We start from the raw sequence: 57,671 nt of genomic DNA, 5'->3' as shown, positions 1-57,671 counted from the left end.
CGCATTGGATGCCCACCTCCGTCGCGGAGGTCCGGCCGCGCTACGAGCTCGGCTCCGGCACCGGCGAACTGGACCTGAGCGGTACGGGCCTGAAGGCGGGCCAGACACTGCGGACCGGGGCCCGGGTCGGCGCGGGCGAGATCAAGGTCGTCGTACCGGCGAACGCGGTGGTCGAGGTGCGCGCGGACGTCGGTATGGGCGAGATGAGCTTCCCCCGCGCACTGGACGCCGACGGAGAGGTCGTCCACGACCGGGCCAGCGGCCTGGGAACGAACCGGAAGCTGACCCTGCGCCCGTTCGACGACGCGAAGCCGGAGGGCACGATCGTGGTGAAGCTGAGCGCCGGCGCGGGCCGCGTCGAGATCGTCCGGGCGCTGCCCTCGGGCGAGCGGACCGACACCGGGACCTCGTCCGGCGGCGGAACCCGGCAGAGCGCCGCACTCGCCGCCGAGCCCGGTGTCCGCCCCCACGCCGAGGGGACCGACGCCGACAGCGGGGGCGGCCCCGGCCCGCGTTCCGGAGGGGCACGGCAGTTCCCCGGCGCGGCCGCGTCCATGGGGGGAGGGACCCGATGAGGCACCGCTTCGAACCGTCCAGGCTGCTGCTCGGGCTGGCCATGATCGCTGTCGCGGTGCTCTACCTGCTGGACGCCGCGGGAGAGGTGAACATCCCCTTCTGGCTGCTGCTGGTGGTCGTGCCCGGTGCCCTGGTGCTGGCGGGACTGACCGCGCTGGCGACGTTCCTGGCCCGCCGCTCGGTCGCCCGCCGCCGGGAGCAGCGCGAGCCTGGCGGGCGCGAAGGCGGCGGACGCGAAGGCGGCGGACGCGAGCGCGGCGGATACGGCGCACGGGGGGCGTGAAGGGACGCGCCCTCCGCGCCGCCTGAGGGCTCCGGCTGCTTGCGCGCCGGCGGCGAAAGTACGCACTGCCTCAAGACGCACACCGACCCACCTCGTCGGACAACCGTCGGTTGTGGATTTCTGCCGGGTCGGTTGTTTGACCTGCTGCCGGCCTGCCCGCTTGTCTCTCATCGGTCAACGTCGGTTTGGGTGGGCAGGGCCCGAGGAGAGTGCGCTGAACATGGTGGGCAGGAGACGGTTGGGCCGGCAGTTCGGCTGGCTGTGGGCGTCCTACGCGGTGAGCGCGTACGGGTCCGGCCTGGGGTTCGGGGCGTTGCCGCTGATCGCTGTGCTGGTGCTGCATGCCGGGCCCGCCGAGGTGTCCGCGCTGTCCGCGGTGGGGCCCGCGGTGGGTGCGCTGATCGCTGTGCCGCTCGCGCCGTGGATGGAGTTCCGGCGCAAACGGCCGGTCATGATCGTGACGGACCTGGCCCGGTTTGCGGCCATGGCGACGATCCCCGTCGCCTACGCCTTCGGACGGCTCGGTTTCGTCCAACTCCTCGTGGTCTCGGCCGTGGCCGCCGCAGCCAAGATCGCCTTCAACGCGGCCGGCGGCGCCTATCTCAAGACCCTCGTGCGGCCGGACGACCTGCTCGTCGCCAACGCGCGGTTCGAGTCCACGAACTGGAGCTCCATCGCGGTGGGGCCACCGCTGGGCGGGGCGGCGATCGGCCTGTTCGGACCAGTCATCACCGTGCTGGCCGACGCGCTCAGCTACCTGCTCTCCGCACTGGGCATCACCGCGATCCGCGGCCAGGAGGAAGCCCCGCGGACCACCGGCAAGACCCCGCTCCGGGCAGGCGCACTGCTCGACGGCTGGCGACACATCATGGGCCACCCCGGGCTGCGGCCGCTCTACCTCAACCAGATGCTCGTCGCCGGTCTGATCATGGCCACCGAGCCGCTGCTGGCCGTGCTCCTGCTCCGCCGGCTCGGGTTCCCGCCCTGGCAGTACGCCCTGGCCTTCGCCGCCCCCTGTCTCGGCGGGCTCATCGGCTCCCGGCTGGCCCGCCGTGTCGTGGCCCGCTTCGGCCGGCACCGGGTCTTCCGGACCGTCGGCACCCTGCGCGCCATCTGGCTGATCGGCCTGGCCTTCGTCCGCCCCGGCGTCGTCGGCCTCGTCACCGTGATGGTCATCGAGCTGGCGATCATCGTCAACATGAGCCTGTACGGCCCGGTGCTCGCCACCTACCGGCTCGAACACACCCCCAAGCATCTCGTCGCCCGCACCCTGACGGCCTGGTCGATCGGCCAGCAGGCGTCCATCGCCGTCCTCACCGCACTCGCCGGGCTGCTCGCCGACATCACCAGTCCACGCACCGTCCTCACGGTCGCCGGACTGCTCATCCTGACCACCCCGCTCCTGCTTCCCCGACCGGACCAGACCTCGCAGCACGAGCCGGAACTGTCCCACAGCCACGCATGAGACACCGCAACACGCCTCTGAAGTCCGCCGCACTCAGCCGGTCCACCGGCGCGCGTCCGCTTCGACAAGGCACACCACCAGCAAGGCACACCAGCAAGGAGAACACTCGCGTGAGCACTGCCCCCGCACTTGACCCCACGCACACCGCGCTTGTCGTCATGGACTACCAACCCGCGATCCTGGCCTCTGTGTCCGAAGGCGAGGACCCTGACGCGCTGCTCGACCGTGTGGGAGGGGCCATCGCCGACGTGCGCGCAGCCGGCGGCACCATCGCCTACGTACGCGTCGGCTTCACCGAGGCCGACTGGGACGCGATCCCGGCCACCAACAAGTCCTTCGCCCCGCTGGCCCGACACCGCGCCATGCACCACAAGGACCCTGCCGCTGCCATCCACCAGCGGCTCGCGCCCCAGGACGGTGACATCGTCGTGCGCAAGATCCGCTACGGCGGCATGTCCACCACCGACCTCGACCAGCAGCTACGCGAGCGCGGTGTCACCGCTCTGGTCGTCTCCGGCATCAGTACCAGCGGAGTCGTCCTGTCCACCGTCCTCGACGCGGCCGACCGCGACTACCAGCTCTACGTCCTGTCCGACGGCGTCGCCGACCCGGACACCGAAGTCCACGACGTCCTGCTCCACCGAGTCCTCCCCACCCGGGCACACATCGTCGACACCACGGAGATGCACGCCCTGCTCCGGGCCGACTGACGCGAACCACCAGCCGATCCCGTGCGGCCCGGCAGCGGCCCGGAGCATCACCGCCACCGACCGCAGCCGCCGACCCCACCGCCGTCACTCGTCAGCGCCACAACCTGAGTCGGCGTTCCGGGACGGGCATCTCCTCGTCGTAGCCTCATGGCCGACGCCCCGCATCCTCGTACTGCCGCTCGGCGCCGATGCGGACGGACGACGACGCCGAACGGGCATGCCGAGGAGGACGGTGGCGAGTCGGACCTCCACGTCGCGCATGGCGGCGCGTTTCTGTTCTGCGGTACGGCGAGGCCGGTCTCGGCTGCGGTGACCTCGCCGAGCCGACCGTCTCCTGGCCCGCGGCACTAGCCGAAGATCTGCTGCCCCTTGCGGCGCTTGCGCACCGCCAGCAGCGAGTCGAACGAGAACATCGGCGCCCCCGCCATCAGCAGCGGCAGCCACGCCATCAGGTACGGCAGGTCGTTGCCGTAGTAGTACGGCTCGCTGGACCAGCTCACCGTCATCCACAGGCAGAAGGAGAGCAGCGCCCCGCCCGCGGCCGCCACGCGGGCCCACAGGCCGCACAGGGTGCCCAGGCCGATGGCCACCTCCCCGATGCCGATGGCCGTACCGAACCCCTGCGGGCTCTGCTGCGCCAGCTCGACCATCCAGGTGGCCGCCGCGGAGTCGTGCACGGCCGTCAGCGTCGCGGCGAACGAACCGGGACCGGAACCGGCGAGGAAGTCGGGGTCGGTCAGCTTGTCGATGCCGGCGTAGAGGAACGTGATGCCGAGGAAGAGTCGCAGCGGGAGCAGTGCGTGGCGGGCGGCGAGACCGCGCGCGCCCAGCGGTCCTCCAACGACCGGCCCCGGGTAGCCGCTGACGGCCTTGGGCCCCTCGTCCGCCCGGCCACCTACCGCCCCACGGCCACCTGCCGCCCCACGGCCACCCGTTGGCTCTTGGCCACCCGTCGGCCCTGTCACAGACATGCGTCGCTCCCGCCTCTCGCAGCCGTGTTCGCGTGCGGAGGCGATTCTTCACCCACGGCCTACCCGACTGGCAAGTGCCCCGCGATCCCTCCGGGAGACCTGCCGTGCGGCTCCGCGAGAACGGTCACTCGACGACGTCGATCGGATAGCGGTTGGTCTCCGCGCCCGCTGCCGTGACTACTTGGACCTCCACCCGGCCCGGTTCGACCTCGGCAGGAACGGGAACGTTCAGCGCGGTGTCCGCAGGGCTCTCGAAACCGCCGGGCACCGGGATCAGCGGAGCGTGCACATGGACGGCGCCGATCCGGACCACCACCCGGGCCAACCGGTCGGGTGCGGTGGCGCCCGGCGGGACGAAGCCCGCGCCCCGGATCTCGATGTCGTCGCCGGTGCGGATGGGCGAGTGCAGGTCGCCCATCTCCCGGGCCCGCACCACCGACAGCACCACGGGCCTGCCGCCCTCCGCGTACTTCCCGGCCAGATACGTCGCAGCCGAGACGACGACCAGCAGCGCCAGCCCCCAGGGCAGATCGGGCAGCCGTTCGGGCTGGCGGGACAGCCGGACCGCGGCGAAGACCACCGCTACCCCGTTGATGAGCACGTACTGCACATCCGAGAACGCGCCCCGGCCCGCGTCGTCGGTCAGCAGATCGGCGGCGTGCGGGCGGTCGGCGCGCACCTTCTGCAGCCTCCTGCCCTGCACCCGCACCGCCACCGTGCGGCGCACCACGACCGCGACCGCGCAGGTGAGCGCGAGTACGGTGACCACCCCCGCGCCGCGGGAGAGATCCAGCCCGGCCAGCAGCGCGCGGCGGGCCCCCGGGGTGGGCGCCGCCGCCAGCTCGACGGCCAGCACCAGCACGGCGAAGACGGACAGCAGCACCCACCCGGCGGCCACCGTCCGGGAGGTGGACAGCCGGTTGTCCTCACCGATGACCGGCGCCAGCACCCCGCCCCGCGACCGGTGCAGCCAGGCGGCGACGGACAGTCCCACCGCCGAGACGCCGGCCGCCACCAGCCCCGCGGTGCGGCCCGTGGACCAGCCGCCGGCCAGCGCGGTCAGCAACTGCACCAGCAGCAGCAACCCGGCGGCGACCCAGACGGTGCCCACGGTCCGCCGCCACAGCCGCGCCACCCACGCCTCGCCCTCCTCGCGGCTCCGATCGGCGAGCGCCCGCGCCGTACCGGTCAGCTCGTCGGACACCCACTGGCGGGAGGCCCCTGCCGAGTGCGCCAGCCCGACCGGGACACCCAGGCCAACCGCCAACTCGTCCCGGCGCTGCACGAAGGCGGCCAGCGCCTTGCGGTAGCTCTGGCGGGCGCCGTGCGGACAGTTGTCGCACTGGCAGGTCGCCCGGCCGCCGTTGTCGCCGCTGCCGCTGCCGCCGGTGCTACCGCTGTCGCCGTCGGCGTGGCGGGCGGGGGCGAACGGCGGGGTCGAGGGGGGCGGTGGAGGCGAGGGAGGAGAGGGGTGCGATGTGGGTGAGGTGGGCGACGGGGTCGGCATCGATGGAACCCTTGCGGTCGTTCCCTCTGGTGCGCGCGGGGAGCGCGGGGCGCGTGGGGAGGGGGGCGTGGCGGAGCGTGCGCCGGGGACGCGGCCCGCGCCGGGGGCGGAGGCCGCCCCGGCTGCCCCGGTAGTCCCGGTAGTCCCGGTAGTCCCGGTCGTTCCTGTGGTCCCGGTAGTCCCGGTCGTTCCTGTGGTCCCGGCCGTTCCCGTCGTGCCTGTCGCCCTGGTCGCGCCTGCCGACGCCCTCGTCCCGGCAGACCTGGCCGTCCCGGTACCACCTGTCGCGCCGGATGCTCCGGGTGCGGCGCCCGAGCTTGCAGCGGTGCCGGTCGTGGTGGGGGAGCCCTTGCCGGTGGCGCCGCCCGGCCCGGTGGGGGCGCCCCTGTCCGGGCCGGTTCCCCGTGCCGCGGCGCTGCCCCTGGCGGCACCACCCCTGCCGGCCGCGGAGTCCCGTGCCGCGGAGTCCCGTACGGGGGAGCCCTGTGCGGCGGAGTCCCGTGCCCCGGCGGAGCTCTTCCCCGCGGCCGGGCCGGTGCCCGCCGCGGGAGCGGTACTCGCAGCGGAGCCGGTGGCGCCCGAGGTGGAACCCGTATCGGAGGGCCGACTCGTGCCGCGGGCGGCACTGGAGCCCGGTGCGCCGCCGTCGTGCCCGTCGTCGTCGCCCGGGCCCTCCGGGCCGTCCTGTGCCGTGTCCACGGCCACTGTGCAACCCCGCCTCTCAACTTCCGTGGGTTGGAAGGGGATTGTGCCTTACATGAGCCGATGTCAGCTCAGCAGGTCCGGTTCGTCCCGGGTGATCCTCGCGTAGAGAGGTTGATAGTTGTGCCATGCGGCGAGATCGCTGCCGAGCTGTTCGCGGGCCGCCACGGCGTTCCGGTGCTCGACGGGCACCGGCTTTCCTGCTGCCTTCGCGGCGAGCTGGATCTCGCAGGCGCGCTCCAGCTGAAGGAGCCACCAGGCCGCCGCGTCCACCGAGTCCCCGACCGCCAACAAGCCGTGATTGCGCAGGATGACGGCCTTGTGCGGGCCCAGAGCCGTGGCGATCCGCGCGCCGTCCCCGGCATCCACGGCCACGCCGGTCCACTGGTCCAGGAGCGCGTGGTCCTCGTAGAAGGCACACGCCTCCTGGGTGAGTGGTTCGAGCGGTTCCCCGAGCGCCGCGAACGCCCGCCCGTACGTCGTATGGCAGTGGGCGACGGCCACCACATCGGGTCGCGCGCAATGCACCTGAGAGTGAACCGCGAACGCCGCCTGGTTGACATGGCGGCGTCCCTCCCGCACCCGGCCCTCGCGGTCCACGAGGAGCAGATCGCCGGCCGTGACATGGCCGAACGGGACGCCGAACGGGTTCACCCAGCAGCAGTCGGTGAACTCCGGGTCCCGCACCGTGATGTGGCCGGAGACCCCGTCCTCGAATCCCATCCTGCCGAACAGCCGCAGTGCCGCCGCCAGCCGCTGCTTGCGGTGGGAACGTGCCTCCGCGGCCGACGCGTGCTCGGGCGGTTCGGCCAGGCGCAGTCGTCCGACCGGTACCGGAGGCGGTGGGGGAGGGGCTGGGACGGCGGGCTCGGACATGGGTCCCTCCGTTCGGCTGTGTTGCGGCTGCGTGCACACCCGGGCAGCCACGGAAGCTAGCCCCCCGCGCCGGAACTGGCCAGACCCGTGCCGCTCCCGCACACCCCCGGAGCAGGTCGGCCCGCGGGAGCGGCACGGAGCCGGAGGCCGGGGCCGGAAGCCGGGACCGGAGGGCGGGAAGGTGCGGCGCGTGCGCTGCCGGAGCCGTCACGCGGGGCGCACCGCCCCGGCGTAGGGCATCTGATCGATCGGAGCGACGCGCACCGCGGTACCGGGCCGGGGGGCGTGGATCATACGGCCGCCGCCGACGTACAGCCCGACGTGGCTGACGCTGTCGTAGAAGAACACCAGGTCACCTGGGGCGAGGTCGCCGCGCGGCACCCGCCTGCCGACGCGGATCTGGCTGTAGGTGGTCCGCGGCAGTGCGACGCCCGCGGCCCGCCAGGCGGCCTGCGTCAGACCGGAGCAGTCGTATCCGGACGGGCCCGTGCCGCCCCACACATACGGCTTGCCCAGCGCGCCGCGGGCGAAGGCGACCGCCCGCGCGGCCCGGCCGACCGGTGCGGGTCCCGGCGTCTCCTCCGGCGCCGGATGGACTGCCGGGCCGCCGCCGCGGTCCGCTTCCGCCGTCCGGGACGGCCGGTGCGGCCGGGTGCGGGCCGTGCGGGCCCTCTCCTCGAGCACGGCTGCGCGCTGCTCGGCGGTGAGCTCGCCGAGCAGCCGCTGCGCCTGCTGGAGCTTGCCGCGGACCGTGCGTTTGTGGCGGCGGGTGCGCTCAGCCGCCTCCGCCAGCTCCGCGGAGACGCCCGCCGCCTCCTCCCGCACCTGGGCGAGCTGCCGCCTGCGGTGCGCGGCGCGCTGCACGACCGCCGCCTGCCGGTCCCCGGCGCGCTCGGTGGCCGCCGCCCGCTCCAGGTAGTCCTCGGGGGCGGCGGTGAGCACGAGGCGCAGGGCGGGATCGACGCCGCTGCCGTCGCGGTACTGCGCCGCCGCGTAGGAGCCGAGCGTCCGCCGCGAAGCGTTCAGCTTCTGCTGCCGGCGGGCCGCCTCGTCCCCCAGCGCCTCCAGCCTGGTCCGCGCGCTCCGCGCCTTCTCCTGGGCACCGTTGTACGCCTCGGTCGCCCGCTCGGCCTCCCGGTGCAGCCGGTCGACCTTCGCCTTGACGCGGGTCGTGTCCGGCTGCGGGGTCCGCGGCTGCGCCGAGGCGGACCCCTGGAGGGAGGTGGCCCCCGCGGCGCCCGCGAGGACGAGGGTGAGAGCGGTGCGGACCGCAGGCGCGGTGAACGCGGCGAAGGAGCAGGGGGTGGGCTTGCGGTGCGAGGCCATGGCGGCCGTCACTTCCTCACTGGTGCTGACGGATCCCGCGGGCGCTGCTGCGCCGTCCGCGGGGCGGTGCGGCGGTGCCGGGCACGTTCCCGCGAACGGCGCCGGGCGCATCGCACCTGCTCCTGGTTCTGGAGTGGCCGCGCCGACCGGCGGGGCGCGGCCACGTGACGAGGACGCTATGCGGAAGGGGGCCGAAGAGGCACGGGGATGACCGCAAGTGAGCCGTTTCGTCCACATGCTGTCCGGACCGCGCCACCTGCCGACTCGAAGCCGGGGGCATATGCGCGGTCCTGACCGGCCGGGGGCGAGCGCCTGCGGGGAAGCCGGGGGCGTGCTAAAGGCCCCGAAAACACCCGGATACGCTCGCGGCCATGGACGTACTGATCAATATCTTCGTCGGCCTGCACATCATCGGCATAGCCGCGCTCCTGGGCGGCTTCCTCGCCCAGGTGAAGGCGATCGGCAGCGGCGAGGCCCGGATCAGCCCCAGCATGCTGCACGGGGCGCTGACCATGCTGATCACCGGCGTGGCGCTGGTCGGACTCCACCAGGCGGACGGCGGCGCGGTGAACAACGTCAAGATCGGACTCAAGCTGGCGCTGCTCGTGGTGATCCTCGGAGTCACCTACGTCAAGCGCGACGAGGACCGGCTGAGCGCCCCGCTCTTCGGCTCGGTCGGCCTGCTGACGACGGCGAACATCTTCATCGCCGTGCTCTGGGTCTGAGCGTGCGCTCCTCTGCGGTATGGCGGTATCGCGGTATCGCGGTATGGCGGTGTGAAGGCCGCGTGCAGCGCCGCATCGGCCGCGCCGAGTGAATCGCACAAAATACGCAAAAAGGTCAGCAGAAAGTGTGGATGGCCCTGGTTTTCCACAGGGCTCCGGAGTGTCGGCGCGGCGGCCTAGACTCGGACGACGATGAGCAGCCTTTTCGACGACAGCTTCCTGGCGGACCTCGACGGCGCGGCACCCGAGGCGGACGCGGCGCCGCCGCCCGACCCCGAGGAGGACGGGGGCCCGGCCCCCGCCGAGGAGGTCCCGGACGATCTCTTCGCGGGCACCTTCGCGGGCGGCGCCCGCGGAGCCGCCGCGCGTGACGCCTACCACCGCGACGGCGCCCCCCGGTCGGTCATCGACCCCGCAGCGCTGCTGGAGGGGATGAACGAACAGCAGCGGGACGCCGTGCTGCACGCGGGCTCCCCGCTGCTCATCGTCGCCGGAGCGGGTTCGGGCAAGACGCGGGTGCTCACCCACCGCATCGCCCACCTGCTGGGCGCCCGCAACGTGCACCCCGGGCAGATCCTCGCCATCACCTTCACCAACAAGGCAGCCGGCGAGATGAAGGAGCGCGTCGCCGAGCTGGTGGGGCCGCGCGCGCAGTCCATGTGGGTCTCCACCTTCCACAGCGCGTGCGTGCGCATCCTGCGCCGCGAGAGCAAGAAGCTGGGCTTCACCTCATCGTTCTCGATCTACGACGCGGCCGACTCCAAGCGCCTGATGGCCCTCGTCTGCCGCGACCTGGACCTGGACCCCAAGCGTTTCCCGCCCAAGGCGTTCAGCGCCAAGGTCTCCAACCTCAAGAACGAGCTGGTCGACGAGGAGGACTTCGCGGGCCGGGCCGCCGACGGATTCGAGAAGACCCTCGCCGAGGCGTACACGATGTACCAGGCGAGGCTGCGCGAGGCCAACGCGCTGGACTTCGACGATCTGATCATGACCACGGTCCACCTGCTCCAGGCGTTCCCCGACGTGGCCGAGCACTACCGGCGCCGCTTCCGGCACGTCCTGGTCGACGAGTACCAGGACACCAACCACGCCCAGTACCAACTGGTGCGCGAGCTGGTCGGCCCGGCCGAGGAGCAGGCCGAGCTGTGCGTCGTGGGCGACGCCGACCAGTCCATCTACGCCTTCCGCGGGGCCACCATCCGCAACATCCTCCAGTTCGAGGAGGACTACCCGGACGCGACCACGATCCTGCTGGAGCAGAACTACCGCTCCACGCAGACCATCCTCAGCGCCGCCAACGCGGTCATCGAGCGGAACGCGGACCGCCGCCCCAAGAACCTCTGGACCCGGGCGGGCTCCGGCCCGCGCATCACCGGCTACGTCGCCGACACCGAGCACGACGAGGCCCAGTTCGTCGCCGAGGAGATCGACCGGCTCAGCGACGGAGAGGCCGATGGCCCCGGCGCGGCGGGGAGCCCCGGTACCGACAGCGCCGACGGCACCGACAGCGGCGGCGACGGCGCGGCCCGGGTCCGCCCCGGCGACATCGCCGTCTTCTACCGCACCAACGCGCAGTCCCGCGTCTTCGAAGAGGTCTTCATCCGCGTGGGCCTGCCCTACAAGGTCGTCGGCGGAGTCCGCTTCTACGAGCGCCGCGAGGTCCGCGACATACTGGCGTATCTGCGGGTGCTGGCCAACCCGGAGGACGCGGTGCCGCTGCGCCGCATCCTCAACGTGCCCAAGCGGGGCATCGGCGACCGGGCCGAGGCCATGATCGAGGCGCTGGCGCTGCGCGAGAAGATCACGTTCCCGCAGGCGCTCGCCCGGGTCGAGGAGGCGTACGGCATGGCCGCGCGCTCCCTCAACGCCGTCAAGCGGTTCAACACGCTGATGGAGGAGCTGCGCACGGTCGTGGAGTCCGGCGCCGGTCCGGCCACGGTGCTGGAGGCGGTGCTGGAGCAGACGGGGTACCTCGCCGAGCTCCAGTCCTCCACCGACCCGCAGGACGAGACCCGCATCGAGAACCTCCAGGAACTCGCCGCCGTCGCGCTGGAGTTCGAGCAGGAGCGGGGCGAGGACGAGTCGCCCGGCACCCTCGCCGACTTCCTGGAGCGGGTCGCCCTGGTCGCCGACTCCGACCAGATCCCGGAGGAGGGCGACGACGACGGTGTCGTGACGCTCATGACCCTGCACACGGCCAAGGGCCTCGAGTTCCCCGTGGTCTTCCTGACCGGCATGGAGGACGGCGTCTTCCCGCACATGCGGGCCCTCGGCCAGGCCAAGGAACTGGAGGAGGAGCGCCGGCTCGCCTACGTCGGCATCACCCGCGCCCAGGAACGGCTCTACCTCACCCGCGCCGGAATGCGCAGCGCATGGGGCCAGCCCTCCTACAATCCGCCCTCCCGCTTCCTGGAGGAGATCCCCGCCGAGTACCTCGACTGGAAGCGCACCGGCAGCGGGGGCGGCGGCCTGGGCGTCGGCGGGACGGGTGCGGCGACGGGTGCCGGGATCGGGGTGACCCTCTCCTCCAGCAGGGGAGCCGCTGCCCGGCGGGGCGGCCCCTCGGGGTTCGCGACCCGGCGGGCCGGCGACCGTCCGGTGGTCTCCCTCCAGATCGGCGACCGCGTCACCCACGACAGCTTCGGCCTCGGCACGGTGCAGTCGGTCAAGGGCAGCGGGGACAACGCCGAGGCGACGATCGACTTCGGCGGCGAGAAGCCCAAGCGGCTGCTGCTGCGCTACGCACCCGTGGAGAAGCTGTAGGGCGAGGGCGCCGACACGTTCGCGCCCGGACCGTACGGTCCGGGCGCCGGGTCATGGGCCCGGTCCGGTCACACCCGGGGCCACGCCTGAGGGCCGGGGGCAAGGGCCGGGGGCCGGTTCTCAGCTGATGCTGAGGCCCTTGCTCTGCAGCCACGGGATCGGGTCCACTGCCGAACCGCCACCGGGACGGACCTCGAAGTGCAGATGCGGTCCCGTGGAGTTGCCGGAGTTGCCGGAGTAGGCGATCACATCGCCCGCCTTGACCGAGCCGGAGCGGAGCTTGTTGCTGCTCAGATGGCAGTACCAGGTCTGGGTGCCGTCCTTCGCGGTCACGATGGCCATGTTCCCGTACGCCACGCTGTGCTTCGTGGAGACGGTGCCGTCGGTCGCGGCCATCACGGGCGTGCCGTAGCTGACGGGGAAGTCGATCCCGGTGTGGATCGACATCCAGTTGACGCCTGCCTGGCCGTAGCGCGCGCTGAGCGTGTGGTTCTTGACGGGAATGACGAACTTGGGGCGCAGCGCCTCCTTGCGCGCGGCCTCCTTCGCCTTGCGCTCCTTCTCCGCTTCCTGGCGCTGCTTGAGGTCGATGCGCTCCTGGGTGCGGCTGGCGCGGTCGGCGAAGTCGTCGGCGTCCGCGGAGAGCCCCTGAAGCTGGGTGTCCAGCTTGCTGTTGACGTTCGAGGGCTTCACGGGAGAGGCGTCCGGCGCCGCGACGGTGGTGCTGTCCTTGTCCTTGCCGTCGTCGCCCATCACACTCGCCGCCGCCGCGCCCGCGACACCCATGACGGCGACGGACGGAACCGCCACGGTCATCAGCGCCCGGCGGCGGGGCTTGGGAGAGCGTCGTCGCCCGCGCCCGTGCGAGCCACCACTGCCGCTGAGCGCGGCGGGCGCGTCGAGGTGCCCCTCCCGGACGTCCTCAGGCTCCGGACCCGACTCCACGAGAAGGTCGGGCTCGGCGGAGTCGAACCCGTGCTCGTGCGGAGGTTCGTGGCCGAAGGCGTCAGCCTGCGCGTGCTCGTCCGCTGCGGGCTCGTCCTGCGCCAGCACGGAGAAGTTCCACTGCGCGGTGGCTTCCTGCTCCTGCTCGGAGTGGTGTCCGGCGGGGGCATAGCCGGGGTCGAAGCCGAACTGGGCGGTCCCGTTCCCGTAACCGGTCTCCGCACCGCCGAAGGTGTCGTGGCCCTCGTAGCCGCCGTGGGAGGGAGAGCCGTCCTGCGTGGGGTGGCCGCCGGGAACGCCGTAGCCTCCCTGGTCGTCCTGCGGCCGGTCGTAGCCGACGTATGCGGCGTGCGCGTCGTAGGCCGGGGGCGCGTCGTACGCGGAGTGCTCGAAACCGCCGTATGCGGCGCCGTCGTACGCGGCTCCCTCGTATCCGAGTTGGCCGTCGTAGCCGGGACCTTGATCGTATCCGGGACCTTGATCGTATCCGGGCCGGCCGTCGTATCCAGGTTGGCCGTCGTAGCCGAACGCCGCGCCGTGGCCGTCGGTCGCCCAGTCACCGGATTGCGGAGCTGCGGCCTCCCAGCCGCCGGTGCCCCAGGACGTCGTGTCCCAGTTGCCCGTCTCCTGCACGCCGAAGGCCCACTGGCCGGTGCCGTCACCCGGGACGGGGTGCCCTTGGTCGAACCCGGGGGCGGCCGCGGTGCCGGCGGACCCGTCCGGGCCCGCCATCGCGTCGGGCTGGTAACTCCCGGTGCCCCAAGCGGTGGTGGCGTCCCAGGAGCCGGTCGCGGCGTTGCCACTGTCGCTGCCCGGGAGGGCGCCGAAGAGCGGATCGTCGCCGTAGGAGGGGTAGGCGCCGCCCGCGGGGTAGGAGTCACCGGGAGGTGCGTAGGTACCGGCGGAGTACGCGTCGTGTGGACCGGCCTGGTAGCTCTCCTGGGGATAGGCGCCGTACGCGGACTGTCCGTGGTCCACGCCGTAGGTGCCGTACGAGAAGCCGGAACCGGGGTCGTCGGGATTCGGGACTCCCGACGGATGACGGTCGTTCACCACCAACTTCTCTTTCGCCTAGGCGACAGGGGCGGAGCAATGCGGGCGACTGTACCCGGGGGTATGCGACGGCCACAATCTTCGGCAGGTTTTGGCGACGCAGGAAAAGGGCAATCGGCCGTCTTTCGGCGGACTACGGACCGGCCGCGGCGGCTGAGTTCGAAATTCGTTCGAAAGAGTGATCCGCTCGGACGGACCTGTCCGTCGTCCCGGTACCCGATCTGACGATCATCGGCACCGGCACGCCCCCGCTTCCAACTCACCCCGCAATCGGGCGGACACGCCACAATCCACCGGCAGCGCCACATGACCGACACCCCCGTCATCGCCCTCGTACCCGTTGGTCGAAACCGCACCGGCTGTTTCCGATCGTCGGCCGGAGTCTTCGAGCAGCGCGGTCGGACCGTTCGGTCAGAGGTGGAGAAGAAGGGGGAGTGGGGGCGTGGGGTGAGGGAGCGAAAGACGGACGCCGCACGGGTGGGGGCACCTGACCCCACGGTGCGGTGCCGCTCACGCGGCGGTGCGGCGGGGGCGGGCCGTCGGTGACACGTGTGCCTGCAGCCCGCTCGGGCTCCTTCATCGGTGTTCTCCCCGCGGCGGAACGACGGACAGGGGCGCACTCGGCGCGTGGCAGGGAGTGCGGACGCCTCGGGCGCCCAGGCGCGTGCGGCGCGGTCGAGGCCGCACGCTGAAGCCGGAGCGCCCCGCGTGACAGGCGAGCACCCGCGCACGGCGCCCCCGAGCGGCGTGCGCAAACCGCCGTGCCGCCCGGGGGCTGCGGCGGCTGCGGGAAGCGGGGGCGGTTGTGGCCCGTCTTGGGGCCGGTCGGGAGCGGCAGGGAATGCTCGGGAGTGCTCGGGAGTGCTCGGGAGTGGTCGGGGTGGTCGGGGGTGGGGGGCGGGGGTCTGGGGAGGTTCTCCCTGCGGGAAGCCGAAGGCCGGGGAGGGGGCCGGAGCCGGAGCGAGAGCCGGGGAATCCGATGGCTCGTGTGTGATTTCCCCCTCCCTTGCGAGCGCGGAGCGGGACGGGTGCGGGATGCTGGAGATAACGTGCGTTCACACCCCGGGGCCCGTTCCGGCCTGGAGGTCGTCCTTGAGGGAGGCAGTGATGGATGTGACGGGTCCGATCCGCGTGGTGGTCGCCAAGCCGGGGCTCGACGGCCATGACCGCGGTGCCAAGGTCATCGCACGGGCCCTGCGGGACGCCGGTATGGAGGTCATCTACACCGGGCTGCACCAGACACCCGAGCAGGTCGTGGACACCGCCATCCAGGAGGACGCGAACGCCATCGGCCTCTCCATCCTCTCCGGCGCGCACAACACGCTCTTCGCCCGCGTACTGGAGTTGCTGCGGGAGCGGGACGCCACCGACATCAAGGTGTTCGGCGGCGGCATCATCCCCGAGGACGACATTCCGCTGCTCAAGGAGCAGGGCGTCGCCGAGATCTTCACCCCGGGCGCCAGCACCACCGAAGTCGTCGACTGGATCCGCACCCACGTGGGCCCGGTCGCGGCCTGAGACCACGGTGGGCCCCCGGCCCCCGGCCCCCGGCCGCCCATCCGCCGGGACGGCTCACCCGTGGTCCGGTGGACGACTCTTCGGCACCTGCACCTCACGTGCCCGGGCCGCCCGAACCCGTGGACGCCCGAGACCGGAGCCGCCAGTCCCCGGAACTGTCCGGTGCTGGAACCGCCGGGCTTCGGGGGCCGCGGCGGCGTATCTCCGAGCCTCGTCACCCCGCCCCGCCCTGGGACTGCCTGACCTTGTGGCTGCCTGCCTTCCAGGAGTCCTGTGGTTGCCTGGCCTTCCAGGAGCACGGGCTCCGCGGCCACGGGATCCCGGCGCGAGGGCCGGCCTCGGGGAGCCGCGGCGGCGGATCCCGGGCCCCGACGGTCCGCCGCGCGCCTTCCGTCAGCCGGTCGGTCCGGACACTTCCGGCTCCCTGTCCGGCACCTCGTTCCGTAGCTCGGCGAGCATCACGGCACGCAACCGCAGGGTGGCCAGGAGCCGCTGGAACGACTCCGCCCAGTACGCACCCGCGCCCGGGGACTCCCCTTCCTTCTCGTCGGGTACCGCGGCGAGCGGCGCCAGTCGCTCGGTGTCCGACGGGTCCAGACAGCGCTCGGCCAGCCCCATCACCCCGCTGAAGCTCCACGGATAGCTGCCCGCGTCCCGGGCGATCTCCAGCGCGTCCACCACCGCCCGCCCCAGCGGCAGCGGCCACGGCACCCCGCACATCCCCAGTACCCGGAACGCTTCCGACAGCCCGTGCGCCGCCACGAACCGTGCGGCCCACGCACCGCGCTCCTCCTCGGGCAGCACCGACAGCAGCTTGGCCGGATCGCCGGGCCCTTCGGTGAACGGCTCGGTCGGCTCACCGATGAGCGCACGCGCCCACGGGGCGTTCCGCTGCCGTACGGCGGCACCGCACCAGGCCGCGTGCAGATCGTCCCGCCACCCGTCGGCTACCGGCAGCGCGACGATCTCCGCCGGGGTCGCCCCGCCCAACTGCTCGCCCCACACCTCCAGCGGGGCCGACTCCACCAGTTGGCAAAGCCACCAGGCTCGTTCGCCCCGACCCGACGGTGGCTTGGGCACGATCCCGTCGCGCTGCATGTCCGCATCGCACGTGCTCGGTGCCGTCACCGCGATGCCGCTGCCGCCCGTCGAGTCCGGGGCCACGCAGCCGCGGGCGCGGTCCGCCATCCGGGCAGCCAGCGCCGAGCCGGGCAGCGCCGCCAGCAACTCGGCCGCCGTCGCCCGCACCGTACGGCTGCGATCGGCCAACGCGCGCTCCAGAAAGGGCTCGTCGGAGGAGCGCATGCCCTCGCGCAGCGAGTCCAGGAACATCAGCCGGTCCTCGGCCCGCTCGGTCTGCCAGGTGGAGGCGAGCAGTGCCGTCGCGGCCTCCGGATCGCGCCGACGCACCGTCGTGAGCAGCGCGACCCGCTCGGCGAACAGGCCCTCCTGCCAGACTCCCTCGGTCTCGTCCGGCCCTCCGTCCGGTGCCCGGCGGCGGACGCCGTCGCGCAGCGCGAACTTCCAGTCCGCGTTGTACCGGGCCAGCCACAGCGCTCGCGGACCGGCGAACGCCAGTGTCTCGGCCCGCAGGTCGGTACGGGCCCGTGCCGCGTCCAGCAGGGCGGGCAACAGGGCGGTCGGTGCCCGGTAGCCGTGGGCGTTCGCCTCCGTCAGCCACTGCGGCAACAGCTCGCCCAGATCCGGACCCGCGCCGCGCCGCCCGGACGCCGACGCTCCGCCCGGTGCCCGATCCGCGAGCAGCGCCGCCAGCCGCCGCTCGGCCGCGCCGGGCAGCGGTGGCCGCTCGTCGGCCGGTGCGGGCCCGGGCCGCCGCCCGGGGACCGCGGGACGCACACCGGCCCGGCGGCGGACCGTCTCGGTGGCCGCGGCGTCCAGCAGTGCCGTCACGCTCCCGCCGGGCGGCCGCCGCCGCTCGGCCCCCAGCAGCGCCGCGGCCACCAACTCCCCCCATTCCTCCCGCTCGTCCCGGTTCCCCCGCTCCTCCCGGTTCTCCCACTTCTGCTGGCCTGCCCGGCCTGCCCCGTGTCCCCGGTCCTCCTGCTTCCCGCCGGTGCCGTCATGCGACGGCTGCGCTCCGCGGGGGTGCCGTCCCGTTCCCGTGCCGACCATCATGTCCGCCCCTCCCGTCACGCCTGCCGCTCGTCACGCCTGCCACTCATGGCGCCGTCCGCCCGTCCGCCCGTCCGCCCGTCCGCCCGTCTGTCCGTCCTTCCGCTCGTCGCCCACCCCGATCGGGCGTCTCCTGCTCTGTGGCGACCGCGGTCCTGTTCCGCTCTCACCGGGCGACCCCGCTCCGCCCCGACCGGGCAGGCCCTGCTCCGCCCCGACCGGGCAGGCCCTGTTCCGCCCCGACCGCAGGCGGCCCCTGCGTCGTCCCGACCGATGTGAGACCGCCCCTCCCTCACAGCGGGACGGCCCTGCCCTCGTGCCAGGCCGTGTGCGGCAGGAAGCCGCGATGGCCGCACTCGCCGAAGACCGTGACCGGGCCTTCGGCGGAGAGTGCGAGCAGTCTCCACAGGGGTGCCGCACCCATGCCCGGCGCCACCGGCAGCGCGGACTCCTCGTCGACCGCCGCCAGTTGCCAATCGGCGCCACCCTGACCGGCCCGGCCGCCGCGCCCCGCCCCCGCCGTGCCGCCCGCCGTGCCGGCGTCGGAGGGTGGGATCGGCAGCACACGCTCCAGCACACACGGCCGGCTCTCCGCCCACGGATCCTCCCGGAGCATCCGCGCATAGCCCTCCAGCGCCTCCCGGACGCCTGCGCCGGAGGGCAGGAAGCCCGGCAGCGGTGCGCCATGCCGCCGGCCGAGGGCGGCCCGCAGCGAACCGGAGCCCGGGTAGTAGGCCAGCTCCGCGTCCAACGTCGCGCCCACCGGCAGGGCCAGCTCCGGAGCGCGGCCGCCCGCGCCGTAGGACAGCAGCAGGGCATACCGTCCCGCTGTCCGGCCGTACAACCACACGCGGCGGACCGTCAGGCGCCCCTCGTCGGTGTCCCGCTGGGCCAGGACCAGCCACTCGTCCCGGATCAGCGCCTGCTTCTCCGCCAACACGTCGGCCGCCTCCAGGGTCAGACCCACCCGGGTGCGGACGGTGTCGGCCAGCGGCGCGGGCAGCTCCGCGGCCCGCCGCCAGCCGCCGACCAGCAGGTGCAGCAGCGCGCACTCGGCCAGCAGCCGGCCGGGCCACCCCTCGCCGGAGCCGGGTATCGCACCCAGCTCGCGTATCCGGGCCGCCAGGCCCGGAGCCTGGGCGTCGACCATGCGGGCCGCCATCTCCTCCCATGGCGCGTACCCCCGCTGCTCCGCGCCCGCCAGTCCGCCGCGCAGCAGGTCTGCCAGCCGCTGCTCCAGCTCCTGGGTGCCGGCCGTGATCCGCTCGGCGCGCTGCGCCGCACGGCGGTGCGCGGCCTCGGACCGTGCCCGGTCGTCCGCGCCGTGCCCGGAGCCTGCCGCGGCCTGTTCGGCCTCCGTCCCGTCCGACGCATCGGCCGGATCACGGCCGGCCTTCCGCTCCGCACGCCGCCTGCGGTCGCCGAGCCAGCCGTCGGCCCACTCCGGCGGGTCGCCCCCCTCCGCGACCGCTGCCTCGCCGCCTGCCCACAGCAGGAGCAGACCGAGCGCGTGCTTGCACGGGAACTTCCTGCTGGGGCAGGAGCACCGGTATCCGGGCCCCTGGCCGCCGTCGAGATCCACCACCGTCAGATACGGCTTGCTTCCACTGCCCTTGCACTGCCCCCAGACCGCGCCGTTGCCCCATCCGGCCTCCGTCCACGGCCCCGGTGCCGAGAGTTTGCTCCCCGCGCGACGTGACGCGTCGTCAGGCGCCAGCGCCCTTACCTGCTCCGCCGTCCAGCGGACCGCCTGTCCACCCATGCCGAAGACGGTAGGCGGCGCCACTGACAACACCCCGTCGACCGAACGAAAGTGCAGGTCAGAGCGATTGTCAGTGCCTGGGTGCAGAGTGGTTCACGGATCGGCCGAGGCGCTGCGGCGCGGGGGTTCCCTTCCTTGGCCATCCCCTTGTCTTTTTCGAGAACCGGTCTGCTCCGAGGGGGAATTGTGACCGAGAGCCATGTCGCGGATCCGGCTGCCGAGTCCGCGGGAGAGCCGGCCTCCGGCCCGGCCGCTCCCGCTGCCGCGCTGCGGCCGCACGCCGAGACAGCCTTCGCCGACGAGCTGGCGGCCCTCGCCGCGGCCGACGACCGCCCGCGGCCCGCCCGCTGGCGGCTGTCCCCGTGGGCCGTGGCCACCTACCTGCTCGGCGGCGAACTCCCCGGCGGCACCGTCATCACCCCCAAGTACATCGGCCCGCGCCGCATCGTCGAGGTCGCGGTCAGCACCCTGGCCACGGATCGCGCGCTGCTCCTGCTCGGCGTGCCCGGCACCGCGAAAACGTGGGTGTCCGAGCATCTGGCGGCGGCCGTCAGCGGCGACTCGACGCTGCTCGTCCAGGGCACGGCGGGCACCGCGGAAGAGGCCATCCGCTACGGGTGGAACTACGCGCAACTGCTCGCCCAGGGCCCCAGCCGCGAGGCTCTGGTGCCGAGTCCGGTGATGCGTGCCATGGCCGAGGGCATGACGGCGCGGGTCGAGGAGCTGACCCGGATCCCCGCCGATGTGCAGGACACGCTGATCACCGTGCTCTCGGAGAAGACCCTCCCCATCCCCGAACTGGGGCAAGAGGTGCAGGCGGTCGCCGGGTTCAACCTGATCGCGACGGCCAACGACCGCGACCGGGGCGTCAACGAGCTGTCCAGCGCGCTGCGCCGCCGCTTCAACACCGTGGTGCTGCCGCTGCCGGCGACCGCCGAGGCGGAGGTGGACATCGTGGCGCGCCGGGTCGGCCAGCTCGGCCGCTCCCTCGACCTGCCCCCCGCGCCCGAGGGGTTCGACGAGATCCGCCGGGTGGTCACCGTCTTCCGTGAGCTGCGCGAGGGAGTCACCGGCGACGGCCGTACGAAGCTCAAGTCCCCTTCCGGGACGCTCTCCACGGCCGAGGCCATCTCGGTCGTGACCGGCGGGCTCGCGCTGGCGGCGCACTTCGGGGACGGAGTGCTGCGCGCGGGGGACGTGGCCGCCGGCATCCTCGGCGCCGTGGTCCGCGACCCGTCCGCCGACCAGGTGGTGTGGCAGGAGTACCTCGAGGCCGTGGTCCGTGAGCGGGACGGCTGGAAGGACTTCTACCGGGCCTGCCGAGAGGTGTCCGCATGACGGCTGGCGCAGGGGGCGCGGCAGGTCCGCTGTTTCTCGGGGTCCGGCACCACGGTCCCGGTTCGGCCCGGGCGGTCGGAGCCGTGCTGGAGGCGTACGAGCCGGCCGTCGTCCTGATCGAGGGCCCTCCCGAGGCCGACGCGGTGGCCGCAGCGGCGGGGGACGACGGCATGGTCCCGCCGGTGGCGCTGCTGGCCCACGCCGTCGATGAGCCGGGCCGGGCCGCCTTCTGGCCGCTGGCGGAGTTCTCACCGGAATGGGTGGCGATCCGCTGGGCCGTGCGGCGCGGGGTCCCGGTCCGCTTCATCGACCTGCCCGCCGCCCACACGCTCGCCATGAGCGAGGGCGAGCAGGAGACGGTCCCCGGCGGCACCGACGGGGGTGGTGCCGCCGGGGACACCGACACCGACCCCGATCCCGATGCCGCACCCGAGGGCGGGAGCGGCGTCCGGCTCGACCCGCTGGCGGCGCTCGCCGAGGCGGCCGGGTACGACGATCCGGAGCGCTGGTGGGAGGACGCCGTAGAGCACCGGCGCGGCGCGGCTCCCGGCGCCGACCCCTACGAGCCGTTCGCGGCGCTCGGCGAGGCGATGGCCGAACTGCGCGCGGTGCACGGCGCGGGCGGCCACCAGCGGGACCTCGTCCGGGAGGCGCACATGCGGCTGCGCCTGCGCGAGGCCCGCAAGGAGTTCGGGGACGCCGCCACCGCAGTGGTCTGCGGTGCCTGGCACGTACCGGCGCTCACCGAGGCCGTGACGGTCACCGCGGACCGGCGCGCCCTCAAGGGACTGCCCAAGGTGAAGGCCGAGGTCACCTGGGTGCCCTGGACGCACCGGCGGCTGGCACGCCGGTCCGGATACGGCGCGGGCATCGCCTCGCCCGGCTGGTACCGCCACCTCTTCACCGCCCCGGACCGGCCGGTGGAACGCTGGATGACCCAAGTGGCCGGGCTGCTGCGGGAGCAGGACCACCAGGTCTCCTCCGCGCACCTCATCGAGGCCGTACGGCTCGCCGGGACGCTGGCCACGCTGCGCGGCCGCCCGCTGGCCGGGCTGACGGAGACGACGGACGCGGTGCGGTCCGTGCTGTGCGAGGGCTCCGACGTGCCGCTGGAGCTGATCCGGGACCGGCTCGTGGTGGGGGACGTACTGGGAGAGGTGCCCGAGGGAGGCCCGGCCGTCCCCCTCCAGCGCGACCTCGCACGCTGTCAGCGCGCGGTGCGGCTCAAGCCGACCGCCGCCGAACGCGAGCTCGATCTGGACCTGCGCAAGGAGACCGACGCGGCACGCAGCCGGCTGCTGCACCGGCTCCGGCTGCTGGGCATCGACTGGGGCGAGCCCGTCCGCTCCCGGAGCGGCAGTACCGGCACCTTCCGGGAGAGCTGGCGGCTGCGCTGGGAGCCGGAGCTGTCCGTGCGGGTGGCCGAGGCGGGGATCTGGGGCACGACCGTGCGCGAGGCGGCCACCGCCAAGGCGCGGTCCCGGGCCGTCGAACCCGGCACCGCGCTGGCCGACGTCACCGGGCTCGCCGAACTGTGCCTGCTGGCCCGGCTGCCGGACGCGCTTCCCGTGGTGATGCGGGTGCTGGCCGACCGGGCCGCGCTGGAGTCCGACGTCGGCCACCTGGCGCGGGCCCTCCCGGCGCTGGTGCGAACGCTGCGCTACGGCGATGTGCGGGGCACCGACGCGGGAGCGCTGGCGGAGGTCGCCGGTGGGATGGCCGAGCGCGTCCGGGTCGGTCTGCCGCCCGCCTGCGCGGGGCTGGACAGCGAGGGCGCCCGCGAGATGCGCGGCCATCTCGACGCCGCGCACCAGGCGGTGAACCTGCTCGCCCGCGACCGACCGGCAGCGGACGGTGCGGCGCCGCCGCCGGGCCCCGAGGACGGTGCGGCGCCGGACCCCGAGGGCGGGACGGCCGGAGATCTGCTGGATCGGTGGCGGACGGTGCTGCGCAGCCTCGCAGGCCGGGACCGGGTACCCGGCCTGCTGCGGGGCCGCTGTGCGCGACTGTTGCTGGACGACGGCCAGTTGGCGGACGCCGAGGCGGAACGGCTGGTGAGCCTGGCGTTGTCGCCGGGAACGCCGCCGGCTGAGGCCGCGGCGTGGATCGAGGGGTTCCTCGCGGGTGGCGGGATGCTGCTGGTCCACGACGAACGGCTGCTGGCACTCGTGGACCGCTGGCTGACGGGCGTGCCGGCGGACGCGTTCACGGATGTGCTGCCGCTGCTGCGGCGGACGTTCGCGGAGTACGAGGCGGGGGTACGGCGCACGCTCGGCGAACTGGTGCGCCGCGGTCCCGCGGGGGAGGGCGGCCGCCAAGGGAGCGGCGAGCGCGAGGGGCTGCCCGGGTTCGGTGCCGGGCTGGAGGCGCGGCGGGCCGACGCCGTGCTGGAGACGGTGCGGCTGCTGCTCGGCACGGCGTCCCCCGGGGACGGCGGCGGCGCGGCGAACGGGAGTCACGAGCGGGAGGGGGTGCGGGTATGACGGTCCGCGAAGAGCCGGCGGCGTCCGGCGGGGCGCAGCTCACCGGGGTCGAGGCGGACGAGCGGCTGCGGCGCTGGCGGCTGGTGCTGGGCGGGGGCCCGGCGGACGGCACCGGTTGCGCGCTGGGCGCCGCCGACAGCGGGATGGACGGGGCCCTGGAGGCGGTCTACGGCGGGGCCGGCGGCAGCGGTCCGGCCGGCGGCGGCAGCGGTGCCGGTACCTCGGGCGGGCTCGGCGCCTCGGCGCCGCGGATCTCGCGCTGGCTGGGCGACATCCGCACCTACTTCCCCAGCTCCGTCGTGCAGGTGATGCAGCGCGACGCGATCGACCGGCTGGGGCTCTCCGCGCTGCTGCTGGAGCCGGAGATGCTGGAGGCGATCGAACCTGACGTGCACCTGGTGGGCACCCTGCTGTCGCTGAACAAGGCGATGCCGGAGACCAGCCGGGAGACCGCGCGCGCGGTGGTCCGCAAGGTGGTCGCCGAGCTGGAGAAGCGGCTCGCCGCCCGCACCCGCTCGACCCTCACCGGCGCGCTCGACCGCTCCGCGAAGATCAACCGCCCCCGGCACCGGGACATCGACTGGAACCGCACCATCCGCGCCAACCTCAAGAACTACCTGCCCGAGTACGGGACGGTCGTCCCCGAGCGGCTGATCGGGTACGGGCGGGCGGCGCAGTCCGTCAAGAAGGACGTCATCCTCTGCATCGACCAGTCCGGGTCGATGGCGTCCTCCGTCGTCTACGCCTCCGTGTTCGGCGCGGTGCTGGCGTCGATGCGGACGCTCGACACCCGGCTCGTCGTCTTCGACACCAGCGTGGTGGATCTGACCGAAGACCTCGACGACCCCGTCGACGTGCTCTTCGGCACCCAGCTGGGCGGGGGCACCGACATCAACCGGGCGCTGGCCTACTGCCAGTCCCGGATCAGCCGCCCGGCGGAGACGGTCGTCGTACTGATCAGTGACCTGTACGAGGGAGGGATACGGCAGGAGATGCTCAAACGGGTCGCCGCGATGCAGGCGTCCGGTGTTCGGTTCGTCACTCTCCTCGCCCTCTCCGACGAGGGCGCGCCCTCCTACGACCGGGACCACGCGGCCGCGCTCGCGGCGCTGGGCGCGCCCGCCTTCGCCTGTACGCCCGACCACTTCCCGGAGGTGATGGCGGCGGCGATCGAGAAGCGTCCGCTGCCGGTGCCGGAGTAGCCCGTCCCGGGCTTCCCCGGGTGTGCGGGCCCGGTGCCGGTCGGTGCCCCGCACACCTTCCTGGTGCGCGCTGTGACCGTTGTCACCGCGTATGTGTGAGGTGCGATTTAGGCACCGCACGCACGCAGGGCTAACCTGCAAGGCGGACATGCCGCGCGACCCGTGGACGCCGCGGCCCTGCGGCACGCCCACGCTGACATCGACCGCGAGACCACTGATTAAGGGGACGGACGCGCGTGGACCTGTTCGAGTACCAGGCGAGGGACCTCTTCGCCAAGCATGACGTACCGGTGCTGGCCGGTGAAGTCATCGAGACATCCGAGGCGGCGCGCGAGGTGACCGAGCGGCTCGGCGGCCGGGCGGTCGTCAAGGCGCAGGTCAAGACCGGCGGCCGCGGCAAGGCCGGCGGCGTCAAGCTGGCCTCCGACCCGGCGGACGCGGTCGAGAAGGCCGGCCAGATCCTGGGCATGGACATCAAGGGCCACACGGTCCACAAGGTGATGCTCGCCCAGACCGCGGACATCCAGGAGGAGTACTACGTCTCCTTCCTGCTCGACCGCACCAACCGCACCTTCCTCGCCATGGCCTCCGTCGAGGGCGGCGTGGAGATCGAGGAGGTCGCGGCCACCAAGCCGGAGGCGCTGGCCAGGATCCCGGTGGACGCCATCGAGGGCGTGACCGAGGCCAAGGCCCGCGAGATCGCCGAGGCCGCGAAGTTCCCGGCCGAGCTGGTCGCCCAGATCAGCAACGTGCTGGTCAAGCTGTGGGACGTCTTCGTCAAGGAGGACGCCCTCCTGGTCGAGGTCAACCCGCTGGTCAAGACCGCCGAGGGCAAGGTCATCGCGCTGGACGGCAAGGTGTCGCTGGACGCCAACGCCGACTTCCGCCAGCCCGAGCACGAGGCCCTGGAGGACAAGGCGGCGGCGAACCCGCTGGAGGCCGCGGCCAAGGCCAAGAACCTCAACTACGTCAAGCTCGACGGCCAGGTCGGGATCATCGGCAACGGCGCGGGGCTGGTCATGTCCACCCTCGACGTCGTCGCCTACGCGGGCGAGGCGCACAGCAACGTCAAGCCCGCCAACTTCCTCGACATCGGCGGCGGCGCCTCCGCCGAGGTGATGGCCAACGGCCTGGAGATCATCCTCGGGGACCCGGACGTCAAGTCCGTCTTCGTGAACGTCTTCGGTGGCATCACCGCCTGCGACGCCGTCGCCAACGGCATCGTGCAGGCGCTGGAGCTGCTCAAGTCCAAGGGCGAGGACGTCAGCAAGCCGCTGGTCGTCCGCCTCGACGGCAACAACGCCGAGCTGGGTCGCAAGATCCTGACCGACGCAGCGCACCCGCTCGTGCAGCAGGTGGACACCATGGACGGCGCGGCCGACAAGGCCGCCGAGCTGGCCGCCAAGTAAGCCCGGACGAGACCGAACGAGGACATCGACACACCATGGCTATCTTCCTCACCAAGGAGAGCAAGGTCATCGTCCAGGGGATGACCGGCTCGGAGGGCCAGAAGCACACCAAGCGGATGCTGGCCTCCGGCACCAACATCGTCGGCGGTGTGAACCCCCGCAAGGCGGGCACCACCGTTGACTTCGACGGCACCGAGGTGCCCGTCTTCGGCGGCGTCAAGGAGGCCATGGAGGCCACCGGCGCCGACGTCACCGTGATCTTCGTCCCGCCGAAGTTCAGCAAGGACGCGGTCATCGAGGCCGTCGACGCGGGCATCGGCCTCGCCGTCGTGATCACCGAGGGCATCGCCGTCCACGACACCGCCTACTTCTGGGACTACGCGGCCCAGAAGGGCAACAAGACGCGGATCGTCGGCCCGAACTGCCCCGGCCTGATCACCCCCGGCCAGTCGAACGCGGGCATCATCCCGTCCGACATCACCAAGCCGGGCCGCATCGGGCTGGTCTCCAAGTCCGGCACGCTGACGTACCAGATGATGTACGAGCTGCGCGACATCGGCTTCTCGACCTGCGTGGGCATCGGCGGTGACCCGGTCATCGGCACCACCCACATCGACGCCCTCAAGGCGTTCGAGGCCGACCCGGACACCGACCTGATCGTGATGATCGGCGAGATCGGCGGCGACGCCGAGGAGCGTGCGGCCGACTTCATCAAGGAGAACGTGACCAAGCCGGTCGTCGGCTACGTCGCGGGCTTCACCGCGCCGGAAGGCAAGACCATGGGCCACGCGGGCGCCATCGTCTCCGGCTCCTCCGGCACCGCGCAGGCGAAGAAGGAGGCCCTGGAGGCCGCGGGCGTGAAGGTCGGCAAGACCCCGTCCGAGACCGCGCGGCTCGCGCGGGAGCGCCTCAGCGCCTGAAGCCCGGGCGTGCCTGAGCGCTGGGCGGTATGACGTCCGGGCGTGTCTGGGGTCTGGGCGTTCCTGAGGTCTGGGCGTGTATGACCTCCGTGCGGACCGCGCCGCGCACCTGAGCGGACCGGCGTCCGACGCCTCGGCGGGGACGCCGGGCCTGCAACGGTTCGCTGTCCGGCGCCTCGGCGTCCGGCAGCGGGCCGCCCGCCCGGCTTCAGCCGCTCGACGGGCCCGCACCCTCCGGGGTGCGGGCCCGTCGGCGCGTCCGGCGGACCCTCCGCCCGGAGCGGAGGGTCCGCCGGTCCCGGCTACGGGAGGTCGTGCAGGTGCACCCGGGTGTTGGTGGACCGGAGTTGGGGGAGATACGCCTGCCCGGTTCCGCCGGCCGGTGCCCGGACCGAGGAGCCCGCGCTGTCCCGCTCGCTCGTGGGAGTGGAGCGCGTGTTCGTCCCCGTCCCCGTCCCTGTCCCTGTCCCTGTCCCCGTTTCCGGACCGCCCGGGAGCGTCGCCGGGGCGAAGGTCCCTCGCGGTACCCGCTCCCGCTCCTGCGCCGGGGCGCTGCCGCCGGTCTGGGTTGTCAGCAGGGTGAACGTGGTCGCCGCGGCCACCGCCGCCGTCAGACCGACCGAAGCACGCGTCCACAGCCGCGTCGTCCGCGCGCTGCCGCCCCGCACCAGTGAGGCGGGGATCGGGCGCACCGGCTGCGCTGCGGCCAGCTCGCGCAGGGTACGCGCCAGCACGGCACCCCGCTGCCGACGCGGCGACCGCGCCAGCGGCGGCCAGCTCTCCTCCAGCGCCGCCCGCCCGTGCGCGACCCGCCCGGCTGCCGCCGCGGTGCTGCACTCCGCCTCGGCGGCCGTCTCGGTCAGGGTCAGCCCCAGCCCGTAGTGCAGCAGCAGCGCGGCCCGGTAGCTGCGCGGCAGCTCCAGGAACGACTCCAGCACCGCGCTGTCGACCGACGAACCCCGGCACACCTCAGGTCTGCGGTGTCTCGGATGGAACTGATGCCAGGGCGAGAGCGCGTACGCGTACACCGCCGCCCGCACCGTCCGGGTCGGATCGCTCCCTGCCAGCACCTTCGGCCAGTGCTGCCAGGCCTGGTGGAACGCCCAGCGCACGGCTCGTTCCGCCACCCGGCGGTGCCCGCACAGCAGGAGAGCCTGGCGGGTCAGCGCCCGCGCCTGCCACAGGTACAGCTCGTCGAACGCGGCGACCGGATCGTCCGGCAGCACTGTGGTCCGCCAGGCCGAGCGGACGAAGTCCTCCACCGGACCGGGCACGTCCGCCACCACCTCGACCCGCGGCTCCGGCTCGCTCCGCGGCTCCGGCTCGCTCCGCGGCGCCGGTGCCGGAACCCGCGCCGAGCCGGTCTGCGGCTGTGCTTCGCTCCGCGGGGTCGGCGTGACGGGCTCCCCTTCTTCACCGTCCTGGGCCTGCGTCGGTGTCTGCTGCTGCTCGGACGGCGCCTGCTCGGTTGCGGACGTGGGGCCGACTTCGGGGCCTGGCGCGGGTGCGGATCCTGGTGCGGGTCCTGGTGCGGGTGCGGGTGCGGGTGCGGGTGCGGGTGCGGGCCCGGGTGCGGGTGCGGGCTCGGCCTTGGACTCCGGCCCGGGCCCGGGGGCGGGTGCGGGTGCGGGTTCGGGTTCGCCCGCGGGGTCGGATGCGGGGTCGGATGCGGGCCGGGCCTGTGCCGTCTTTGGGACCGGCGCGGTGGCTTCCGGTCCGGTGGCTCCCGGTGCCTGCGCGGCCGCCTTCGCCTCCTGGGCCGCCGCCCTCGGGGCCTGCCCCGACGCCTTCGCGGGCCGTGTCGGCTCCGAGGGGCGCGGGGCCTCGACGGCATCGGGCTCCCCGTCGGGAAGCCCCTCCTCCGCTGGGTGCGGCGCGGCGGAAGTCGCCGCCCGGTCGTCGGGGGAGGGCTTCGCCTTCTTCCGGTTCTTCCGGTTCTTCGCCCGGTGCGCGGCTTTCTCCGCGCTCTTCCCCCCGCCCTTCGCCGGCCTCTTTCCCGCCCGGGCTTTCGCCTGAGTCTTCGTCCGCGCTGTGGCCGGAGTCGACGCGGTCGGAGCCTCGCCGGGTGAGGGCGTGTCAGGAGCTTCCGAGGATCGGGACCGGGCCGTGTTCCGGGCGTCGTCGGAGGAGGAAGAGAGAGGCATACCGCTTAGCTTGTGCGACACAGCGACAAAATGCCTGCTACTAGGGCAAAACGGGTGTTCTTGGCAGCATGGCGCTGTGAGCCCCCTGACGCACCGCGGTCCGTCGCTCTCCTCGGGCCGCCGCCGCCCTCGTCTCCTGCCCCTCACCAGCGGATGGCTGCTGGGCGGTGCGGTGGCCGCCGGGCTCGGGCTCGGTCTGTCCGCCGTCGTCGTCCTGCTGCTGTGGACCGTCTCGCCGTATCCCGTCGGAGGAGCGGACGAAGCCCTGCGCACGGCGGCGGACCTGTGGTTGCTGGCGCACGGCGCGCAACTCGTGCGGCAGGAAACACTGACCGGCCCAGTGGCACCCGTGGGAGTGACCCCCCTGCTGCTGACGGCGGTACCCGTGTGGCTGCTGTGGCGCGCCACGCGGGAGGCGCTGGACGCGCGGCCGACCGTGGACGACGACTACGGGCCGCCGGAGGTGGCGGTGTGGGTGTCGGGCGGCTATCTCCTGGTCACCGCTGCCGTGCTGGCCTCCGCCTCCGGTGGTCCGCTCGAGGCGGAACCGGTCAGCGCGGCCTGTCGCCTGCCGCTGTTCGCCGTGCTGGTGACGGGACTGTGCGCGGTCCGCTGCCTGCCGCCCCACGCGCTCGCAAGGAGCTGGGCCGGCCTTCTCGCGCGGCTGTCGGATCCGGCCCGCACCCGGGTGCGCGGCGCACTCCGCTCCGTCACCCGGGAGCGGGTGATCGTCGCCGTACAGGCGGCCGGCACGGCCGCCGTGGTGCTGTGCGCCGGAGGTGCGGCACTTCTGACGGCTGCCCTCGTCTGGAGCGCCCGCGCGGTATTCGGCGCGTTCCCGCAGCTCGCCGGGAGCGTATCCGGGCATCTCGGGCTGCTGCTGGTCACGGTCGCCCTGCTGCCCAACGCGGCGCTCTGGGCGGTGTCCTACGCCCTGGGCCCCGGCTTCACGCTGGGGGCCGGTAGCGTCGCGGGCCCGCTCGCCACGACGGCAGCCCCGCCGCTCCCGCCGTTCCCGCTGCTGGCCGCCGTGCCGGAAGAGGGTTCCGGAAGCGTTCCCCAGTGGTGTCTGACGGGCCTGGTGCCCCTGCTGGGGGGTCTGCTGTGCGGTTGGTGGGTGGGGCGTTCCGAGGTGGCTGTCGGACCGGGGCCCGGGGCCGCTTTCGGTTCCGGTTCTGGTTCTGGTTCTGGGAGAGCGCTGCGCGGTGCACCGGGCTGGCGCGCCACCCTCGTGACCGTCCTGCTCGCCGCGGTGCTCTGCGGGGCTGTCGTCGCGCTGCTCACCGCGAGTGCGAGCGGTCCCCTCGGCAACGGGACGCTCGCTCATGTGGGTCCCTACTGGTGGCAGGCCGGAGGTGCGGCGTGCGCGTGGATGACCGTTGTCGGACTGCCCACCGCGCTGTGGGTCGGCTGGTGGACGCGGTACCGTGCGCGCAGGGCGACAGCCGCCGCGGCGCAGGCCGTGGAGGCCGCCGTGCTCGCCGCCCGCGGCCACGGCCCGGACCCCGCATGGCACACCGACGAGGTCCGCCGCGCACGCTGGTCCGTGATGAAGTCCGCCTCCGGCGGCCTGATGCCCGACTTCGCGCCCGACGACTTCGACGGACATCGCGGCCTCGAACGGTCCGCAGCGGGCGGGGCGGAGCAGGGACGGCGGAACGCGCCGCCGTCCGCACCGCACACCGATGCCGAGCGGCAGCCCGGGCCCGCGCCGGATCCCGTACCTGGTTCCGGACCGGAAGCCGGGCCCGTGCCGGAACCGGCGCACGCGCCCGACCCCGGAGCCGCGCCCGCCCCCGTACCAGCGGAAGCCCGCGAGCAGCCGGTCCCGGCCTCGGTGCCGGTACCCGGCAGCGACACCCCGGCCCGCGGAGATGCCCTGGCGCGCGGCGACACCTCGCCCCGCGGCGACACCCCGGCCCGCGGCGACACCCCGGCCCGCGGCGATGTACCGCCGCCCGCCGACACCTCGCCCCGCGGTGACGCTTCGCCCCCCGCCGATGCTTCGGCCTGCCCCGACGAGACGGTTCAGGCGGCACCCGCGCAGTGATCCGCCAGGTCACGGGGTTCGCCCGTCCGCACGGTGGTGATGCCGGGGCTGCCCGGCGCCGTGGTGTCGGCCGGGGTCAGCGGTCCTCCAGGAACGGCCGCAGCTCCTCGGGCAGGTGCCGGGTGCACTCGTCCCGGGAGGACTGGGTGAGCGCGTCGTTCTGGCAGGCGTAGAAGTCGCTGTACACGAACTGGAACGCGAAGGTGGCCCCGACGATCACCAGCGTCAGGCTCGCGGTGACCAGACCGCTGAGGGCCGCTGTCCGCTTGGCCTTGTCCGCCTGGGCGGGCGTGACGGCCAGTGGGACCCGGGGCTTGCCGTCCGCGCCGTCGGCGGCGCCCTCCTGCTCCGTGCCGCGTGCCGTGCCGGCCACGTCCTCAGCGGTGGCCGCAGCGCCCTTGCGCCCGCCCCTGCTGCCCTTGTCCTTCTTTGCGGCCTTCGCCGTCTTCGCCGCGGGCTTGCCTCCCGGCTTCGTCGCCGAAGCGGGCAGCTTGCCGCGCAGCGCGTTGCTGCCCCAGTAGAGGGAGAGCGCCCCGAGTAGCAGCGCGACCTGCGGCACGCTCAGCAGCGCGAAGAACAGGCCCCAGATTCCGGCGTGCAGGGAGTAGCGGGCGTGGCGCTGCAGGGGGTCGGTGGGGTCCCAGCGCATCCCCCGGGTGCCGCCGGGGCCGTCCGGGCCGCCGGGGCCGCCCGGACCGGAAGGTCCCTGGTCGCCGTTGTTCCGGCCGTCCCCGCTGCCGCTGCCCGCCTTGCCGGGGCCGCCGCCGAAGCCGCCGCTCTGCCGCCCCGGCTGTCGGGCGCTCCACTGGCTGCCCCAGCCCGAGGACTGCTGCTCGTCGTCCGAGCCCCCGGCGCCTTCGCGGTCTCCGCCCTGCGAGCCGCCGCCGGCCGAGCCGTGAGCCGAGCCCTCCGTCGGGCCGCCGTCCGTCGAGCCCCCGCCGGTGCCCGATCCCTGGCCGGGCGATCCCGAGGGCGCCGAACCCGTCCCGCCGGTCCCCGGCGACTCACCGGTGCCGCGCTCGCGCGGCACCCGCGGCTCCCACGGCCGGTCCGGCTGCCCCTCCGGCGGCGGCGCGAAGGGGTTGTCCTCGCGGGAGGTGCTGTCGGATGCGGCCGCACGGCGGCGTCGGTCGGTCATCTGGTGTGTGTCTTCCTCATCGCTTCCGCGTCGCTTCCTCGGCCCTGCGGCCCCTGAGCCCCCGCGGGAACCCAAGGAGACCGTGTCCCTGACGCTACCTTCCGCATGCGCCCCCGTCCCGTGGGGGCCGTTCCGAGTGCCGGTATCGTTGCCGACGGTCGGACGCTTCGTAGAGTTCCCCGGAATCCTCGGGTCCACGTACTTGTACGACCACACAATTCCGTCTCCCCGCGAGAGAGAGCCCTGTCGTGGACGCGCAGTCCTTCCGTCCCGTCGCCCCTGTGCGCCTCGTCGTCCTGGTGTCCGGTTCCGGCACGAACCTCCAGGCGCTGCTCGACGCCGCGGCCGATCCCGCGGTCGACACCCCGTACGAGATCGTCGCCGTCGGGGCCGACCGGAGCGGCATCGAGGGGCTGGCGCGGGCCGAGCGGGCCGGGATCCCCACCTTCGTGTGCCGGGTCAAGGACTTCGCCGACCGCGCCGAGTGGGACGCCGCCCTCACCGGGGCGACCGAGGCGCACGCACCGGACCTGGTGGTCTCGGCGGGCTTCATGAAGGTGGTCGGCAGCCGGTTCCTGGCGCGGTTCGGCGGGCGGGTCCTCAACACGCACCCCGCGCTGCTCCCCAGTTTTCCCGGTGCCCACGGCGTACGCGACGCGCTCGCGTACGGCGCGAAGGTGACCGGATGCACCGTCCACTTCGTCGACGACGGCGTCGACACCGGTCCCGTCATCGCGCAGCGCGCGGTCGAGATCCGGGACGAGGACCACACCGACGAGGGTGCCGCCCTGCACGAGCGGATCAAGGAAGTCGAGCGACGGCTGCTCGTCGAGGTGGTGGGGCGCATCGCCCGCCACGGCTACACCCTCCAGGGGCCGAACATGAGAAGGGTACGACTGGGTCATGAGTGAGAATGCTGCGCTGGGCGCCAAGCGGCCGATCCGCCGCGCGCTGGTCAGTGTGTACGACAAGACCGGGCTGGAGGAGTTGGCGCGGGGGCTGCACGCCGCCGGGGTGCAGCTCGTCTCGACCGGTTCGACGGCGAAGCGGATCGCGGACGCCGGGGTTCCGGTGACCCCCGTCGAGGAGCTGACCGGTTTCCCCGAGTGCCTGGACGGGCGGGTCAAGACGCTGCACCCGCGCGTGCACGCGGGCATCCTCGCCGACCAGCGACTGGAGGCGCACCGCGAGCAGTTGGGCGAGCTGGGCGTCGAGCCGTTCGAGCTGGTCGTCGTCAACCTCTACCCGTTCGCGGACACCGTCGCCTCGGGTGCCTCCGACGACGCCTGCGTGGAGCAGATCGACATCGGCGGGCCCTCGATGGTCCGCGCCGCGGCCAAGAACCACCCGTCCGTGGCGGTCGTGGTCAATCCGGACCGCTACGGCGAGGTCCTCGCCGCTGTCGAAGGGGGCGGCTTCGACCTCGCGGCACGGAAGCGGCTGGCGGGCGAGGCGTTCCAGCACACCGCGGCCTACGACGTCGCGGTGGCCGGCTGGTTCTCCGGCTACGCCGACGCCGCCGAGCCCGGCGCCGCGACCGGGACGGCGGGCGAGGGCGCCCGGGAGCACGACCCGTTCCCGTCCTTCCACGGCGTCACCTACCAGCGCAAGAACGTGCTGCGGTACGGCGAGAACCCGCACCAGCCCGCCGCGCTCTACACCTCGGGCGACGGTGGACTTGCCGAGGCGGAGCAGTTGCACGGCAAGGAGATGTCGTACAACAACTACGTCGACACCGACGCCGCGCGCCGCGCCGCCTACGACCACACCGACCCGTGCGTCGCCGTCATCAAGCACACCAACCCCTGCGGCATCGCGGTGGGCGCGGATGTCGCCGAGGCGCACCGCAAGGCACACGCCTGCGACCCGCTGTCCGCGTACGGCGGCGTGATCGCCGTGAACCGGCCGGTGTCGCGGGAGATGGCCGAGCAGGTCGCGGAGATCTTCACCGAGGTCGTCGTCGCCCCCGACTACGAGGACGGGGCCCTCGAGGCGCTCTCCCGTAAGAAGAACATCCGCGTGCTGCGCTGCCCGGAGGCGCCGGCCGCGCCGGTCGAGTTCCGTCCCGTCGACGGCGGCGTCCTCGCGCAGGCCAAGGACGTCTTCCAGGCGGCGGGCGACGATCCGGCGCACTGGACCCTGGCCGCGGGGGAGGCGCTCGGCGCCGACGAGCTGGCCGAGCTCGCCTTCGCCTGGCGGGCCTGCCGGGCCGTGAAGTCCAACGCGATCCTGCTCGCCCAGGACCGCGCCACTGTGGGCGTCGGAATGGGCCAGGTCAACCGCGTCGACTCGGCCCGGCTCGCCGTCCAGCGCGCCGGTGCGGAGCGGGCGCGCGGCGCCTACGCGGCCTCGGACGCGTTCTTCCCCTTCCCCGACGGGCTGGAGGTGCTGACCGCGGCGGGCGTGCGCGCCGTCGTCCAGCCGGGCGGCTCGGTCCGCGACGAGCAGGTGGTCGAGGCCGCGGCCAAGGCGGGCGTGACCATGTACGTCACCGGGACACGGCACTTCTTCCACTGAGCACCGTGCCGGACCCCGGCGCCCTGGCCCGGGGTCCGGCACCCGAGGGCCCGATCCGGGACTCGAAGGCCCGATCCAGGACCCGAGGGCCCGATCCGGGACTCGAAGGCCCGGCACACGAAACGGGGGGGGGGGGGGGGGGGGGGGGGGGGGGGGGGGGGGGGGGGGGCCGCGCCGGCGGGGGGGGGGGGCGGGGGCGCGCGGCCCCCCCCCGCCCCCCCGCCGCGGGCCGGCGGGGGGGCGCGCCGGGCGGGCCGCCGCAGCGGGGGGGGGGCCGGCCGGGGGGGCGCCCCCCCCCCGACCCCGTTTCACGCCTGTCGGCGCCGCAGCCGAACCGTGGGCGGCAGCCGCAGGCTCAGTACTGCGGCCGGTTGAACCACTGGCTCGCCGGGCTCAGGCAGCAGAAGACGAGCGTCACGACGGCGGTGGCCAGCCACAGGATGTACCAGAAGAACATGCTCGCCGCGTCCTCGCCGCCCACGGCGCTGCCCAGCGCGCCGAAGCAACCCAGCAGCGGCAGCAGGGCGTTGACCGACGCGGCGATGATCGCGGTGACGCGGGTGCCGATCCGGCCCTTCCCGAACATCGAGGCGGGCACGATGTGCAGCGCCGCGAGGCCGCCGAAGATCAGGAGTCCGATGAACGCGGCGCCCAGCGCTGCACCGCCCGCCGCGTCCACTCCGGGGATGTCGCTGACGGCGTCGTTGGCCACCAGCCCGACGAAGAAGACGATCACGGCCAGCAGCGCCCAAAACGAGCCCGCCACGAACAGCAGCACGCGGGCCGTGACGACCTGGCCCGGCATGCTGACGGTCGGCTGTATGCCTCCGCCGGGACCCCCGCCCGGGTACGGCGGCACCCCGCCGGGGTAGCCGTAGCCGGGCTGGTTGTAACCGGGCTGGGCGTAGCCGGGCTGACCGGCGCCCTGCCCCGGGTATCCGTAGGGAGCGCCCTGGCCGCCCTGCTGGGGCGTCGCATAGGGATTGGGCTGCTGGCCGGGTGGCGGCGGGTAGCTCACGGGCTGGTTCCTCCGACGGTGTCGAGGAGCGGATGGGGCCGAGCAATTCCGGAGAATCACGGCCTGCCCTTCAGCAATGTCGCTTCCCCCCGGTACGGCGCCGCACCGTCGGCCCTCCCTGCACTGCCCGACGCCGTGCACCAATGTTGCTGGTCCGACTGTCCGACTGTCCAGCCGACTTCCCCGACTGTGGCGAAGTCGCAACGCTCAGTACGCCCCGGCCACCCGGGTCCCGCTCTCCCACCCCGCGCCCGCGTGGGCCAACCCGCCGTCCAGCATCGCCAGATCCGCTTCCTGCACGAGGTCGAACCGGAGCGCGAACCGCACCAGGGCCTCGCGGACGCTCTCCGCGGCGTCCGGTGCGCGCAGTCGCAGCTTCAGCCGCAGGTAGTCGATGTTCCAGGCGACGGCCGCGGGGGAGGCGTCCGGCCACACCGGGCGCAGCCGCTCCGTCAGTTCGACGACGTCCGGCACCGGGGCCGCCGCGTCCCCGCGCAGGCTCGCCTCGCACAGTGCCGCCAGGACGAGGAAGTAGTGGCAGGTGTGGTCCAACGGGTAGGGCCGCGGGAAGGGGTCGAAGCTCCAGCCCTGCGTCCGGTCCTCGGCCGGGTCCCCTGTGGTGCCCTCGGCCGGTTCCCCGGTCCGGTCCTCGCGCCGGTTCCCCCCGCCGCGCGTTCCGTCGGGAGGGAGGGCGGTGGCACGCTTCGCCCGGGACCGTGAGCTGCCGACGAGGGAGTCGGCGGAGGCCAGGTAGTCGTGGCGGGGCGCCAGTACGTCGAATCCGCACCCCGCCCCCGATTCACCGGCGCACAGGCGAACGCGTGCGAACTCGAAGGGGACCGGGGCGTCCGCGCGGCCGGGTGCGACCCGGATGTGCTCCCCCGCGCCCTCGGGATTCTCGACGAGATAGGTCTGATCGCTGCTGAAGTTGGTGAGTATCCAGAAGGCGCCGGTCGCGGTGATCTCCCCGGCCGCGCACGCGACGGCGGGGTGGGAGAGGGCCAGGCCGTTGCCTGCGGGTGCCGTGCGCCCGAAGCGCAGCGTATGGCCCGGCTCCAGCCGGTGCTGCGCCTCGAGTCCCCGGCACCTGTCCGGGACGATGATCACGCTGAACACGTCCCGCACGCTACTGACCCTCCGTACGCGTTCGCAACGGAGCGTAGGGGGAGCAGAGAGGCACATGAACCGACCTTTGCCGTCCCGTTGCCAACGGGACGCCACGCGGGTGACGCCGGATCGCACCGCGCGCGGCGGGGAGCGCACGGCGGCACCGCGCGCCCGGCCCGTGTGCTGCGGCACGCACCCGGCCTCCTGCACCCGGCCTCCCGCGGCCCGCCTCCCGCGGTCCGCCTCCCGCGTCCGGCCTCCTGCGTCCGCCTCCTGCGTCCGGCCTCCTGCGTCCGCCTCCTGCGTCCGGCCTCCCGCGCCCGGCCTCCGCGTCCGCCTCCCGCGCCCGGTCCCCGCGCCCGCCTCCCGCGTAAGGCACCCTCGGCCACGGGCCACGGCCACGCGTGTGCAGGGCGCCCGGAACCCGGACCCGGCATCGCGGACCCGGCACCGCGCGGCCCGGCGGCCCCGCTGGGCGCCGCAGGGCGGTGTCGGCGGCACCTGAGTGGAGACCGGCGGCCGGGATCCGCGAGGATGGGGCGCATGACCGCCCAGATTCTCGATGGCAAGGCCACCGCCGCCGCGATCAAGTCCGACCTGACCACCCGTGTCGAGGCGCTCAAGGCGAAGGGCGTCACGCCCGGCCTGGGCACTCTGCTCGTCGGTGAGGACGTCGGTTCCCAGAAGTACGTCGCGGGCAAGCACCGCGACAGCCAGCAGATCGGCATCAACTCCATCCAGCGGCAGCTGCCCGCGACGGCGACCCAGGAGGAGATCGAAGCGGTCGTCCGGGAGTTGAACGAGGACCCGGCCTGCACCGGCTACATCGTCCAGCTCCCGCTGCCCAAGGGGATCGACGTCAACCGGGTGCTGGAGCTGATGGACCCGGCCAAGGACGCCGACGGCCTGCATCCGACCAACCTGGGCCGCCTGGTGCTCAACAAGCCCGCACCGCTGCCCTGCACCCCGCAGGGGATGGTGGTGCTGCTGCGCCGCTACGGCGTCGAGTTGAACGGCGCCCACGTGGTGGTGGTCGGACGCGGGGTGACCGCGGGCCGCCCGCTGCCGCTGCTGCTGACCCGGCGGAGCGAGAACGCCACGGTGACGCAGTGCCACACCGGGACCCGCGAGCTGCCGGACCTGCTGCGCCAGGCGGACATCGTCGTCGCGGCCGCCGGGGTGCCGCACCTGATCAAGCCGGAGGACGTCCGACCGGGCGCCGCCGTACTGGACGTGGGGGTCAGCCGGGACGAGAACGGCAAGATCGCGGGCGACGTGCACCCGGGGGTGGCCGAGGTCGCCGGCTGGATCTCGCCCAACCCGGGTGGCGTCGGCCCGATGACCCGGGCGCAACTGCTGGTGAACGTGGTGGAGGCGGCCGAGGCGGCGGCCGGCTGAGCGCGGTCGGGGAGAGTGCCGTCATGGAAGAGGGCGACCGCCGCCCCGCCGGCCACGACGAGGGCCCGACCGGTGGCGACGCCGACCGGAGCGACGGGCGCACCGGTGGCGACGAGGGCGCGAGCGTCGACCGGAGCGGTGACACCGGCGGTGCCCGGAACGACGGGGACGACGGGAACGGCGCCAGGGACGGCGGACTGAGCGGACTGAGCGGACTGAAGGGAGACTCCGCGATGGCGGGGCAGGAGGCGGCTCCTCCGAAGAAGGCGTCGCGGCGCTTCCCGGTGCTGACCCGGGACACCGCGCGTCCCGAGGGCGGAGGGCGCGCCATAGGAGGGCACCGCCCGGCGCCCTATCGGCAGTGGCCGCTGCTGGCCGTGTGCCTGGGGGTGCTGGCCGGACTGCTGGTGACCATCGCGGAGTTCCGCGCGGGCTCGCTCGTCATCGGCCTGTCGCTGGTCGGCGGGGCGCTGCTGCGCTGGGGCAAGCCCTCCGTCGGCATGCTGGCGGTGCGCTCGCGCTTCACCGACATGATCACCTACGGCGTGCTGGGCCTCGCCATCGTGCTGCTGGCCTTGATGGCCCAGCCGGAACCATGGCTCTCGCTGCCGTTCCTGGACACCGTCGTGCACTTCACCGTGCGCTGACGGGCGCTCCATCGGGGGTGCGCGGCGCTGCCGCCGCGCCCCCGTGACGGTCCGCCCGCACCCCGTGGGGTGAACCGTCACGTCCTCGTCCGTCGGTCCGGTCGGTTGTTTCGGTCCGTGGGTCTCTCGGCCCTGTCGGCCCGACGGCAGGTGGCTTCCGGCGTTGTCCGTACGGCGTCGGGAGCCCGCTCCCGCAGGCGCCGTCGGACGAGGGCGGCCCACCCGGGGGCCGTGCCCGGACCGTTGGCGTCCGGAACGGCTGGCAGACTAGGGGGCGTTTGCGCGAACGAGCACCTGAGGCCGTGGCGCGACACGGGGGAAGGAATGCTGAGAGCGCACTCGCGGACAAGGGGGAGGCCATGCCTCGTTGGAGGTCGCTACCGGAGGATCTGGATCCGCAGATCCGGGAGTTCGCGAGCCAGTTGCGGCGGCTCGTCGACCGCAGCGGGTTGAGTGTCGCCACCGTCGCCGACCGCACCGGGTACAGCAAGTCGTCGTGGGAGCGCTATCTGAACGGCCGGCTGCTGCCGCCCCGCGGCGCCACCCAGGCCCTCGCGGAGGTGACCGGGACGGATGTGCGGCACCTCGGCACCATGTGGGAGCTGGCCGAACGCGCCTGGAGCCGGAGCGAGATGCGCCGCGACACCACGCTGGAGGCCATCCAGATCGCCCAGGCGCGGGCCGCGTTGGACGAGGCACCGGGGCAGTCGTCCGGGAAGGGGCGCAAACGGCGCAAGGGCAAGGGCCCGGAGCAGGGTGCCGCTCCCGACGCCGACGCCCCCGCCCGCGAGGAACCCGCCGCGGACCGTGGCACCCGCGCGGTGCCGCACCAGGCGACTCCGCAGCACCAGTCCGCCCCGCCGCACCAGGGCTTCGGGCCCGACCGCGGCGTGCCCCCGCAGCGGGGCACTCCGGGCCAGGGGCCGAGCCAGGGGTCGGGGTCGGGTCAGGGCACGGCGCCGGGCCGGGGTGGCACTCCGCAGGACGCTCCCGGCGGCCAGGACGTGGAGACGGCGGTCCTGCGCATGGACGCCATCCGCGCGGGCGACAAGGCGGGCGCCGACAGGACGACCGCGGACCGGCCGGGCCCCGACCGGCCGGGCCCGGACAGCGCGAGTGCCGACGACGCGAGCGCGGACAAGGCAAGCGGGGGCAACGCGAGCACGGACAAGGCGCGAGCGCGGGAGTGGCGCCACCGGTCCGACGCGACCGACTGGGGCACCCCCGCCCCCGCGACCGGCGGGCGGTCCTCCGGCCCGGTCGGCGGCGGCCCGACCGGCGGCCAGGGCGCCGGCGGCGTACCGGGCGGCACCGGACTGCCGTCCGCCGCGGTCGGTGGCGCACCGGGCGACCCCGCACCGTCCGCCGCACGGGGATCCGGGGGCGACCGCGCCGCCCCGGGCGACCGCGCGGCGAAGACGTCGGGCGGACGGCGCAGAATCACCGTGCTGCTCGCGTCCCTGGTGGCGGTCCTCGTCGTCGCCGCGGGCGCCGTGCTCTTCTTCGGCACCGGGGAGGACGGCAAGGAGGAGGCCGCAGCGCCGAAGCCCACCCCCAGCCGGAGTGCGCCGCAGCTGCCCGCCGGGGTGAAGTGCTCGGGCGAGGACTGCTCGGGCAAGGACCCGGAGGCGATGGGCTGCGGCGGCAAGCACGCCGCGACCAGCAGTTCGGCCTGGGTCGGCCGCAGCTTCGTCGAGGTCCGGCACAGCACGGTGTGCAAGGCGTCCTGGGCCCGGATCACCAGTGCGAAGTCCGGGGACGCGCTGCGGATCAGCGGGCCGGGCGGCCAGGCGGAGAGCGACGAGGTGACGAGCACGAACGACGCCTACACCAAGATGGTCTCCGTCGGGTCGCAGGACGAGGCGCGGGCCTGCGCGACGCTGGCGGCGGGCGGCAAGGGCTGCACGGTGCCGGGCAAGAAGGTGCGCTGAGCGGACCCGGGGGTGCGCGGGGCGGGGGGTCGGATAGCCTGGCCGATGGGTCTCTTGACGTAGAGAGACTTCCGGCCACCCGCCAGCCACGTCAGGTACTACGGAGAACGCCATGACCCGCACTCCCGTCAGCCCCGTCACCGTCACCGTCACCGGCGCCGCAGGCCAGATCGGCTACGCGCTGCTGTTCCGGATCGCCTCCGGCCAGTTGCTGGGCCCCGACGTGCCCGTCAAGCTCCGCCTGCTGGAGATCACCCCCGCGCTGAAGGCGGCCGAGGGCACCGCCATGGAGCTGGACGACTGCGCCTTCCCGCTCCTCCAGGGCATCGACATCGCCGACGACCCGAACGTCGCCTTCGACGGTGCCAACGTGGCGCTGCTCGTCGGCGCCCGGCCCCGCACCAAGGGCATGGAGCGCGGCGACCTGCTGGAGGCCAACGGCGGCATCTTCAAGCCGCAGGGCAAGGCCATCAACGACCACGCGGCCGACGACATCAAGGTCCTGGTGGTCGGCAACCCGGCCAACACCAACGCGCTGATCGCCCGCTCGGCGGCGCCGGACGTCCCGGCCGAGCGGTTCACCGCCATGACGCGCCTGGACCACAACCGCGCCCTCACCCAGCTCGCGAAGAAGACCGGTTCCACCGTCGCCGACATCAAGAAGCTGACGATCTGGGGCAACCACTCCGCCACCCAGTACCCGGACATCTTCCACGCGGAGGTCGCCGGCAAGAACGCCGCTCAGCTCGTGGACGACGAGAAGTGGCTGGCCGACGAGTTCATCCCGACCGTCGCCAAGCGCGGCGCGGCCATCATCGAGGCCCGCGGCGCCTCCTCGGCCGCCTCCGCCGCGAACGCCGCCGTCGACCACGTGCACACCTGGGTCAACGGCACCCCCGAGGGTGACTGGACCTCCATGGGCATCCCCTCCGACGGCTCCTACGGCGTGCCGGAGGGCATCATCTCCTCCTTCCCGGTGACCACGAAGGACGGCAAGTACGAGATCGTCCAGGGCCTGGAGATCAACGAGTTCTCCCGCACCCGCATCGACGCCTCGGTCCAGGAGCTGACCGAGGAGCGGGACGCGGTCAGCGGCCTCGGCCTGGTCTGAGCCGACTGCGGCACCGCCGCCCGCGGGCCCGTACGGATCGCCGGATCCGTACGGGCCCGCGGGCTTTTCCGCCACGAGGGCCGGAGCCCGATCCGGCCGGAATCCACGTCGGCCGGAATCCAGGTCGGCTGGAATACCTGTCGGGTAGGAATCCGCGTCGGCTGGAATACCTGTCGGGTAGGAATCCGCGTCGGCCGGAAGCCGAGCCGGCCGGAAGCCGAGCCGGCCGGAAACCGTGCCGATCGGAAACCGTCGGGCGAGGCGCGCCCGGATCCGGTCAGCTCGCCTTGGCCCCGTGCTCCCCCGCCTCGTCCGCGCGGTCCGCCTCAGCGGACTCCTCCTCGGCCTCCTCGGCCTCCTCGGCCATCGCCTCCTCGTAGGCGCGCAGGCTGGTGAGGAGCAAAGCCCGCTCGGCCGGCGAGAGGCCGGTCAGTACCTGGCGCCAGGCGTCGGCGCCGCGGGCCAGCCACCGGGAGATGGTGGGGCGGTGCGCCTCGGTGATGCTCACGATGCGGCGGCGCCGGTCGGTCTCGTCCTCCCGCCGCTCCAGCACGCCCTTCCGGCTCAGCTCGCCCACCAGGAGACTGACGGTGGTCGGGGCGACCTCCAGCCGGGTGGCCAGGTCGTTGACGCTGGCCGGGCCGTCGAAGAGGAGGTACGAGAGCAGGGAAAGGTGCCGCGGGGCCAGCGCGAGGGCCTGCAGCTCCTCCGGTACCGGCAGGCGCTTGAACCGGCTGACGATACGCGGCATCAGCAGGAGCAGCGCGCGTACGGCGTCGTCCTCGGCCAACTCCCCGCCGTGCTCCTCCGTACTCGGTCGTCCCCCTCTGTGACCGTCCATCGACATGCCGGTGGGCCTCCCTGGCTCCGTGAGGAAAGCTGCTTGGCTTTCCGCGGGTTCTCCGTCGCGCTCGCGGCGATCCGGTTCTTCGCCTTGCCGCTCGGATGGCTGCCATGCCGCACTTCGAAGAGGAGTTTCACGGAGAGGCCCCGCCGCGAGACCGGTCAGCGCCTCTCGTACGGCTCCTGCCGGGCCCGCGGTCCCGGGCGGCGGCTCCGGCGCTGCCCTGCCCGGAGGCCCGGCGCGAGAGAGAGCGTCACCGTCAGGGAGAGGGCGGCGACCAGAGTCATGGCGGTCGCGGGGGAGGTGCGTTCCGCGACGGCGCCCGCCAGCGCCGCGCCCACGCCCTGCATGGCCAGCATCCCGGAGGAGTGCAGGCCCAGCGCGTGGCCGCTGAGCTCGTCCGGCGTCCGTTCCATCAGCCGTTCCTGGAGCAGCAGACTGGCACCGAAGCCGAGGGACGCCGGCAGCACCAGCCCGGCCGCCAACGGCAGAGGAGGGTGCAGTACGAACAGCAGATAGGGGGAGGCGAGCAGCGCGAGCATCGGCACCGCCAGTCTTGTCCGCCAGGACCGTGGCAGGCAGCGGCCGACGATCGTGTCCCCGGCCAGCATGCCCACCGCTCCGCAGGCGAACAGCAGCCCGGCCTCCCGCGGCGCGTACGGCACGAAGAGCGACTCGCACCCGACCACCAGGCCGTTGGGCACCCACAACCCGAGGTAGACGACCCGCCGGGCGGGCGAGGACCACAGCAGGGAGTTGGTCCGCCAGGTCTCGGCGGGGGAGGGGCGGCCCGCGGCGCGCGGCGGACGCTGCCCGAAGCCGAGCCGGGCCGTCACCGCCCCCGCCAGGTACAGCGCCGCCCCGACCAGCAGGGTGCCGCGCGCCGAGAGGACCGTGACGAGCAGCCCGCCGAGGGCGTAACCGCCGATCTGCATGACGCCGCTGGACATGTTGAGCACGGAGCGGCCGAGGAGGTAGCCGTCCTTGGGGAGGATCTCGGAGAGCAGCCCGTAGCGCACCCCGCCGCCCAGGGAGGCCAGAATCCCGAGTATCAGCAGCAGGGCGAACGACCCCGCGACGGGCAGCCCCGGCAGGGTCTGCGCGGCGGTACCGAGCGAGAACGCCGCGAGCAGCCCGGTCATCGTGGCGCGGGGCGGCAGCCGGTCGGCGGCCGAGAGCAGGGTCGTCGCGCCGATGAGCTGGGCCAGCGAGGGGCCGAACATCGCCAGCGAGGAGAGCAGCGGGGAGCCGGTGGCGGTGTAGAGCAGGGTCCCCAGGGCCAGGCCGCTCACCGTCTGCCCGGCCACCTGGAAGGTGCCGGCGAGGAAGAGCGGACGGAACTCGGGGGTCCGGAAGAGCTCGCGGTAGGTGCGCATGGCGGGAAGTCTCGGGAGGACCGCGGCTGCCGGTTACTGTTTCGCGGCAGGGCGAAACCTCGAAGCGGACGCATCCTCGGTGCGGGCGGCGAGGGGCGGCCGAGCGGACCGGACCGGAGCGGAGCGGACCGGAGCGGAGCGGAGCGGACCGGCAGGGGGCGGCGGGGACATGGGGTGGTGGCAGGTCAGCGCCGACGCCTTGGCGGGCAGCCGCTTCGTGGTGTCCCCGCTCGCCGAGACGATCGCCGGTCTCAAGGTGCTGGAGCGCGGCAGCGCGGCCCACCCCGGCGAACGCGCCTGGCTCGCCGCCCACCGGCCCGCCTACCGCACCCGCCAGGCCGCCGACCCGGTCACCGAACAGCTCATCCGCGCCGCGCTCGGCCCCACCTGGAACGCGGACTTCCTCACCCCGCCTCCCGACCCCGACGCACACGGCGCCGCTGCCGCGTCCTTCGAGGAGGAACTCGCGTGCATACGCGCGACCCCGCCGGAGGTGGCCCGTGCCGACCTGCTGGTGTCGCTGGGTTCGGGACCGCTGCCCGGCATCCTGCACCGCGACGACCTGCCGCTCCGCACGGCCGACACCCTGGAGTGGGTGTGGCACGAGACGGTGCTGCCGTACTGGCCGCGGCGCCGCCGGATCATCGAGGCCGACGTGGTGGCGCGCACCGCGCAACTCGGCCGGGGCGGCTGGGCCGCGGCGCTCAGCGACATGCGGCCGGGCATGCGCTGGCTCGGGGGCAGCCGCCTCCAGATCAACGCACGGAACTATCCGCCGCGCGAACTGGACGGCGCACGGCTGATGTTCGTCCCCGTCACACCGCACACCGGATGGGTGAGTTGGGAGGCGCTACCCGTCGGCGTGCCGGAGGGCCGGGCCCGTCCGCCCACCGGGGTCCGGCCCCGCTACGCCGTGGTCTACCCCTGCTCCGGAGCGCTCGCCGACGCCGGCCATCCCGCTGTGCCGGAGGCGTTGGGTGCGCTGCTCGGCCCCGCGCGGGCCGCGGTGCTGGTGCTCCTGGACTCCCCGAAGAGCACCTCGCAACTCGTGGCGCTCACCGGGCAGGGGCTGGGCTCGGTCGGCCGCCATCTGCGGGTGTTGCGGGACGCCCGGCTGGTCCAGGGGCGCCGGGCGGGCCGCTCGGTGCTCTACCACCGCACCGCGGCGGGCGAGGGCCTGCTGCGGGCCCAGGAGTGACGGCTCGGCCGCGGCGGCCGCGGCGGCCTGCGCCCGGGGTGTCCGTCGATGACCCGGCAGGTAATCGCGCCGCCACCGCAGGGCGGCGATCCTGGGGGCATGACCGGAACGCAGACAGACCACATGCCCGCGGCGACCGCCCCGAAGAACGCCCCGGACAACCGCCCCGCGACCGGACCGGCGCTCGCGACCGGCCCCGTGACCGGCACGGCGCCCGCAGCGGGGACCGTCACCGGAGTCCCCGCCCCGGACGCGCGGGCCGTCGTCGAGGAGTTCCTCTCCCGCGTCGGTGCGGGGGACCCGGAGCGGATCGCCGAGCTGTTCGCCGAGCAGGTGGACTGGATGATCGCGGACAACCCCGCGGTGCCCTGGGTGCGTCCGCGGCCGACCCGGGCGGACGTGGCCGCGCACTTCCGGGAGCTGGCCGCCGGGGTGGAGCCGACGGCGCCCCGCGGGCGGCCCCTGGAGGCGCTCGTCGTGGAAGGGGACGAGGCGGTCGTGACCGGCAACCTGGCCGGCCGGGTCCGCGCGACGGGCAAGGAGTTCGTCTCGCCCTTCGCGCTGCGGCTGACCGTCGAGCGGGGACTGGTGGTGCGCTACCACCTCTACGAGGACGGGGTGGCGGTCGCGGCAGCCTGCGCTCCGGACGACGAGGACCGGGCGCCCGGCTCGGCATCCGCTTCCCCCTCCGCCACATCCTGACCCCGCGCCGCGTCCCGTCCGCTCCCCGCTTCCTGACCCCGCGCCGCGTCCTGTCCGTTCCCTGCAGTGTCGGAGCCGCTCCCCGCGCCGCCGGGCGCCGGACGCAGCCAGGCCACGGTGACCGCGCCGAGTACCGCGACGACGGCTGCCGCGAGCCGGAACCCGGCGGACATGCCGTCCGTGAGGCCGCCGGTGCGGGAAGCCAGCACGGTGCCCATCGCGGCGACGCCGAGGGCGCTGCCGAACTCCCGTGCCGCGCCGTTGAGTCCGGAGCCGAGCCCCGCGCGTTCCGCGGGCAGCGAGCCGATCACGGCCAGCGAGAGCGACGGCGTCGCAAGCCCCATGCCGACGGCCAGCACCAGGAGGACGGCGGCGTAGGGCGGGTACGGCGTCGCGCCGTCGACGAGGGAGAGCAGGCCGAGCCCGGCGGCCAGGCAGGCCAGTCCGGCCGCCACCGTCGCGCGTGGCCCGATCCGCCGGGTGAGGCGGGGGCTGAGGCGGGAGACCACCAGCATGGCGAGGGCGAGCGGTCCGATCGCGAGCCCGGCGAGGGCGGGGGAGTAGCCCTTGGCGTACTGCAGGTACTGGGCGTTGACGAAGAAGAGGGCGTACATCCCGAAGAAGATGGCCGACACTCCCAGCACGCCGGCCCGCAGCGGACGTGACCGGAAGAGCCGCGGGTCCACCAGCGGGTTCCGGGCCCGCGTCCCGTGTGCCGCCAGAGCGCCCAGCAGCAGGGCGGCCAGCACGAAGGAGCCGAGCACCAGCGTGGAGTCCCACCCGCGGCCGGGGCCCTCGATGAGCGCGGTGAGCAGGGCCAGGGAGCCGAGCACCAGCAGCGCGGTACCCGCCGGATCGGTCGGCCCGGCCGGAGCGGCGGCGAGCCGCGGGGTCAGCCGGGCGGTCAGGGCCAGCAGGAGCAGCGCGGCGGGGGCCGCTACCCAGAACAGCCCCTGCCAGGGCAGGTACTGGAGGACGAGGCCGCCACCGAGGTTGCCCAGCAGCCCGGCGACGCCGGTCGCACCGGTCCATACGGCGACTGCGTGCGCGCGGCGCTCGTGCGGTGCGGTGCGCACGGCGAGGGACAGCGTCGCGGGCATCACCAGTGCCGCGCCCGCACCGGCGAGCCCTCGGGCTGCGACCAGGACGGGCACGTTCGGGGCGAGTGCCGTCAGCAGGCAGCCGGCGGCGAAGAGGCCGAGTCCGGACAGCAAGGCGCCTTTGGGGCCGCGCCGGTCGCCCAGCGCCCCGGCGGGGATGAGCAGTCCGGCGAAGAGCAGCAGGTAGGAGTCGACGATCCACAGCAGTTGTGCGGAGCTGGGGCGCAGGCTGCCGGCGCGCAGGTCGGGCAGTGCCAGGTTGACGGCGGCCACCAGGGCGACGGCGAGCACGACGCACGCCGACATCAGTCCGAGCACGGTGCTGTGGCGCGGGGCGGCCTCGGGCCGCTGGGTGTGTTCAGGCATGGGTGTCCCCGAAGAGGTGTGAGCAGGAAGCAGGAAGCAGGCAGGGAGAAGGAAGAAGAGGAGAAGGAAACCGGACGCCGAGCGCGGATTCGGGCGCCCCGCCGCGCGGCCGCGGCGACTGTCTGCGCCACCGTCCGGTGGGTGCGCTCCGGCGTCACCAGTACGGTAGGCAGCTCATCCGGATTACTTCAATTGCAACGTCTGCAAGGGAAAGTTGCTTCGCATGCAACCCAACTCCCCGCCTCCGCGCGGCTCGGCCTCATCGTTGGACCTCAACCTGCTCACCGCCCTGGACGCGCTGCTCACCGAGGGCAGCGTCACCGGAGCCGCGCGACGCCTGCACCTGTCCACACCCGCCATGAGCCGGACGCTGACCCGCGTGCGGCGGGCGCTGGACGATCCGGTGCTGGTGCGGGCCGGACGGCACATGGTGCCCACGCCGCGCGCGCTCGGGCTGGCCGGGGAGGTGCGGGGGATCGTGGAGCGTGCCGAGGCGGTCCTCACCCCCGGAGCGGAAGGGGACTTCGACCCTGCCGCGTTGGAGCGCACGTTCACACTGCTCGCCGACGACGCGCTGCTGACGCTGGTCGGGATGCGGCTGTTGGAGCGGATGCGCGCGCAGGCGCCCGGCGTCTCGCTGCGGCTCCTGCCGGAGGGGCCCGGGGACTCCACGGCGTTGCGCGAGAACGTCGCCGACCTGGAATTGGGAGTGGTGGACCCGCCGGCGCCGGAGACCAGAGTGGAGCACGTCTTCACCGACACGAACGTCGGCGTCGTCCGCCGGGGGCATCCGCTGCTGGAGGGGGAGGTGACCGCGGAACGGTTCGCCGCTGCGGACCACGTGACGGCCTCACGCCGCGGCAGGTTCCACGGGCCGATCGATGAACTGCTGTCCGCGCGGGGGCTGCGGCGCCGGGTGGTCGCCTCGGTTCCGACGCTGGCCGCCGCCTTGATGGTGGTCGCGCAGACCGATCTGGTGGCCCGGACCGGGCGGCGGCTGGGCGCAGCCCAACTGGACCGGCTCGGACTGGTCGCCTTCGAGATCCCGCTGGAGCTGCCTGCCCTGCCCATCGCGCAGGCATGGCACCCCCGCTACGAGAAGGACCCGGCCCACCGCTGGCTGCGCCGCTGCGTACGGGAGACGGCGCAGGACCTCGACCCCCCGCCGGCCCTGCCGTGAACCCCGCCGCCGACCGGGCCGCCGCCGATCCCGCCGCGGGCCCGGACCCCGCGTCCGGCCTCGCATCCGGCCGGGCGGCCGGGACCGACGCGGGCCCTGCCGCCGGGCCCGGCCGACCCGGAAGGCCCGCCGCCCGGGACTGCGGGGCCCGGCCGAGCGGCAGGCCGGGCTGCCCCACCCCGGAGGCCGGGCTGCCCCACCCCGGAGGCCGGGCTGCCCCACCCCGAGGTCCGACTGCCCGGGCCCCGAGGTCCGACTGCCCGGGCTCCGGGGCTCGGCTGCCCCGACTCCCGGGTCCGACTACACCGACTCCGAGGGCGGCTCGTCCTGGCCGGAGCCGCCGAGGTGCCGGCGGAGCTGCTCGACGGAGACGGTGCGGTCCTCGGGCGGGGTGGCGCGGGAGACGGGCCGGTTGAAGCGGCCCAGGTCGATCTCGTCGTGGTTGCTGCCCGCCTTCCGCTCCAGGCGCAGCGGATAGGGCTTGCCCTCCGTCGAGACGTGCATGGTGACGCGGGCCTGCTGCCGGGCGCGGGTGACGGGGACGGCGTGGTGGCCGTGCACGTCCCCCTTGTGGCCCCGCTTCCAGCGGGGGCCGGAGGAGCCGGTCACTCCGGATGCGGCGCGGAAGGCGTTCAGGTCGCAGGCCGTGGCCAGGCCCCCGCCGCCGAGCTTGTCGCTGCCCTGCGCACTGCCCTTGATGTAGTGCCCCTTGAACTTCTCGGCCGCCTTCGCGCCCTTGTCGGGGCCGAGCTGCGCCCGCCAGAACGCGGCGTCCGGTTTGATCCAGACGGTGCCGCCGCGCTTGATGAGCCGCATGGAGCCCTTGCCCGGGACCCCGACTTCTCCGGAGCAGTTCGCCTTTTCGTCGAGAGTCAGGTCGAGCCGGAGATCCGGTGCTTTCATTCTGAGTCGCATGGAGTGTGCGGAATTCAGCTCGTGCGATGCTTTTTCCGCTATTTCCTCGCCTGACAACTCTTCGATATCCGGCCCATCACGCTGCGTGGCCGTGGGGGTGGCATGGGCCGGGGCCAGGAGCCCGCCGGAGGCCGTCGCCGCAGCGCAAACGGCTACAACCAGTGAGGTTCGGTACTGCTTACGCATTGTTGGCTCCGATCCGCCGGAGGGGAGTCCGGAGGCGACGTGTCGGCGCACCGGGCTGCCAAATACGGACAAAGACGTACTCACCGTACGGTCCGCAGAGGGGTGCCGCACTTCGGCCCGTGATGAAGGCCACTTGGCGACGGTTTCTGGACATGCAACCGGAAGAACGGGGCAGGGTTCCCGATTGCCATCGGCCCCGGGCTGTGGCAAAAGCCCCCAACGGGGGCACCGGGTTCACCCCGGAGAAAGCAGTAAGTAACGGAAGGCAGTACCGAAGGTGTCCGTTCTGGAGAGCATTCATATCGATGGCGTGTGGCGCACGGCCGCAGCCGGCGGCACCCGGGAGGTGCTGGACCCCGCGGACGCCACCACGCTCGCCGTCGTCGCCGAGGGCGACGCATCGGACACCGACGCGGCGGTCGCCGCGGCCCGCCGCGCGTTCGACGAGGGCCCCTGGCCGCACACGCCCACCGCGGAGCGCGCCGCGCTGCTGCGCCGCGTCGCCGACCTCCTCCAGCGGGACCGGGAGGAGATCGCGCTGACCGAGTCCCGCGACACCGGCAAGACCCTCGAAGAGGGCCGGGTGGACGTGGACGACGTCACCAACGCGTTCCGCTACTTCGCCGACCTGGTCATGAACGAGTCCGGCGGCCGGGTCGTGGACGCCGGCAGCCCGGATGTGCACAGCGTGGTCGTGCACGAACCCGTCGGCGTCTGCGCCATGATCACCCCCTGGAACTACCCCCTGCTCCAGGCGAGCTGGAAGGTCGCCCCGGCGCTGGCGGCCGGCGACACCTTCGTCATCAAGCCCAGCGAGGTCACCCCGCTCTCGACCGTCCACCTGGTCAAGCTGGTGATCGAGGCCGGCGCCCCGGCCGGGGTCGCCAACATCGTCACCGGCGCGGGCCTGCCCGTCGGCCAGCGCCTGGCCGAGCACCCGGACGTGGACCTCTTCTCCTTCACCGGCGGACTCGTCAGCGGCACCAAGGCCGGCGCCGCCGCCGTCGCGGGTGCCAAGAAGGTCGCCCTGGAGCTCGGCGGCAAGAACCCCAACGTGGTCTTCGCCGACGCCTGCGCCACCGAGGAGGGCTTCGACACCGCCGTCGACCAGGCCCTGAACGCCGCCTTCATCCACAGCGGCCAGGTCTGCTCCGCCGGTGCGCGGTTGATCATCGAGGAGTCCGTCAAGGACCGCTTCGTCGCCGAGCTCGCCTCCCGCGCGCAGCGCATCAAGCTCGGCCGGGGCACCGAGGAAGGCGTCGAGTGCGGCCCCCTGGTCTCCCGGCAGCAGCTGGAGAAGACCGAGGACTACGTCGCCTCGGCCCTGGCCGAGGGCGCCGAGCTGCGGTGCGGCGGTGAGCGCCCGCAGCCGTCCGAGGTGCGGCCCGAAAGCGGCTATTTCTACGCGCCGACCGTCCTGGACAACTGCCACCGCGGGATGCGGGTCATCCGCGAGGAGACCTTTGGCCCAATCGTGACGGTAGAGAGCTTCAGCACTGAGGACGAAGCTGTAACGCTGGCCAATGACACCGAGTACGGCCTCGCGGGCGCCGTCTTCTCGGGCGACACCGCTCGCGCGCGCAGGGTTGCCGCGCGACTGCGCCACGGCACGGTCTGGATCAACGACTTCCACCCGTACCTGCCGCAGGCCGAGTGGGGAGGCTTCGGCAAGTCCGGCATCGGCCGTGAGCTGGGCCCCCACGGTCTGGCCGAGTACCGCGAGACCAAGCACGTGTACGAGAACCTGCGGCCCGCCCCCGTCCGCTGGTTCGCAGGCTGAGCCGGGCGAAGGAGCCCGGCCACCGGCCCCCTCCCACCGCGCACACCCCGAAACCCGAACAGAGCGCGACGGCGGCTCGACCGGTCGAGCCGCCGCGGCGCACCCGTACCAACCGTCGGCCCCCTCGTCGGAAGTTCTCAAGGAGCAGCACCCCTATGCCCAGCTATGACTATGTGATCGTCGGAGGTGGGACGGCCGGATCGGTGATCGCCTCGCGGCTCGCCGAGGACCCGGACGTCACCGTCGCCCTGATCGAAGGCGGCCCCTCCGACATCGACCGGCCCGAGGTCCTCACCCTCCGCAAGTGGCTGGGCCTGCTGGGCGGGGAGCTGGACTACGAGTACACGACCACCGAGCAGCCCCGCGGCAACTCGCACATCCTGCACAGCCGCGCCAAGGTGCTCGGCGGCTGCTCGTCGCACAACACCCTGATCTCCTTCAAGCCGCTGCCCTCCGACTGGGACGAGTGGGAGGCCGCGGGCGCCACCGGCTGGGGCGCCCAGGCCATGGAGCCCTACTTCGGCAAGCTGCGCAACAACGTGGTGCGGGTCGCCAAGAAGGACCAGAACGAGATCGCGCAGGACTGGATCGACGCCGCGAAGGACGCCCTCGACCTTCCCGAGGTCGTCGGCTTCAACGACCAGCCCTTCGAGGAGGGCGTCGGCTTCTTCGACCTCTCCTACCACCCGGAGGACAACAAGCGCTCCTCCGCCTCCGTCGCCTACCTGCACCCGCACATCGAGGCCGGCGACCGCCCCAACCTGCACATCCTGCTGGAGACGTGGGCGTACAAGCTGGAGATCGGCGGGGCCGACGGCAAGACCGTCAGCGGCGTGCACGTGCGCGGCAAGGACGGGGCGGAGCGGCTGCTGACCGCCGGCCGCGAGGTGCTGGTGTGCGCGGGCGCCGTGGACACGCCGCGGCTGCTGATGCACTCGGGCGTCGGCCGCCGGGAGGACCTCCAGGAGCTGGGCATCCCGGTCGTCCACGACCTGCCGGGCGTCGGCGAGAACCTCATCGACCACCCCGAGTCGGTGATCGTGTGGGAGACCGACGGTCCGATCCCGGACAACTCGGCGATGGACTCCGACGCGGGCCTGTTCGTCAAGCGGGACCCGGAGCACCAGGGCCCCGACCTGATGTTCCACTTCTACCAGATCCCCTTCACCGACAACCCCGAGCGGCTGGGCTACGAACGCCCCGAGCACGGCGTGTCGATGACCCCCAACATCCCCAAGTCGCGCAGCCGCGGCCGGGTCTATCTGACCTCCGCCGACCCCGAGGTCAAGCCCGCGCTCGACTTCAAGTACTTCGAGCCCGACGAGAACGGCTTCGACTACGACGGCCAGACGCTCGTCGACGGCATCAAGCTCGCCCGCAAGGTCGCCCAGGCCGAGCCGTTCGCCAAGTGGCTCAAGCGGGAGGTCTTCCCCGGCCCCGAGGTGACCGACGACGAGGAGATCAGCGAACTGGTGCGCAAGGCCGCGCACACCGTCTACCACCCGGCGGGCACCTGCCGGATGGGCGCGGAGGACGACGCGCTCGCCGTCGTCGACCCCCGGCTGCGCGTCCGCGGCCTGACCGGCATCCGCATCGCGGACGCCTCTGTCTTCCCGACCATGCCCGCCGTCAACCCGATGATCGGGGTGCTGATGCTCGGCGAGAAGGCGGTCGACCTCATCCGTCCCACCCAGACCGACAAACAAGCGACCACGGCACCGGGAGGTGTTGCCTGATGTCCGAGACCGCTGAAGCCACGGCAGCCGGCGAGAACACACACGAGCACGGCGACCAGGCGGGTCCCGCCATCTCCGTCCGCAACCTGTGGAAGGTCTTCGGTCCCAAGGCCGACCGGATCCCCCACGACGCCTCCCACGCCGGACTCTCGCAGAGCGAACTGCGCGAGCAGACCGGCTGCACCGCCGCCGTCCGCGACGTCTCCTTCGACGTGCACCAGGGCGAGGTCTTCGTCGTCATGGGCCTCTCCGGCTCCGGCAAGTCCACCCTGGTGCGCTGCCTGACCCGGCTGATCGAACCCACCGCCGGCTCGCTGGAGTTCAACGGCGAGGACGTCATCGGCATGGGCGCCGAGGCGCTGCGCGAGCTGCGCAGGCATCGCGCCTCCATGGTGTTCCAGAACTTCGGCCTGCTCCCGCACCGCACCGTCGTCGACAACGTCGCCTACGGCCTGGAGATCCAGGGCATGGGCAAGGCCGAACGGCGCGAACGTGCCGCCGAGATGGTCGCCAAGGTCGGCCTGGACGGACTGGGCGAGCGCCGCCCCGGCCAGCTCTCCGGCGGCCAGCAGCAGCGCGTCGGCCTGGCCCGCGCGCTGGCCGTCGACCCCGAGGTGCTGCTCTTCGACGAGCCGTTCAGCGCGCTGGACCCGCTGATCCGCCGCGACATGCAGGAAGAGGTCATCCGGCTGCACCACGAAGAGGGCCGCACGATGGTCTTCATCACCCACGACCTGTCCGAGGCGCTGCGCCTGGGCGACCGCATCGCCCTGATGCGCGACGGCGAGGTCGTCCAGCTCGGCACCCCCGAGGAGATCGTCGCCAACCCGGCCGACGACTACGTCCGCGACTTCGTCCGCGACGTCCCCCGCGAGCAGGTCATCTCGGTGCGCCGCGCGATGCGCCCCGCCGAGGGCGCCGAGGCGAAGACCGGCACCGAGGTCGCCCCCGACACTCTCGTCTCGACCGCGATCGAGACCGTCGCACGCACCGGCGAGCACTGCCGCGTCGTCGAGGACGGCCGGCTGCTCGGCGTCGTCGACCACGCGAGCCTGCTGATCGTCGTCGCCGGGCTCGACAAGGACGCCGACCCCGCGGGCGCCGCACCCGAGGACGGCACGGAACGGGAGGTGGCAGCCGTATGAGCGCCACACGCCACAGCACCGCGGAGGCGGTCCATACCGGCGGGGGGCTGATATGAGTTCCCCGACCCTCACCAAGGACGAGGCCGCGAACCCCACGCCCTCCCCGGAGGAGCCCGCCGAGGCCCCGCAGGAAGCCGCACCGCCCTCGGCGCTCGCCCGCTTCCTCGGCAACCCCAAGACCCTCGCGCTGCTGGTCGCGATCCTGGTCGTCGTGGTCAGCGCACTGGTCACCGGCGCCGGCACCTGGCCGCGCTCGCTGACCGCCGATGTGCAGTCGCCGCTCAACGACCTGGACAACTGGCTCGTCGACAACCGCGACTCGCACTGGATCTTCCTGTACTTCCTGCTGCACATCAGCAACTTCGCGCAGGCCTCCTACGACACGCTGCTCAGCCTGCTGGAGTCGATGAGCTACGTCGGCGTCATCGTCGTCGGCACCCTGATCGCCTGGGCCGCGGGCGGCGCCGACCTCTCCCGCCGCGCGCTGCGCACCGGCGGCACGGCACTCGCGGTCTTCGCGGTGTGCGGAGTGCTGGACGTGTGGGAGCCGACGATGGAGACGCTGGCGCTGATGATCGTCTCGATCATCCTCGCCGCCCTCCTCGGCGCCCTGCTCGGCCTGGCCTCCGGAGTCTCGGACCGCTTCGAGAAGATCCTGCGGCCCGTCTTCGACACCATGCAGGTCATGCCGGCGTTCGCCTACCTGCTGCCGCTGGTGCTGATGTTCGACATCGGCGTCCCGTCCGCGCTCATCGCGACGGTGATCTACGCGGCGCCGCCGATGGCCCGCCTCACCTCGCTCGGCCTGCGCCAGGCCGACCCGACCGCGCTGGAGGCGGCCACCTCGCTGGGCGCCGACGCCCGGCAGCGGCTGCTGACCGCCCGGCTGCCACTGGCCCGCAAGCAGATGATGCTGGGCCTCAACCAGACGATCATGATGTGTCTGTCCATGGTCGTGCTCGCCTCGCTGATCGGCGCCGGCGGCCTGGGCTCCGAGGTCTACGAGGCCCTCGGCGCGCTGAAGAACGGTGACGCGCTGGTCGCCGGTGTCGCCGTCGTGCTGCTGGCCGTCCTGCTGGACCGCACCACGGCCGCGGCCGGCGAGCGGATCGACGACGTCGCCACCACGAGCTTCTCCCGCGCCGCCGCACAGCTGCGGATCGTCGTCTGGGGCGGCATCGCCGCACTCACCGTCCTCTTCGCCGCGATCGGCACCGCCGTCGCCGGAGACGAGTGGCCCGAGAACTGGGTCGTCGACTTCACCAACTCCATCGACACGGCCGTCAACTGGTTCACCGACCACCTGGGCTCCGGCATCCCCCTCCTGGGCGGCACCATCACCTGGGCCGAGGGCTTCACCGAGATCGTCCTCAACCCGCTGCGCAACGGTCTGCAGACCACCCCCTGGTGGGCACTGGCCCTGCTCGTCGCCGTGATCGGCTGGATCGTCGGCACCTGGCGCGCCGCGCTCACCGGCGTGATCTGCCTGGCCCTGGTCGGCTGGATGCGGCTGTGGGACGTGGCCATGGACACCCTCTCGCAGGTGCTCGCGGGCCTTCTGCTCACCGTCGTCGTCGGCGTGCTCGTCGGCGTGCTGTGCGCCCGCGTCGAACGGGTGGACAAGCTCATGCGGCCGGTGCTCGACACCATGCAGACGATGCCGCAGTTCGTGTACCTGATCCCGGTGATCGCGCTGGTCGGCCAGAACCGCACCGGCGGCATCCTCGCCGCGGTCATCTACGCGGCACCCGCGGTCATCCGCATCACCGCACAGGGACTGCGGCACGTCGACCCGGCCGCCATGGAGGCATCGAGCTCGCTCGGCGCCACCGGCATGCAGCAGCTGTTCGGCGTACAGCTGCCGCTGGCCAGGAAATCCATGCTGGTCGCCCTCAACCAGGGCGTCGTGCTGGTGCTGTCGATGGTCGTCGTCGCCGGCCTCATCGGCGGCGGCGCACTCGGCTACATGGTGGTCCGCGGCCTGTCGAAGGGCGACCTCTCGCAGGGCTTCCCCGCCGGCATCGCCATCGTCTGCCTCGGCATCATGCTCGACCGCCTGTCCCAGCCGGCCGCGAAGCGCAACCGCGACTGAGACCTCCGTCCCCCGAGATCCCCCCGACGGGTCCCCCCATCCCGTCCCACAGGAAAGAGAAATTCGCATGAGAATCAAGCGCGTAAGCACCATCGGAGTGGCCGGCGTCGGTCTGCTGGGCGTGCTCGCCCTCACCACCGGCTGCGCCGCCGACACCAAGGCCAGCGGCGGCGGCGACGACAAGGTCGTCCTCGCCGAGCCGTCCTGGGTGGGTGCCACCGCCAACGCGGCCGTCGTCAAGAAGCTCCTCGAGGACGAGCTCGACGTCAAGGTCGAGGCCAAGCAGATGGACGAGCCCGTCGCCTTCGACGCGCTCAACAGCGGCAAGGCCGACGTCATCCTCGAGGACTGGCACGGCGTCCCGAAGAAGCAGAAGAAGTACGTCGAGGAGAAGAAGACCGTCGTCTCCGGCGGCGACCTCGGCGTCGTCGGCCACATCGGCTGGTTCGTGCCGAAGTACTACGCCGACAAGCACCCCGACATCCTCAAGAGCTACAAGAACCTCAACAAGCACTACAAGGACTTCAAGACCTCCGAGAGCGGCGACCTGGGCCACTTCATCGGTGCCGCGCCGTCCTACTCGCAGCACGACAAGGAGCTCATCAAGAACCTCGGGCTCAAGTTCAAGCACATCCCCTCCGGCGCCGAAGCGGCCCAGCTCAAGGAGCTGAAGCGGCTCTACGACGCCAAGAAGCCGTTCCTCACCTACTGGTGGGAGCCGCAGTGGATGAACGAGAAGATCGACCTGGTCGAGGTGCCGCTGCCCAAGTACACCAAGGGCTGCGAGGTTCCCGCATCCGAGGCGAAGTGCGGCTACGAGACCAACCAGCTCGAGAAGTTCATGAACAAGGACTTCGCGAACGGCGACAGCAAGGCCGCCGAGTTCATCAAGAACTTCCACTGGTCCACCAAGGACCAGAACGAGGTCGCCGGAATGATCGCCGGGAAGAAGATGGACCCGGAGGACGCCGCGGCCAAGTGGATCAAGGACAACAAGTCCACGTGGGAGAAGTGGATGCCCAAGAAGTAAGCCTGCGCCGCGGGGCGGCTTTCGCCGCTGCCGCCGCACGCACTACCGGCCCCCGCGACGCTTGTCGTCGCGGGGGCCGGTGCGTTCCCCTTCGCGGGGGGCGTGTTCGCGGGGTCGGTTCCCCCTCCGCGGAGTGCGTTTGCGTTGTGGGGGCACGCCCCCTGGCGTTCCCGGCCCTCCCCTTCGCGGGGGCGCGTTGTGGGGGCACGCCCCCGTTGTTTTTCGGCTGTCGCCGAGAGGTCGTGTCGGGGGGCGCTGCCCCCCAACGGCCCCCCGCCAAGGGGGCTCCGCCC

42 protein-coding genes (1 of these 42 running past the window's edge) are annotated in these 57,671 nt (G+C 73.4%); 27 read left to right on the top strand and 15 right to left on the bottom strand.

Annotation, left to right across the window (positions count from 1 at the left end; translation table 11 throughout):
• The 4 genes from ACFYNS_RS19820 to ACFYNS_RS19805 form a co-directional block, all read left to right on the top strand.
• Positions 1 to 575, top strand: partial view of a PspC domain-containing protein gene (locus ACFYNS_RS19820; protein WP_388604186.1) — the final stretch only. The gene continues 973 nt to the left of window position 1, outside the view; only the last 575 of its 1,548 coding nucleotides appear in the window; its start codon lies off the left edge, out of view; its stop codon occupies positions 573 to 575.
• Positions 572 to 859: a hypothetical protein gene (locus ACFYNS_RS19815; protein ID WP_388604184.1), complete on the top strand. Its 288-nt coding sequence runs from the start codon at positions 572 to 574 to the stop codon at positions 857 to 859. Before ACFYNS_RS19820 ends, ACFYNS_RS19815 begins: the two co-directional genes overlap by 4 nt.
• 220 nt (positions 860 to 1,079) lie before the next feature.
• Positions 1,080 to 2,324, top strand: a complete 1,245-nt coding sequence (locus ACFYNS_RS19810; protein ID WP_360289719.1) for an MFS transporter — start codon at positions 1,080 to 1,082, stop codon at positions 2,322 to 2,324.
• A gap of 110 nt (positions 2,325 to 2,434) precedes the next feature.
• The gene (locus tag ACFYNS_RS19805; protein ID WP_360289717.1) at positions 2,435 to 3,034 is read left to right on the top strand and encodes a cysteine hydrolase; all 600 of its coding nucleotides are present in this window, start codon (positions 2,435 to 2,437) and stop codon (positions 3,032 to 3,034) included.
• A gap of 347 nt (positions 3,035 to 3,381) precedes the next feature.
• On the opposite strand, the gene ACFYNS_RS19800 is transcribed toward ACFYNS_RS19805, so the two are convergent.
• The 4 genes from ACFYNS_RS19800 to ACFYNS_RS19785 form a co-directional block, all read right to left on the bottom strand.
• Complete coding sequence (locus tag ACFYNS_RS19800) at positions 3,382 to 4,005, bottom strand: DoxX family protein (RefSeq protein ID WP_360289715.1); 624 nt, start codon at positions 4,003 to 4,005, stop codon at positions 3,382 to 3,384.
• Between the two features lie 124 nt (positions 4,006 to 4,129).
• Positions 4,130 to 5,512 carry a hypothetical protein gene (locus ACFYNS_RS19795; RefSeq protein WP_388604183.1) on the bottom strand — a complete coding sequence of 461 codons (1,383 nt, stop codon included), beginning with the start codon at positions 5,510 to 5,512 and terminating at the stop codon, positions 4,130 to 4,132.
• Between the two features lie 768 nt (positions 5,513 to 6,280).
• Positions 6,281 to 7,090, bottom strand: coding sequence for a class II aldolase/adducin family protein (locus ACFYNS_RS19790; protein ID WP_388604181.1), 810 nt, complete (start codon positions 7,088 to 7,090; stop codon positions 6,281 to 6,283).
• Between the two features lie 207 nt (positions 7,091 to 7,297).
• Positions 7,298 to 8,416 (bottom strand): NlpC/P60 family protein, encoded by a 1,119-nt coding sequence (locus tag ACFYNS_RS19785; RefSeq protein WP_360300750.1) that lies wholly within the window; start codon positions 8,414 to 8,416, stop codon positions 7,298 to 7,300.
• Between the two features lie 371 nt (positions 8,417 to 8,787).
• Here ACFYNS_RS19785 and ACFYNS_RS19780 point away from each other — a divergent pair, with 371 nt between their 5' ends.
• Positions 8,788 to 9,141, top strand: a complete 354-nt coding sequence (locus ACFYNS_RS19780; protein WP_388604179.1) for a hypothetical protein — start codon at positions 8,788 to 8,790, stop codon at positions 9,139 to 9,141.
• A 192-nt stretch (positions 9,142 to 9,333) separates the two neighbouring features.
• Complete coding sequence (locus ACFYNS_RS19775) at positions 9,334 to 11,904, top strand: ATP-dependent DNA helicase (RefSeq protein WP_388604177.1); 2,571 nt, start codon at positions 9,334 to 9,336, stop codon at positions 11,902 to 11,904.
• A 120-nt stretch (positions 11,905 to 12,024) separates the two neighbouring features.
• Here the strand turns inward: ACFYNS_RS19775 and ACFYNS_RS19770 are convergent, their stop codons facing one another.
• Positions 12,025 to 13,902 (bottom strand): peptidoglycan DD-metalloendopeptidase family protein, encoded by a 1,878-nt coding sequence (locus tag ACFYNS_RS19770; protein WP_388604175.1) that lies wholly within the window; start codon positions 13,900 to 13,902, stop codon positions 12,025 to 12,027.
• Positions 13,903 to 15,009: 1,107 nt separating this feature from the next.
• Between ACFYNS_RS19770 and ACFYNS_RS19765 the strand changes: the two genes are divergently transcribed.
• Entirely contained in the window at positions 15,010 to 15,420 is a 411-nt protein-coding gene (locus ACFYNS_RS19765) for a cobalamin B12-binding domain-containing protein (protein WP_075002139.1), read from the top strand.
• Positions 15,421 to 15,813: 393 nt separating this feature from the next.
• On the opposite strand, the gene ACFYNS_RS19760 is transcribed toward ACFYNS_RS19765, so the two are convergent.
• The gene (locus ACFYNS_RS19760; RefSeq protein WP_388604173.1) at positions 15,814 to 17,556 is read right to left on the bottom strand and encodes a DUF5691 domain-containing protein; all 1,743 of its coding nucleotides are present in this window, start codon (positions 17,554 to 17,556) and stop codon (positions 15,814 to 15,816) included.
• A gap of 289 nt (positions 17,557 to 17,845) precedes the next feature.
• The gene (locus tag ACFYNS_RS19755; protein WP_388604171.1) at positions 17,846 to 19,315 is read right to left on the bottom strand and encodes an SWIM zinc finger domain-containing protein; all 1,470 of its coding nucleotides are present in this window, start codon (positions 19,313 to 19,315) and stop codon (positions 17,846 to 17,848) included.
• A 186-nt stretch (positions 19,316 to 19,501) separates the two neighbouring features.
• Between ACFYNS_RS19755 and ACFYNS_RS19750 the strand changes: the two genes are divergently transcribed.
• From ACFYNS_RS19750 to sucD, 5 genes are all read left to right on the top strand, one after another.
• Entirely contained in the window at positions 19,502 to 20,653 is a 1,152-nt protein-coding gene (locus ACFYNS_RS19750; RefSeq protein WP_388604169.1) for an AAA family ATPase, read from the top strand.
• On the top strand, positions 20,650 to 23,136 hold the full coding sequence (locus ACFYNS_RS19745) for a DUF5682 family protein (protein ID WP_388604167.1): 2,487 nt from the start codon (positions 20,650 to 20,652) through the stop codon (positions 23,134 to 23,136). The genes ACFYNS_RS19750 and ACFYNS_RS19745 overlap by 4 nt, the downstream gene beginning before the upstream one ends.
• The gene (locus ACFYNS_RS19740; RefSeq protein WP_388604165.1) at positions 23,133 to 24,338 is read left to right on the top strand and encodes a VWA domain-containing protein; all 1,206 of its coding nucleotides are present in this window, start codon (positions 23,133 to 23,135) and stop codon (positions 24,336 to 24,338) included. Before ACFYNS_RS19745 ends, ACFYNS_RS19740 begins: the two co-directional genes overlap by 4 nt.
• Before the next feature lie 236 nt (positions 24,339 to 24,574).
• Positions 24,575 to 25,747 (top strand): ADP-forming succinate--CoA ligase subunit beta, encoded by a 1,173-nt coding sequence (gene sucC, locus ACFYNS_RS19735; RefSeq protein WP_388604163.1) that lies wholly within the window; start codon positions 24,575 to 24,577, stop codon positions 25,745 to 25,747.
• Between the two features lie 35 nt (positions 25,748 to 25,782).
• Positions 25,783 to 26,667 carry a succinate--CoA ligase subunit alpha gene (gene sucD / locus ACFYNS_RS19730; RefSeq protein ID WP_075002133.1) on the top strand — a complete coding sequence of 295 codons (885 nt, stop codon included), beginning with the start codon at positions 25,783 to 25,785 and terminating at the stop codon, positions 26,665 to 26,667.
• A gap of 302 nt (positions 26,668 to 26,969) precedes the next feature.
• Here sucD and ACFYNS_RS19725 read toward each other — a convergent pair whose 3' ends face one another.
• Positions 26,970 to 27,941 (bottom strand): hypothetical protein, encoded by a 972-nt coding sequence (locus tag ACFYNS_RS19725; protein ID WP_360302548.1) that lies wholly within the window; start codon positions 27,939 to 27,941, stop codon positions 26,970 to 26,972.
• A gap of 946 nt (positions 27,942 to 28,887) precedes the next feature.
• Here ACFYNS_RS19725 and ACFYNS_RS19720 point away from each other — a divergent pair.
• The gene (locus ACFYNS_RS19720; protein ID WP_388604161.1) at positions 28,888 to 30,861 is read left to right on the top strand and encodes a DUF6350 family protein; all 1,974 of its coding nucleotides are present in this window, start codon (positions 28,888 to 28,890) and stop codon (positions 30,859 to 30,861) included.
• A 76-nt stretch (positions 30,862 to 30,937) separates the two neighbouring features.
• Here ACFYNS_RS19720 and ACFYNS_RS19715 read toward each other — a convergent pair whose 3' ends face one another.
• On the bottom strand, positions 30,938 to 31,999 hold the full coding sequence (locus tag ACFYNS_RS19715) for a hypothetical protein (RefSeq protein WP_360302542.1): 1,062 nt from the start codon (positions 31,997 to 31,999) through the stop codon (positions 30,938 to 30,940).
• Between the two features lie 248 nt (positions 32,000 to 32,247).
• Between ACFYNS_RS19715 and purN the strand changes: the two genes are divergently transcribed.
• Together purN and purH are read left to right on the top strand one after the other, a co-directional pair.
• Positions 32,248 to 32,910: a phosphoribosylglycinamide formyltransferase gene (purN, locus tag ACFYNS_RS19710; RefSeq protein ID WP_360302540.1), complete on the top strand. Its 663-nt coding sequence runs from the start codon at positions 32,248 to 32,250 to the stop codon at positions 32,908 to 32,910.
• Positions 32,903 to 34,516, top strand: coding sequence for a bifunctional phosphoribosylaminoimidazolecarboxamide formyltransferase/IMP cyclohydrolase (gene purH / locus ACFYNS_RS19705; RefSeq protein WP_360302537.1), 1,614 nt, complete (start codon positions 32,903 to 32,905; stop codon positions 34,514 to 34,516). Before purN ends, purH begins: the two co-directional genes overlap by 8 nt.
• Before the next feature lie 355 nt (positions 34,517 to 34,871).
• Here the strand turns inward: purH and ACFYNS_RS19700 are convergent, their stop codons facing one another.
• Both ACFYNS_RS19700 and ACFYNS_RS19695 read right to left on the bottom strand, forming a co-directional pair.
• Complete coding sequence (locus tag ACFYNS_RS19700; RefSeq protein ID WP_388604158.1) at positions 34,872 to 35,534, bottom strand: hypothetical protein; 663 nt, start codon at positions 35,532 to 35,534, stop codon at positions 34,872 to 34,874.
• A 207-nt stretch (positions 35,535 to 35,741) separates the two neighbouring features.
• Positions 35,742 to 36,650 (bottom strand): hypothetical protein, encoded by a 909-nt coding sequence (locus tag ACFYNS_RS19695; RefSeq protein WP_388604156.1) that lies wholly within the window; start codon positions 36,648 to 36,650, stop codon positions 35,742 to 35,744.
• 534 nt (positions 36,651 to 37,184) lie between these two features.
• Here ACFYNS_RS19695 and ACFYNS_RS19690 point away from each other — a divergent pair.
• The 4 genes from ACFYNS_RS19690 (at position 37,185) to ACFYNS_RS19675 (ending at position 41,728) form a co-directional block, all read left to right on the top strand.
• The gene (locus ACFYNS_RS19690; protein ID WP_360303300.1) at positions 37,185 to 38,039 is read left to right on the top strand and encodes a bifunctional methylenetetrahydrofolate dehydrogenase/methenyltetrahydrofolate cyclohydrolase; all 855 of its coding nucleotides are present in this window, start codon (positions 37,185 to 37,187) and stop codon (positions 38,037 to 38,039) included.
• Between the two features lie 23 nt (positions 38,040 to 38,062).
• Positions 38,063 to 38,686, top strand: a complete 624-nt coding sequence (locus ACFYNS_RS19685) for a DUF3017 domain-containing protein (protein WP_360303302.1) — start codon at positions 38,063 to 38,065, stop codon at positions 38,684 to 38,686.
• 359 nt (positions 38,687 to 39,045) lie between these two features.
• Positions 39,046 to 40,617 carry a helix-turn-helix domain-containing protein gene (locus tag ACFYNS_RS19680; protein WP_388604153.1) on the top strand — a complete coding sequence of 524 codons (1,572 nt, stop codon included), beginning with the start codon at positions 39,046 to 39,048 and terminating at the stop codon, positions 40,615 to 40,617.
• A gap of 112 nt (positions 40,618 to 40,729) precedes the next feature.
• Entirely contained in the window at positions 40,730 to 41,728 is a 999-nt protein-coding gene (locus ACFYNS_RS19675; protein ID WP_360302129.1) for a malate dehydrogenase, read from the top strand.
• A 277-nt stretch (positions 41,729 to 42,005) separates the two neighbouring features.
• Here the strand turns inward: ACFYNS_RS19675 and ACFYNS_RS19670 are convergent, their stop codons facing one another.
• Entirely contained in the window at positions 42,006 to 42,569 is a 564-nt protein-coding gene (locus ACFYNS_RS19670; protein ID WP_388604296.1) for a MarR family winged helix-turn-helix transcriptional regulator, read from the bottom strand.
• A gap of 164 nt (positions 42,570 to 42,733) precedes the next feature.
• Positions 42,734 to 43,948 carry an MFS transporter gene (locus tag ACFYNS_RS19665; RefSeq protein WP_388604150.1) on the bottom strand — a complete coding sequence of 405 codons (1,215 nt, stop codon included), beginning with the start codon at positions 43,946 to 43,948 and terminating at the stop codon, positions 42,734 to 42,736.
• Positions 43,949 to 44,117: 169 nt separating this feature from the next.
• Between ACFYNS_RS19665 and ACFYNS_RS19660 the strand changes: the two genes are divergently transcribed.
• Both ACFYNS_RS19660 and ACFYNS_RS19655 read left to right on the top strand, forming a co-directional pair.
• Complete coding sequence (locus tag ACFYNS_RS19660) at positions 44,118 to 45,146, top strand: ArsR/SmtB family transcription factor (protein ID WP_388604148.1); 1,029 nt, start codon at positions 44,118 to 44,120, stop codon at positions 45,144 to 45,146.
• 99 nt (positions 45,147 to 45,245) lie between these two features.
• On the top strand, positions 45,246 to 45,848 hold the full coding sequence (locus ACFYNS_RS19655) for a nuclear transport factor 2 family protein (RefSeq protein ID WP_388604145.1): 603 nt from the start codon (positions 45,246 to 45,248) through the stop codon (positions 45,846 to 45,848).
• Here the strand turns inward: ACFYNS_RS19655 and ACFYNS_RS19650 are convergent.
• Positions 45,752 to 47,314, bottom strand: a complete 1,563-nt coding sequence (locus tag ACFYNS_RS19650; protein WP_360302143.1) for an MFS transporter — start codon at positions 47,312 to 47,314, stop codon at positions 45,752 to 45,754. The two genes, ACFYNS_RS19655 and ACFYNS_RS19650, sit on opposite strands and share 97 nt — an antisense overlap.
• Positions 47,315 to 47,537: 223 nt before the next feature.
• Here ACFYNS_RS19650 and ACFYNS_RS19645 point away from each other — a divergent pair, with 223 nt between their 5' ends.
• On the top strand, positions 47,538 to 48,494 hold the full coding sequence (locus ACFYNS_RS19645) for a LysR family transcriptional regulator (protein ID WP_360302146.1): 957 nt from the start codon (positions 47,538 to 47,540) through the stop codon (positions 48,492 to 48,494).
• 300 nt (positions 48,495 to 48,794) lie between these two features.
• On the opposite strand, the gene ACFYNS_RS19640 is transcribed toward ACFYNS_RS19645, so the two are convergent.
• On the bottom strand, positions 48,795 to 49,397 hold the full coding sequence (locus ACFYNS_RS19640) for a hypothetical protein (protein WP_360302013.1): 603 nt from the start codon (positions 49,395 to 49,397) through the stop codon (positions 48,795 to 48,797).
• A gap of 475 nt (positions 49,398 to 49,872) precedes the next feature.
• Here ACFYNS_RS19640 and ACFYNS_RS19635 point away from each other — a divergent pair, with 475 nt between their 5' ends.
• The 5 genes from ACFYNS_RS19635 (at position 49,873) to ACFYNS_RS19615 (ending at position 57,378) form a co-directional block, all read left to right on the top strand.
• A complete protein-coding gene (locus ACFYNS_RS19635) occupies positions 49,873 to 51,375 on the top strand; it encodes an aldehyde dehydrogenase family protein (RefSeq protein ID WP_388604141.1) in 1,503 nt (500 codons plus the stop codon).
• 155 nt (positions 51,376 to 51,530) lie between these two features.
• Positions 51,531 to 53,111, top strand: a complete 1,581-nt coding sequence (locus tag ACFYNS_RS19630) for a GMC family oxidoreductase (RefSeq protein ID WP_388604138.1) — start codon at positions 51,531 to 51,533, stop codon at positions 53,109 to 53,111.
• A complete protein-coding gene (locus ACFYNS_RS19625; RefSeq protein WP_388604135.1) occupies positions 53,111 to 54,256 on the top strand; it encodes a glycine betaine/L-proline ABC transporter ATP-binding protein in 1,146 nt (381 codons plus the stop codon). The genes ACFYNS_RS19630 and ACFYNS_RS19625 overlap by 1 nt, the downstream gene beginning before the upstream one ends.
• Positions 54,257 to 54,308: 52 nt before the next feature.
• The gene (locus ACFYNS_RS19620; protein WP_388604132.1) at positions 54,309 to 56,348 is read left to right on the top strand and encodes an ABC transporter permease; all 2,040 of its coding nucleotides are present in this window, start codon (positions 54,309 to 54,311) and stop codon (positions 56,346 to 56,348) included.
• Between the two features lie 67 nt (positions 56,349 to 56,415).
• Positions 56,416 to 57,378, top strand: a complete 963-nt coding sequence (locus ACFYNS_RS19615) for a glycine betaine ABC transporter substrate-binding protein (protein WP_360302027.1) — start codon at positions 56,416 to 56,418, stop codon at positions 57,376 to 57,378.
• Positions 57,379 to 57,671: the final 293 nt, after the last annotated feature.

Origin of the sequence: Streptomyces sp. NPDC006925, from assembly GCF_042869575.1 — a bacterium.
GTDB lineage: Bacteria > Actinomycetota > Actinomycetes > Streptomycetales > Streptomycetaceae > Streptomyces.
This window is presented reverse-complemented; position numbering and strand designations above follow the sequence as displayed.

Bases quoted from the DNA above. Each gene is read 5' to 3' on its own strand.
- ACFYNS_RS19765 (WP_075002139.1), top strand. From the start codon at position 15,010: ATGGATGTGACGGGTCCGATCCGCGTGGTGGTCGCCAAGCCGGGGCTC.
- ACFYNS_RS19670 (WP_388604296.1), bottom strand. From the start codon at position 42,569: ATGGACGGTCACAGAGGGGGACGACCGAGTACGGAGGAGCACGGCGGG.
- purH (WP_360302537.1), top strand. From the start codon at position 32,903: ATGAGTGAGAATGCTGCGCTGGGCGCCAAGCGGCCGATCCGCCGCGCG.
- ACFYNS_RS19790 (WP_388604181.1), bottom strand. From the start codon at position 7,090: ATGTCCGAGCCCGCCGTCCCAGCCCCTCCCCCACCGCCTCCGGTACCG.
- ACFYNS_RS19650 (WP_360302143.1), bottom strand. From the start codon at position 47,314: ATGCCTGAACACACCCAGCGGCCCGAGGCCGCCCCGCGCCACAGCACC.
- ACFYNS_RS19740 (WP_388604165.1), top strand. From the start codon at position 23,133: ATGACGGTCCGCGAAGAGCCGGCGGCGTCCGGCGGGGCGCAGCTCACC.
- ACFYNS_RS19640 (WP_360302013.1), bottom strand. From the start codon at position 49,397: ATGAAAGCACCGGATCTCCGGCTCGACCTGACTCTCGACGAAAAGGCG.
- sucD (WP_075002133.1), top strand. From the start codon at position 25,783: ATGGCTATCTTCCTCACCAAGGAGAGCAAGGTCATCGTCCAGGGGATG.
- ACFYNS_RS19665 (WP_388604150.1), bottom strand. From the start codon at position 43,948: ATGCGCACCTACCGCGAGCTCTTCCGGACCCCCGAGTTCCGTCCGCTC.
- ACFYNS_RS19660 (WP_388604148.1), top strand. From the start codon at position 44,118: ATGGGGTGGTGGCAGGTCAGCGCCGACGCCTTGGCGGGCAGCCGCTTC.
- ACFYNS_RS19775 (WP_388604177.1), top strand. From the start codon at position 9,334: ATGAGCAGCCTTTTCGACGACAGCTTCCTGGCGGACCTCGACGGCGCG.
- ACFYNS_RS19715 (WP_360302542.1), bottom strand. From the start codon at position 31,999: ATGACCGACCGACGCCGCCGTGCGGCCGCATCCGACAGCACCTCCCGC.
- ACFYNS_RS19690 (WP_360303300.1), top strand. From the start codon at position 37,185: ATGACCGCCCAGATTCTCGATGGCAAGGCCACCGCCGCCGCGATCAAG.
- ACFYNS_RS19795 (WP_388604183.1), bottom strand. From the start codon at position 5,512: ATGCCGACCCCGTCGCCCACCTCACCCACATCGCACCCCTCTCCTCCC.
- ACFYNS_RS19810 (WP_360289719.1), top strand. From the start codon at position 1,080: ATGGTGGGCAGGAGACGGTTGGGCCGGCAGTTCGGCTGGCTGTGGGCG.
- ACFYNS_RS19685 (WP_360303302.1), top strand. From the start codon at position 38,063: ATGGAAGAGGGCGACCGCCGCCCCGCCGGCCACGACGAGGGCCCGACC.
- ACFYNS_RS19760 (WP_388604173.1), bottom strand. From the start codon at position 17,556: ATGATGGTCGGCACGGGAACGGGACGGCACCCCCGCGGAGCGCAGCCG.
- ACFYNS_RS19620 (WP_388604132.1), top strand. From the start codon at position 54,309: ATGAGTTCCCCGACCCTCACCAAGGACGAGGCCGCGAACCCCACGCCC.
- ACFYNS_RS19645 (WP_360302146.1), top strand. From the start codon at position 47,538: ATGCAACCCAACTCCCCGCCTCCGCGCGGCTCGGCCTCATCGTTGGAC.
- ACFYNS_RS19800 (WP_360289715.1), bottom strand. From the start codon at position 4,005: ATGTCTGTGACAGGGCCGACGGGTGGCCAAGAGCCAACGGGTGGCCGT.
- ACFYNS_RS19815 (WP_388604184.1), top strand. From the start codon at position 572: ATGAGGCACCGCTTCGAACCGTCCAGGCTGCTGCTCGGGCTGGCCATG.
- ACFYNS_RS19625 (WP_388604135.1), top strand. From the start codon at position 53,111: ATGTCCGAGACCGCTGAAGCCACGGCAGCCGGCGAGAACACACACGAG.
- ACFYNS_RS19780 (WP_388604179.1), top strand. From the start codon at position 8,788: ATGGACGTACTGATCAATATCTTCGTCGGCCTGCACATCATCGGCATA.
- ACFYNS_RS19785 (WP_360300750.1), bottom strand. From the start codon at position 8,416: ATGGCCTCGCACCGCAAGCCCACCCCCTGCTCCTTCGCCGCGTTCACC.
- ACFYNS_RS19755 (WP_388604171.1), bottom strand. From the start codon at position 19,315: ATGGGTGGACAGGCGGTCCGCTGGACGGCGGAGCAGGTAAGGGCGCTG.
- ACFYNS_RS19745 (WP_388604167.1), top strand. From the start codon at position 20,650: ATGACGGCTGGCGCAGGGGGCGCGGCAGGTCCGCTGTTTCTCGGGGTC.
- ACFYNS_RS19615 (WP_360302027.1), top strand. From the start codon at position 56,416: ATGAGAATCAAGCGCGTAAGCACCATCGGAGTGGCCGGCGTCGGTCTG.
- ACFYNS_RS19675 (WP_360302129.1), top strand. From the start codon at position 40,730: ATGACCCGCACTCCCGTCAGCCCCGTCACCGTCACCGTCACCGGCGCC.
- ACFYNS_RS19655 (WP_388604145.1), top strand. From the start codon at position 45,246: ATGACCGGAACGCAGACAGACCACATGCCCGCGGCGACCGCCCCGAAG.
- ACFYNS_RS19680 (WP_388604153.1), top strand. From the start codon at position 39,046: ATGCCTCGTTGGAGGTCGCTACCGGAGGATCTGGATCCGCAGATCCGG.
- ACFYNS_RS19630 (WP_388604138.1), top strand. From the start codon at position 51,531: ATGCCCAGCTATGACTATGTGATCGTCGGAGGTGGGACGGCCGGATCG.